Annotated in this window: 51 protein-coding genes and 1 pseudogene (2 of these 52 cut by a window edge); 22 read left to right on the top strand and 30 right to left on the bottom strand. The window is 56.6% G+C overall.

Annotated elements, in window-relative coordinates; all coding sequences use genetic code 11:
- Positions 1 to 1258: the 5' portion of a tetratricopeptide repeat protein gene (locus tag FBR45_RS23610; RefSeq protein WP_138506962.1), read on the bottom strand. It extends 524 nt beyond the left edge of the window; only the first 1258 of its 1782 coding nucleotides appear in the window; its start codon is at positions 1256 to 1258; its stop codon lies off the left edge, out of view.
- A 200-nt stretch (positions 1259 to 1458) separates the two neighbouring features.
- Here FBR45_RS23610 and FBR45_RS23605 point away from each other — a divergent pair, with 200 nt between their 5' ends.
- Positions 1459 to 1899 carry an Ohr family peroxiredoxin gene (locus tag FBR45_RS23605; protein ID WP_138506960.1) on the top strand — a complete coding sequence of 147 codons (441 nt, stop codon included), beginning with the start codon at positions 1459 to 1461 and terminating at the stop codon, positions 1897 to 1899.
- A gap of 70 nt (positions 1900 to 1969) precedes the next feature.
- Here the strand turns inward: FBR45_RS23605 and FBR45_RS23600 are convergent, their stop codons facing one another.
- From FBR45_RS23600 to FBR45_RS26455, 4 genes are all read right to left on the bottom strand, one after another.
- Positions 1970 to 2269: a Dabb family protein gene (locus FBR45_RS23600; RefSeq protein WP_138506958.1), complete on the bottom strand. Its 300-nt coding sequence runs from the start codon at positions 2267 to 2269 to the stop codon at positions 1970 to 1972.
- Positions 2270 to 2350: 81 nt separating this feature from the next.
- Positions 2351 to 3073, bottom strand: coding sequence for an RluA family pseudouridine synthase (locus tag FBR45_RS23595; protein WP_138506956.1), 723 nt, complete (start codon positions 3071 to 3073; stop codon positions 2351 to 2353).
- A gap of 136 nt (positions 3074 to 3209) precedes the next feature.
- The gene (gene rpmB, locus FBR45_RS23590) at positions 3210 to 3449 is read right to left on the bottom strand and encodes a 50S ribosomal protein L28 (protein ID WP_138506954.1); all 240 of its coding nucleotides are present in this window, start codon (positions 3447 to 3449) and stop codon (positions 3210 to 3212) included.
- A gap of 60 nt (positions 3450 to 3509) precedes the next feature.
- Positions 3510 to 3680, bottom strand: a complete 171-nt coding sequence (locus FBR45_RS26455; RefSeq protein WP_171044953.1) for a DUF5522 domain-containing protein — start codon at positions 3678 to 3680, stop codon at positions 3510 to 3512.
- A gap of 118 nt (positions 3681 to 3798) precedes the next feature.
- Between FBR45_RS26455 and rocD the strand changes: the two genes are divergently transcribed.
- Positions 3799 to 5049 carry an ornithine--oxo-acid transaminase gene (rocD, locus tag FBR45_RS23585; protein ID WP_138506952.1) on the top strand — a complete coding sequence of 417 codons (1251 nt, stop codon included), beginning with the start codon at positions 3799 to 3801 and terminating at the stop codon, positions 5047 to 5049.
- A 57-nt stretch (positions 5050 to 5106) separates the two neighbouring features.
- On the opposite strand, the gene FBR45_RS23580 is transcribed toward rocD, so the two are convergent.
- The 4 genes from FBR45_RS23580 to FBR45_RS23565 all read right to left on the bottom strand — a co-directional run bounded on the left by FBR45_RS23580 (position 5107) and on the right by FBR45_RS23565 (position 8808).
- Positions 5107 to 6129, bottom strand: a complete 1023-nt coding sequence (locus FBR45_RS23580) for a M48 family metalloprotease (protein ID WP_246082357.1) — start codon at positions 6127 to 6129, stop codon at positions 5107 to 5109.
- Positions 6130 to 6293: 164 nt separating this feature from the next.
- Positions 6294 to 7319 (bottom strand): WD40/YVTN/BNR-like repeat-containing protein, encoded by a 1026-nt coding sequence (locus FBR45_RS23575; RefSeq protein WP_138506948.1) that lies wholly within the window; start codon positions 7317 to 7319, stop codon positions 6294 to 6296.
- Between the two features lie 51 nt (positions 7320 to 7370).
- On the bottom strand, positions 7371 to 7850 hold the full coding sequence (locus FBR45_RS23570; protein ID WP_171044952.1) for a hypothetical protein: 480 nt from the start codon (positions 7848 to 7850) through the stop codon (positions 7371 to 7373).
- Positions 7851 to 8004: 154 nt separating this feature from the next.
- On the bottom strand, positions 8005 to 8808 hold the full coding sequence (locus FBR45_RS23565; protein WP_138506944.1) for a Rossmann-like and DUF2520 domain-containing protein: 804 nt from the start codon (positions 8806 to 8808) through the stop codon (positions 8005 to 8007).
- A gap of 75 nt (positions 8809 to 8883) precedes the next feature.
- Here FBR45_RS23565 and FBR45_RS23560 point away from each other — a divergent pair, with 75 nt between their 5' ends.
- From FBR45_RS23560 to mptB, 3 genes are all read left to right on the top strand, one after another.
- Positions 8884 to 9621, top strand: coding sequence for a glycosyltransferase family 2 protein (locus FBR45_RS23560; RefSeq protein ID WP_138506943.1), 738 nt, complete (start codon positions 8884 to 8886; stop codon positions 9619 to 9621).
- Between the two features lie 96 nt (positions 9622 to 9717).
- On the top strand, positions 9718 to 11238 hold the full coding sequence (locus FBR45_RS23555; RefSeq protein ID WP_138506941.1) for a cellulose synthase family protein: 1521 nt from the start codon (positions 9718 to 9720) through the stop codon (positions 11236 to 11238).
- On the top strand, positions 11235 to 12584 hold the full coding sequence (gene mptB, locus FBR45_RS23550; protein WP_138506939.1) for a polyprenol phosphomannose-dependent alpha 1,6 mannosyltransferase MptB: 1350 nt from the start codon (positions 11235 to 11237) through the stop codon (positions 12582 to 12584). The genes FBR45_RS23555 and mptB overlap by 4 nt, the downstream gene beginning before the upstream one ends.
- Before the next feature lie 6 nt (positions 12585 to 12590).
- Here the strand turns inward: mptB and FBR45_RS23545 are convergent, their stop codons facing one another.
- The 4 genes from FBR45_RS23545 to FBR45_RS23530 form a co-directional block, all read right to left on the bottom strand.
- The gene (locus FBR45_RS23545; RefSeq protein WP_138506937.1) at positions 12591 to 15821 is read right to left on the bottom strand and encodes a TonB-dependent receptor; all 3231 of its coding nucleotides are present in this window, start codon (positions 15819 to 15821) and stop codon (positions 12591 to 12593) included.
- Positions 15822 to 15938: 117 nt separating this feature from the next.
- A complete protein-coding gene (locus tag FBR45_RS23540) occupies positions 15939 to 16541 on the bottom strand; it encodes a Crp/Fnr family transcriptional regulator (RefSeq protein WP_138506935.1) in 603 nt (200 codons plus the stop codon).
- 171 nt (positions 16542 to 16712) lie between these two features.
- Positions 16713 to 17933 carry a DUF5009 domain-containing protein gene (locus FBR45_RS23535; RefSeq protein ID WP_138506933.1) on the bottom strand — a complete coding sequence of 407 codons (1221 nt, stop codon included), beginning with the start codon at positions 17931 to 17933 and terminating at the stop codon, positions 16713 to 16715.
- A gap of 80 nt (positions 17934 to 18013) precedes the next feature.
- Entirely contained in the window at positions 18014 to 19015 is a 1002-nt protein-coding gene (locus tag FBR45_RS23530) for a hypothetical protein (protein ID WP_138506931.1), read from the bottom strand.
- Positions 19016 to 19093: 78 nt separating this feature from the next.
- Here FBR45_RS23530 and FBR45_RS23525 point away from each other — a divergent pair.
- A pseudogene (locus FBR45_RS23525) lies at positions 19094 to 20458 on the top strand (M20/M25/M40 family metallo-hydrolase).
- A gap of 572 nt (positions 20459 to 21030) precedes the next feature.
- Complete coding sequence (locus tag FBR45_RS23520; protein WP_138506929.1) at positions 21031 to 24243, top strand: WD40/YVTN/BNR-like repeat-containing protein; 3213 nt, start codon at positions 21031 to 21033, stop codon at positions 24241 to 24243.
- Between the two features lie 373 nt (positions 24244 to 24616).
- Here FBR45_RS23520 and FBR45_RS23515 read toward each other — a convergent pair whose 3' ends face one another.
- From FBR45_RS23515 to FBR45_RS23500, 4 genes are all read right to left on the bottom strand, one after another.
- Entirely contained in the window at positions 24617 to 26266 is a 1650-nt protein-coding gene (locus FBR45_RS23515) for a hypothetical protein (protein WP_138506927.1), read from the bottom strand.
- A gap of 97 nt (positions 26267 to 26363) precedes the next feature.
- Positions 26364 to 26852: an NADH-quinone oxidoreductase subunit C gene (locus FBR45_RS23510; protein WP_138506925.1), complete on the bottom strand. Its 489-nt coding sequence runs from the start codon at positions 26850 to 26852 to the stop codon at positions 26364 to 26366.
- A gap of 1 nt (position 26853) precedes the next feature.
- Positions 26854 to 27228 carry a hypothetical protein gene (locus FBR45_RS23505; RefSeq protein WP_138506923.1) on the bottom strand — a complete coding sequence of 125 codons (375 nt, stop codon included), beginning with the start codon at positions 27226 to 27228 and terminating at the stop codon, positions 26854 to 26856.
- 61 nt (positions 27229 to 27289) lie between these two features.
- Positions 27290 to 29269 carry a M1 family metallopeptidase gene (locus FBR45_RS23500; protein WP_138506921.1) on the bottom strand — a complete coding sequence of 660 codons (1980 nt, stop codon included), beginning with the start codon at positions 29267 to 29269 and terminating at the stop codon, positions 27290 to 27292.
- Between the two features lie 149 nt (positions 29270 to 29418).
- Between FBR45_RS23500 and FBR45_RS23495 the strand changes: the two genes are divergently transcribed.
- The 5 genes from FBR45_RS23495 to FBR45_RS23475 all read left to right on the top strand — a co-directional run bounded on the left by FBR45_RS23495 (position 29419) and on the right by FBR45_RS23475 (position 35422).
- Positions 29419 to 30414 carry a glycoside hydrolase family 43 protein gene (locus FBR45_RS23495; RefSeq protein ID WP_138506919.1) on the top strand — a complete coding sequence of 332 codons (996 nt, stop codon included), beginning with the start codon at positions 29419 to 29421 and terminating at the stop codon, positions 30412 to 30414.
- A gap of 117 nt (positions 30415 to 30531) precedes the next feature.
- The gene (gene treF / locus FBR45_RS23490; RefSeq protein WP_138506917.1) at positions 30532 to 32052 is read left to right on the top strand and encodes an alpha,alpha-trehalase TreF; all 1521 of its coding nucleotides are present in this window, start codon (positions 30532 to 30534) and stop codon (positions 32050 to 32052) included.
- 176 nt (positions 32053 to 32228) lie between these two features.
- Positions 32229 to 32969, top strand: coding sequence for a hypothetical protein (locus FBR45_RS23485; protein ID WP_138506915.1), 741 nt, complete (start codon positions 32229 to 32231; stop codon positions 32967 to 32969).
- A 96-nt stretch (positions 32970 to 33065) separates the two neighbouring features.
- On the top strand, positions 33066 to 33677 hold the full coding sequence (locus FBR45_RS23480) for a hypothetical protein (protein WP_138506913.1): 612 nt from the start codon (positions 33066 to 33068) through the stop codon (positions 33675 to 33677).
- Positions 33678 to 33760: 83 nt separating this feature from the next.
- Entirely contained in the window at positions 33761 to 35422 is a 1662-nt protein-coding gene (locus FBR45_RS23475; protein ID WP_138506912.1) for a glycerol-3-phosphate dehydrogenase/oxidase, read from the top strand.
- Positions 35423 to 35470: 48 nt separating this feature from the next.
- Here FBR45_RS23475 and folK read toward each other — a convergent pair whose 3' ends face one another.
- Both folK and FBR45_RS23465 read right to left on the bottom strand, forming a co-directional pair.
- Positions 35471 to 35953 carry a 2-amino-4-hydroxy-6-hydroxymethyldihydropteridine diphosphokinase gene (folK, locus tag FBR45_RS23470; protein ID WP_138506910.1) on the bottom strand — a complete coding sequence of 161 codons (483 nt, stop codon included), beginning with the start codon at positions 35951 to 35953 and terminating at the stop codon, positions 35471 to 35473.
- Positions 35954 to 36032: 79 nt separating this feature from the next.
- Positions 36033 to 37043 (bottom strand): formylglycine-generating enzyme family protein, encoded by a 1011-nt coding sequence (locus FBR45_RS23465; protein WP_138506908.1) that lies wholly within the window; start codon positions 37041 to 37043, stop codon positions 36033 to 36035.
- Between the two features lie 132 nt (positions 37044 to 37175).
- On the opposite strand from FBR45_RS23465, the gene FBR45_RS23460 reads away from it, so the two are divergent.
- Both FBR45_RS23460 and FBR45_RS23455 read left to right on the top strand, forming a co-directional pair.
- Positions 37176 to 39080 carry an ABC-F family ATP-binding cassette domain-containing protein gene (locus FBR45_RS23460; RefSeq protein WP_138506906.1) on the top strand — a complete coding sequence of 635 codons (1905 nt, stop codon included), beginning with the start codon at positions 37176 to 37178 and terminating at the stop codon, positions 39078 to 39080.
- A gap of 21 nt (positions 39081 to 39101) precedes the next feature.
- Entirely contained in the window at positions 39102 to 39743 is a 642-nt protein-coding gene (locus FBR45_RS23455) for a DedA family protein (RefSeq protein WP_138506904.1), read from the top strand.
- Between the two features lie 109 nt (positions 39744 to 39852).
- Here FBR45_RS23455 and FBR45_RS23445 read toward each other — a convergent pair whose 3' ends face one another.
- The 8 genes from FBR45_RS23445 to galE form a co-directional block, all read right to left on the bottom strand.
- Positions 39853 to 40044, bottom strand: coding sequence for a hypothetical protein (locus FBR45_RS23445; RefSeq protein ID WP_138506902.1), 192 nt, complete (start codon positions 40042 to 40044; stop codon positions 39853 to 39855).
- A 95-nt stretch (positions 40045 to 40139) separates the two neighbouring features.
- Entirely contained in the window at positions 40140 to 42578 is a 2439-nt protein-coding gene (locus FBR45_RS23440; RefSeq protein WP_138506900.1) for a 3-hydroxyacyl-CoA dehydrogenase/enoyl-CoA hydratase family protein, read from the bottom strand.
- Between the two features lie 88 nt (positions 42579 to 42666).
- Entirely contained in the window at positions 42667 to 43137 is a 471-nt protein-coding gene (locus FBR45_RS23435; RefSeq protein ID WP_077922568.1) for a MarR family winged helix-turn-helix transcriptional regulator, read from the bottom strand.
- A gap of 160 nt (positions 43138 to 43297) precedes the next feature.
- The gene (locus FBR45_RS23430) at positions 43298 to 43969 is read right to left on the bottom strand and encodes a hypothetical protein (RefSeq protein ID WP_138506898.1); all 672 of its coding nucleotides are present in this window, start codon (positions 43967 to 43969) and stop codon (positions 43298 to 43300) included.
- Between the two features lie 11 nt (positions 43970 to 43980).
- Positions 43981 to 44382: a hypothetical protein gene (locus FBR45_RS23425; protein ID WP_138506896.1), complete on the bottom strand. Its 402-nt coding sequence runs from the start codon at positions 44380 to 44382 to the stop codon at positions 43981 to 43983.
- Between the two features lie 410 nt (positions 44383 to 44792).
- The gene (rfbA, locus tag FBR45_RS23420; protein ID WP_138506894.1) at positions 44793 to 45653 is read right to left on the bottom strand and encodes a glucose-1-phosphate thymidylyltransferase RfbA; all 861 of its coding nucleotides are present in this window, start codon (positions 45651 to 45653) and stop codon (positions 44793 to 44795) included.
- A 68-nt stretch (positions 45654 to 45721) separates the two neighbouring features.
- A complete protein-coding gene (rfbB, locus tag FBR45_RS23415) occupies positions 45722 to 46783 on the bottom strand; it encodes a dTDP-glucose 4,6-dehydratase (RefSeq protein ID WP_138506892.1) in 1062 nt (353 codons plus the stop codon).
- Between the two features lie 80 nt (positions 46784 to 46863).
- On the bottom strand, positions 46864 to 47901 hold the full coding sequence (gene galE, locus FBR45_RS23410; protein WP_138506890.1) for a UDP-glucose 4-epimerase GalE: 1038 nt from the start codon (positions 47899 to 47901) through the stop codon (positions 46864 to 46866).
- A 130-nt stretch (positions 47902 to 48031) separates the two neighbouring features.
- Between galE and FBR45_RS23405 the strand changes: the two genes are divergently transcribed.
- Positions 48032 to 48904 carry a transglutaminase-like domain-containing protein gene (locus tag FBR45_RS23405; protein ID WP_077922561.1) on the top strand — a complete coding sequence of 291 codons (873 nt, stop codon included), beginning with the start codon at positions 48032 to 48034 and terminating at the stop codon, positions 48902 to 48904.
- A 70-nt stretch (positions 48905 to 48974) separates the two neighbouring features.
- Here FBR45_RS23405 and FBR45_RS23400 read toward each other — a convergent pair whose 3' ends face one another.
- Positions 48975 to 49607 carry a 4'-phosphopantetheinyl transferase family protein gene (locus FBR45_RS23400; protein ID WP_138506888.1) on the bottom strand — a complete coding sequence of 211 codons (633 nt, stop codon included), beginning with the start codon at positions 49605 to 49607 and terminating at the stop codon, positions 48975 to 48977.
- 105 nt (positions 49608 to 49712) lie between these two features.
- Here FBR45_RS23400 and FBR45_RS23395 point away from each other — a divergent pair, with 105 nt between their 5' ends.
- The 3 genes from FBR45_RS23395 to folB all read left to right on the top strand — a co-directional run bounded on the left by FBR45_RS23395 (position 49713) and on the right by folB (position 52095).
- A complete protein-coding gene (locus FBR45_RS23395) occupies positions 49713 to 50612 on the top strand; it encodes a WD40 repeat domain-containing protein (RefSeq protein WP_138506886.1) in 900 nt (299 codons plus the stop codon).
- A gap of 119 nt (positions 50613 to 50731) precedes the next feature.
- Positions 50732 to 51700: a DivIVA domain-containing protein gene (locus FBR45_RS23390; protein WP_138506884.1), complete on the top strand. Its 969-nt coding sequence runs from the start codon at positions 50732 to 50734 to the stop codon at positions 51698 to 51700.
- 44 nt (positions 51701 to 51744) lie between these two features.
- Positions 51745 to 52095: a dihydroneopterin aldolase gene (folB, locus tag FBR45_RS23385; protein ID WP_138506882.1), complete on the top strand. Its 351-nt coding sequence runs from the start codon at positions 51745 to 51747 to the stop codon at positions 52093 to 52095.
- A 94-nt stretch (positions 52096 to 52189) separates the two neighbouring features.
- On the opposite strand, the gene ytxJ is transcribed toward folB, so the two are convergent.
- Both ytxJ and FBR45_RS23375 read right to left on the bottom strand, forming a co-directional pair.
- A complete protein-coding gene (gene ytxJ, locus FBR45_RS23380; protein WP_129602753.1) occupies positions 52190 to 52519 on the bottom strand; it encodes a bacillithiol system redox-active protein YtxJ in 330 nt (109 codons plus the stop codon).
- Between the two features lie 55 nt (positions 52520 to 52574).
- Positions 52575 to 52886, bottom strand: a complete 312-nt coding sequence (locus FBR45_RS23375; RefSeq protein ID WP_138506880.1) for a phosphoribosylpyrophosphate synthetase — start codon at positions 52884 to 52886, stop codon at positions 52575 to 52577.
- Between the two features lie 83 nt (positions 52887 to 52969).
- On the opposite strand from FBR45_RS23375, the gene FBR45_RS23370 reads away from it, so the two are divergent.
- The 4 genes from FBR45_RS23370 to FBR45_RS23355 all read left to right on the top strand — a co-directional run.
- Positions 52970 to 54223 carry a 3-deoxy-D-manno-octulosonic acid transferase gene (locus tag FBR45_RS23370; protein ID WP_138506878.1) on the top strand — a complete coding sequence of 418 codons (1254 nt, stop codon included), beginning with the start codon at positions 52970 to 52972 and terminating at the stop codon, positions 54221 to 54223.
- Position 54224: 1 nt separating this feature from the next.
- Complete coding sequence (locus FBR45_RS23365) at positions 54225 to 55280, top strand: MBL fold metallo-hydrolase (RefSeq protein WP_138506876.1); 1056 nt, start codon at positions 54225 to 54227, stop codon at positions 55278 to 55280.
- A 249-nt stretch (positions 55281 to 55529) separates the two neighbouring features.
- Positions 55530 to 56459, top strand: a complete 930-nt coding sequence (locus tag FBR45_RS23360) for an FKBP-type peptidyl-prolyl cis-trans isomerase (RefSeq protein WP_138506874.1) — start codon at positions 55530 to 55532, stop codon at positions 56457 to 56459.
- Positions 56460 to 56518: 59 nt separating this feature from the next.
- Positions 56519 to 57230, top strand: the 5' portion of a protein-coding gene (locus FBR45_RS23355) for an MBL fold metallo-hydrolase (protein WP_138506872.1). It continues 110 nt past the right edge of the window; the window shows 712 of its 822 coding nt (coding positions 1–712); its start codon is at positions 56519 to 56521; its stop codon lies off the right edge, out of view.

Here is a 57230-nt window from a genome sequence, read left to right as displayed (position 1 = left end):
AACGCCGTTTATACAAGTTTGCCGACCCGTTGGAGTACCAGAAGAGGCCCTGCGTCGGGAATACTTCCAGTGCCTGCTCGGAGTGAACCAGCAAACTGTCGACCTGGTTAAGTTCGCCGTCGAGCTGCAGCAGCGACCCCCACACTTCGTAGACCGAGCCGTCGAGCCGGGCCGCCCGGGCGTAGGCGTCGCGGGCTTCGGCTTTCTTGCCCTGCTGCATGAGCAGATCGGCTACCATAATTTGTGACTTGGGGTCTTTGGGGTTCGATTTGGCCAGATCCTGGGCCATTTTGAGCGCATCCTGCTGAGCAGGGGCGTTTTCGCCGGTCAGGCCTACGTAGCTGGACAGGATCCGGGCTTTTAGACCGGCTTCCAGATTCGGGTTGGCAAACACCTGGTTGAGCTCCTGCGTAACCCGGTTCATATCCCCTTTTTTGCGGTAAATATCGGCCAGCAGCACGTGCGCCTGGGGCAGGTCGGCGTTTAGCTTGAGCGCACGGTCAATCCACGTAATGGCCTGATCGGAGCGGTCGTTGGCAATGAGCAGTTCGGCGCCTTCGAGCAGGTATTCCGGGTCGCCCGGTTCGGACTGCACCAGCTTTTCGGCTTCTTCGACAGCCTTGTCAATTTTGTTCTGTTTGAGGTAGATACGCTGCTTCTGGCGGGTAATCTCTTCGTTCATGCCCAGTTCGCGTTCAACCCGTTCATAGGCTTCGAGCGCTTTGTCGGGTTTGTCGTCGAAGAGGTAGATAGCGGCCAGCTCGACGCCATATTCGGCGTTTTCGGCTCCTTTTTTAACGAGCGTTTCGTAGAGTTCTTCGGCTTCGCTGTACCGCTTCTGCTTCACGTAGAGTTCGGCCAGCACCAGGGCGTAGAACTTATTACCGGCGTCGAGCGAGTGGGCTTTGGTGGCGAAGGGGATGGCTTCCGCCGTTTTACCCATCTTCATCAGGGCGCTGGCCGTAGCGTACTGGGCGGCTGCGTTGCCGGGGTTTTTCTGGAGTACCTTGCCAAACTGCGTAACGGCTTTTGACGGTTCGTCGGTCATCAGAAAGCGCATCCCGTCGGCAAACAGGGTTTCCTCTTCCATCCGAACGGTCGTGGTGGAGCTGGCTTTGGCCAGGCTGGTATCGGCTTTGGTTTCGGCACGCTTTCGTTGGGCTGACGCTGGCAGCAGCCCGATACTCATCAGCAGCCCCAGCCCGACGACCCATCCTCTGACCGATCGGTTGCGATATACGTTGATTAGTGGATTCATGCTGGTCGGTACCTTATCGTGCGTATCTCTAAAAACGCGGCTTGGTTGGTTCTATTGCGGCTTTATCGCGAATAAGTCCTTTAAACAAAGGTAGTTCAAAATAACTGATAATTGCTCTGTCGGGCGGGCGGCTAACAGTTTGCCGATTTACGGGTTAGGTTATCAACACGTATTCATGGCTCAACAATCAAATCGCTCATATGACAACCCAGGAACCACAATCTAAAGTAGAAACCCTATACACGGCTACGGTCAGCAACGTTGGCGGGCGCGAAGGCGACGTAAAATCGCTCGATGGCGTTCTGGAGCTGGATGTTCGCCGACCCGTAGAGATGCACGGCGAAGGAAAAGCCGCCAACCCGGAAATGCTGTTTGCTGCGGCCTATAGCTCATGCTACAACGGAGCGCTGATGGCCGTGGCTGAGCGCCGTAAAGTAATTTTGCCCCAGCACGCAGTAGAGGTCAGCATCTCGCTCAATAAAGACGGAAATAATATGTTTCTGTCCGGGAAGATCGTCGTGAAGGCGCCCGGTATGGATAAGGAACAGCTGCAGCAGCTGGCCGAAACGGCTCATGCGGTATGTCCGTACTCCAAAGCCGTTAAAGGCAATATGGACATGGCTATCGAAGTGATGATCTAGGAGACAGCAGCGTATAGAAAAGGCCGGGCTACAGCGTTGATCTGTTGGCCCGGCCTTTTTCTGTGCGTGATCAGCCAATGGCGTCGTAGATCTGAACGCGTTCCCAGAGGTGGCGGCAGTTGTCGACAAACGCCAGGTGAATCGGATGAACCTGGTAGGCATCGTGGGCTGCCTGGTCGGTGAAAACAAACGTCAGCGAGAAGTCGTAGGTGTGATCGATGACAGGACGCCGGGTATCGGCCGGGGCGCCGATGTACGCAGCAGAAATGTCACTTATTTCCCGGAGCGTTTCGAGACCGGCCCGGAGTGCGGTGCGGTCGTCCTGGCTGTCGGGGCGATTGAGCCAGAAGAATACGGTATGAACAAACATAGCATAAGTCGGTAAGTTGGCAAGTTAATGAGTCTGCCAGACTTTGCCAGTTTCCGGGCGCCCGACCTATTGAGCTGCCCGCTAGTTAAACTTCTCCAGCTGCTTCACCAGGACGCCGAAGTCTTTCGGATAGGGAGCCTCGAAAGTATGTTCCGTGCCGTCGAGCAGGGCAAACGTGAGCGAGTGAGCGTGGAGCGCTACCCGCTGAATCAGCGGCAGTTCTTCGGTGCCCTGCTTCAGGTTGAATTTCCGTTTTACGTCTGACAGAAACACGGGCTCTCCCCCGTAGGTCGGGTCGTTGACGATGGGTGCTTTGAGGCACATCAGGTGTACCCGGATCTGGTGCATTCGGCCCGTCACGGGCATACACTCAACGAGCGTTGTGGTTCGATAGGCCTGCAGCGTATTGAAAATGGTTTCGGCTACCTTACCTTTCTCGCGGTCAATCCGCACGGCGGTTCCGTCTTTGATGGGTGAGATGGGCAGGTATACCGAGATGCCCTCGAAGTTATGGATGCCGTTTACAACGGCATGGTAGCGTTTGGTCACCTCGCGGTGTTCAAACTGCATGGCCAGATGCCGGTACGCATCGGGGTGTTTGGCGATAGCCAGTATTCCCGAGGTTTCTTTGTCCAGCCGGTGGCCCAACTGCGCGTCGGGGTGGTAGGCCTTCGCCAGCCGGATAATACTCTGACCACTCCGGTCGGTAGTTCGCTCATCGAGCGAAGCCACGTGGGGCGGTTTGTTGATGAGTATATAATCGTCGTTCTCAAAAACGATGAGTGATTCAAAGGATAGTTTCATGAATTGGGTATTGTAGGTCTGCGTTCGTGATCAGGCGGCTGAGGGGTCAACGAATTCATCGATTTGCTCAACACGAAGCAAACACAAAAAGCCCCCTCCGATGCGGAAGAGGCTCGTGAATGCCGATGGTATCGACTTATAGCGACAGCGTACCGCGTTGGTAAGCCTTGCGGAGCGTTACTTCCAGACCGTTTTTGTTGATGGTCTTGATGGCCGACGTAGCCACACGAAGCGTAATCCACTCGCCGGTTGATTCGACGAAGAAACGCTTCTTCTGCAGGTTCGGATAGAACTTGCGCTTCGTTTTATTATTGGCGTGAGAAACGTTGTTTCCCGACCGCGTGCGTTTTCCTGTGATTTGACAAATTCTGGCCATTACCGTACTCGTTTTCCGTATGAGGGCGCAAAATTGGCTAATTTATTCATAATCTGCAACTCACTTCTCCTTTTTTTTATACCCATAGGGGCAGTGGCGGCATCCGTTTCTGCAGCAATAGCCTCGTTTGAGGTGATAAGCCTCCGTAAAAACTACGAAGCCTTCGGGGGTGTAATAATAATCCTCATCGGCCAGGCCGGGGATCTTCTTTCTGGGTTGGTGGGGCAGCATCGCTTTTGGGCGTCTGTTGGAGAAGCCGTATTTTTGAGGGAAACGGACTGTTCAGGCAGTTGGTTGCAAAATAGGTCAGCTGATTTTAGTAATCGGCTGACAATTAACGGCTACACGCATGGATACATTGATTCCCACCACCTCGGCTACGGACCGGGCTATTGAGTTAGAGTGGCAGTACGGCGCCCACAACTACCACCCCATCCCGGTTGTATTATCGCGGGGCCAGGGCGTTTATGTCTGGGACGTTGAAGAAAAGCAGTATTTCGATTTCCTGTCGGCCTACAGTGCCGTGAGTCAGGGACATTGCCACCCGCGTATCATCAATACGCTGATTGAGCAGGCGCAGCGCCTGACGCTGACCTCGCGGGCTTTTTACAACGAAAAAGCCGGCCTCTGCGTCCGCTTTTTGTGCGAGTACTTTGGCTATGACAAAGCACTGATGATGAACTCGGGTGCGGAAGCGGGCGAAACAGCACTGAAGCTGACCCGCAAATGGGCCTATAAAGTCAAAGGTATTCCGCAAAACCAGGCTAAAACCGTTTACGCAGCCGGTAATTTCTGGGGCCGGACGCTGGCCGCCATATCGTCGTCGACAGACCCGAGCAGTACCAACGATTTCGGTCCATTGCTGCCGGGCTATATCATTGTTCCGTACAACGACCTCCATGCGCTGGAAGATGCGTTCCGGAGTGATCCGAACATTGCCGGGTTCATGGTCGAGCCGATCCAGGGCGAAGCAGGAGTGCTGGTGCCCGACGAAGGATACCTGCGTGGCGTTCGTGACCTCTGTACCCGCTACAACGTGCTGTTCATTGCCGACGAAGTACAAACAGGTATTGGCCGGACGGGTAAACGCATCTGCTGCGATCATGAAGACGTGAAGCCCGACCTGCTGGTGCTGGGCAAAGCCCTGTCGGGAGGAACCATGCCCGTATCGGCGGTGCTGGCTTCGGACGAGGTCATGCTGACCATCAAACCCGGCGAACACGGCAGTACGTACGGCGGCAACCCGCTGGCCTGCGCCGTAACGATCGAAGCCCTGAAGGTGGTAGAGGAAGAAAAACTGACCGAAAATGCTGCGGCTATGGGCGAGATTTTTCGGAACCGCATGACCGGGCTGATCCAGAAAACCGATCTGGTCAAAGCCGTACGGGGCAAAGGACTGCTGAACGCCATCATCGTGGCAGAGCGTCCTCAGTTCGGCGACGAAACGGCCTGGGAGATCTGCATGAAACTCAAGGACAACGGCCTGCTCTGTAAGCCTACCCACGGCGACAAAATCCGGTTTGCGCCCCCGCTCGTCATCAACAGCGAGCAGATGCACGCAGCCTGCGACATTATCGAAAAGACGATTCTGGATTTTTAGAAGCTGGAAGCAAAAAGAAGGGGGGCGCGTCAATCAACGTGTCCCCCTTCTTTTTGTTTATTCTCTTGAAACCGGCTGCCCATTTTTGAAGATGCCCGAAAACCGGGCGCCGTCGGCAAAGGTGTAGGTACCTTTGCCGTTGGGTACGTTGCGGGCAAACCAGCCTTCGTACCGGTCGCCGTTGCGGTAGTAGTACACGCCGTAGTCGGTGCGGAGGTTGTCGCGGAAGTTGCCCCGGTATTTCAGTTTCCCATCGGGGTAGTATTCGGCGCCTTCGCCGTGTTTGTCGCCTTCTTCAAACTCGCCTACGTAGCGTTCGCGGGTTGGATACACAAATACGCCCTTCCCATCGGCACAGTCGCCCGAGACACAGCCGACGGCCATCCGTACGGGAGCCGCCGGGGCTTTAGCTACGACCGGTGGCCGCACGACGGGGGATGTCATGCCCGAATTGGTAACTGGTCTGGGAGCAATAGCGGTGGCGGGTTTGCTGGCCAGTCGATTCTTGGGGTACATCGCTTCGGCTTCGAGCCAGCCCTTGCGAATGGCGTCGATCCGGGCGGGTTTGGCCGGGTGGGTGGGGGTAGGGTGTTCGTTGCCCAGTGCCCGAACGGCCACCACCGATTCGTCCAGCGAGGCACCCAGCTGATGCAGCACAAAGCCTGAAAACTTGTCGGCTTCTATTTCTTTCTGCGGCTGCCCCCCCCGACCATCGATGGTGTGTCCCTGCAAGTGATGGCCGATCTCGTGGGCCATGATGCTGATGGCCGACCAGTCGGTTTCGGTTTCTTCTTCAATTCCCTGCATGAAAGCCGCATCGTAGACGATAAACCGCTGTCCTTTCAGCACCGTAGCGAAACAGTTATCGGTGTTGGAGCACTCGACCACCTTGAAGTTGCGCATCAGCCCGATGGGTCTGAGAATCCGGTCCACAACGCGTTCGGCGTGACCGTTAGAGGCCGTAGCCTGGTTGCAGACTACCTGCGGACTGGTACTCCGCCCGGTATAATTGCAGATGAAACTTTCGGGCCGGTTCAGGATACCGGATGGCTGGGCCAATAGCGGGCCAGCAGCGACCACGCTCAATAAAATAAATGATAGAGAGGATACCGCTTTCACTGTAAACCGGGTGGGGTTATTCGTTCAACACGGCTGAATAACGACGGCGGTTTACACTTTATTGGCTGAAGCGGTTCTGGGTATTATCGTGAGACACCGGCTGCGCTTACGGCCGCTCATTGGTCCTATTTGAAAACCTGTTTGCTGACTTTGCCTTTAGCGCCCACGGCATAGCAGGTCCCCTTCAGGCAGGCTACGGCGTGGAACCCTTCGGTATCGAGCCGTTGCCAGGTTTGTCCCTGATCGGCCGAGAGGCTGGTACCCGTCGGGCCGATGACCAGCAGCCTGTCGCCGGGTAGCAGCGCCACGGCTTCTTTCAGGCCGGGCGGGTTGGTTTCGGCCAGGCGCTCCCAGGTCTGGCCCCCGTCGCGGGTGATGGCTGCATTGGGGCCGGGCTGGGTCTCTGCTTTGTAGTTGCCGCCTACGACCACTCCAACCTTCTCGCTGAAGAACCGCATGCCGAACAGGCCCGTTGCCTCACCGGCGGGTAAAGGCGTAGTGGCAACGTTCCAGCTGCGGCCCCGGTCTTTGGACCGAAATACGCGACCGCTCGTAGAGCCGCCCGACGCAATCCATACGTTTCGTTTGCCCTGTACAACCAGGCTGGTACCGCTGGCGGCAAAGGCTGCTTCGCCGGGCTGCATGAGGGGCAGGTTACCTGGTGGTACCGGCTGCCAGGACTGACCACCGTTATCGGTCGTGAGAACCACCCATTTGTTATCGACCGGATCGCTGAAAACGATGCCGTGCTGTTTGTCCCAGAAGTCCATGCCGTCGAAAAATACGCCCGGCTGCTGCGTCTGATACACCAGCGACCAGGTCTGGCCTGCATCGGTCGTTTTGTAGAGCCGGGCCTGTCCTTTTCCGGCCGGACCGGCGCTCATCAGCAAGGCCGTCTGGGCATCGATAGCCTGAACATCGCGAAAGTCGCAGTCCTGGGCGTTGGGAACGGTTCCGGTTTGCCAGGTCTGCCCCCCGTCTGTGCTGCGAACGAAGGTGCCTTTTGAGCCGCCCAGCCAGACAACATCGGGGGTGGCCATACTTACCGACCGGAAGTGGGCATCGGTCTGTACCGATTGCGGTTGCCACTGCGCCAGTACAGACGTGATGGGGAACAGAAAGGAGAGAAGCAGGCTACTGAAAATCTTCATAAAACGGGTCTTAACGCATGCATGTAGCCGGTGGCGGGTTAGTCAGGGCGCTCAGGGGAGCCGGCCGGCGGGTGCCATTTGCTGAACGGTTGCTTTGAGCCGTTCAATCTCCTGCTCCTGACTGTTGGCCTTGAAATAATAATAGAGTCCCAGAATCAGGAACACCTTCGAGAGGATGAATACAGCGATGAAGGCCGTACGCCAGAGTTTGTGCACCTGAATGTGGGTATTGCTGACCTCGACATCGACATAGGGCGATTGGGCTGGTTCGGGGGGCGGTGGCGGGGCCTGGGTGCGTTGCTGGGGTTCCCGTTTCTGAATTTCCGTACCGTTGATGCGCTGCCAGATGGCTGAGTCGAGGTTGGGCGGTGGCGGCACCGCGTTTTTTTGCAGATAGTGCTCGAGACCTGCTTCTACTTCTTCGATCTGCGCCATAAGATCAGGATCTTCGGCCAGTAGCCTTTCCAGCTCCTTTTTCTCCGCTTCGGTCGATAAACCCGCCAGATATGGCTTCAGGAGTGTATGGATCAAATAATGATTGGTAGACACAGATTCAGGAGAATTAGTACGGCGATGGGTAAGCTAAACAAATATCGCCAGTAATTACAACTAGTTGCATAACCACTTTATTACAAAATTTACTCCACTCAGGTTGTAGAATTTTGTAAAAATACGTCATAACGCGCTAATTAGGCTCATACCGGCGTCGGATGCTGGTCGTCATGACCTGATAGATCTCCGACAGGCGGGGCTGATCGGTCAGTAACTGAAGGTGACTTTCAATGGTGCCGAGGTCGCCCCGGCGGGCCGGACCCGTCTGCACGTCGGCGGGGTTGTCGGCGGCCAGGGCTTTCCGAACGGTTTCGGTAATGAGCGGCCGGAGCAGATCGAACTCCAGGCCCTGGGTTGTAGTGAGGTCATGCGCCACCGCCAGCAGATGGTTGGTGAAGTTGCAGGCAAACACCGCCGACATATGTAGCACCCGGCGTTCGTCGGAGGTGAGCACGTAGACCACGTCGCTGAGCTGCTGGCCTAATTGAACCAGCGTTTCTTCCGTGGCGGTGTCGGCGGCTTCCAGGCAGAGCGGAATTTCGTCGAAGGGCATAAACGTAATGCCGCGACTGAAGGTCTGCAGCGCGTAAAGAACCCCCGCCCGCACCGGAACGTCGCTGTATATACTGAGCCACTGACTCAGCGAATCGAGCGGCATACTGCCCGACGTATGAACCACCAGCGCATTTTCGGGCAGTACCAGCCGCGAGCAGACCGTTTCGAGCGCATCGTCCGGAACGGCCAGGACAAACAATTCGGACGGGCTATCGGCAAAATTCAGATCAGAGTGCGTGTGTGCATCGTATAGGTTACTGACTAGCTGGCGAGCGTGCTGAAGCTGTCGGCTGTATACCTCGTTGATGTGATGCCCCGCGTTTTCGAGGGCCGGGGCCAGATGCCAGGCGAGGTTGCCCGCACCGATGAACGAAATTTCCATGGTCAAGTATAGGATTTTTTTGGGTGAAGTAGAGTTTATAGATGTAATGTGGGCGCCAATCGGCGTTCTTTGCCGATGCTGCATGCCCGGCAGCAAACCGCCCCTGCTACACGTTTGGATACACAGCTTTTGAGAATAGTCGTCATCATTCCCGCCTTTAACGAAGAGAACTCAGTTGGTTCGGTGGTTCGTGACATTCCGGCCCATCTGGTCGAGGAAGTAATCGTTGTTAATAACAACTCCAATGATCAGACAGCCGTAGAAGCGGCCCGTGCCGGGGCTACCGTACTGCACGAACCGATTCAGGGATATGGCCGTGCCTGCCTGCGCGGCATCGCCTATGCTCAGAATCGGCAACAAAAACCAGATGTTGTAGTTTTCCTTGATGCTGACTACTCCGACTACCCGGAAGAGATGCCGGACGTGGTGGCTCCGATTGCTGCGGGTACGGCCGATCTGGTGATTGGGTCGCGGGCGCTGGGCCATCGGGAGTCAGGGTCGATGACACCCCAGCAGGTGTTTGGCAACTGGCTGGCAACTACCCTGCTGCGTTGGCTGTATGGCGTTCGCTACACGGACCTGGGCCCCTTCCGGGCTATCCGGTTCGATAGTTTGCTGGCGCTGGGTATGCGGGATACGACCTACGGCTGGACGGTAGAAATGCAGCTGAAAGCGGCCAAACAGGGGTTACGAACAACAGAAGTGCCCGTCAACTACCGCAAACGAATTGGCTTCTCGAAAATATCGGGAACCGTGAAAGGAACGGTACTGGCTGGCTATAAGATCATTACAACTATATTTAAGTATTGGTGAGGGAACGGAGCCGGGCTGGAGAACAGGTGGACGAAAAACACCTCCATCACCCGATTCTGCCTGCACACTCAACGTCACGACTGAATCAAAACGAACATGGAAGTGCTGGTGCTTATCCTATACGGGCTGGCGTTGATGCTGTTGTTTCTCTACAACTGCGGTCAGCTAAGCCTGATTATCATCTACCTGCGCACGGAACGAAAACGGCGTGAGATGATTCAGTCGGCCGATCTGACGCAGCCCGACCGCCTGCCGCGCGTAACGGTGCAGCTCCCGGTCTATAACGAACTGTATGTAGTTGAACGACTGATCGATGCCGTAGCAAAGCTTAACTACCCCAGCGACAAACTCGATATACAGGTACTCGACGACTCAACCGACGAAACGGTGGCGATCATTGCGGCCAGGGTAGCCGAGTACCAACGGCGGGGGCTCGACATCGAGCACGTGCGCCGACCCGAGCGGAAAGGATTCAAGGCGGGAGCGTTAGGCTACGGTCTCGAATTTGCCAAGGGTGAGTTCATAGCCATCTTCGACGCCGACTTTGTTCCCGATCCCGATTTTCTGCTCAAAACTGTTCCGCACTTTGCCGATCCTAAGGTGGCAATCGTACAAACCCGCTGGGAGCATCTGAACGAAGACTTTTCGCTCATGACCCAGCTGCAGGCGTTTGGACTCAACGCCCACTTTACCATTGAGCAGAGCGGCCGGTATGCAGGTGGCTTTCTGGCCAATTTTAACGGGACGGGTGGCGTCTGGCGGAAGGTAGCCATTGCCGATGCGGGTGGCTGGCAGAGCGATACCCTGACCGAAGACCTCGACCTCAGCTACCGGGCGCAGCTGCGGGGCTGGAAATTCGTATACCGGCAGGACGTTGGTTCGCCGGCCGAGCTGCCGGTTGCCATGAACGCGCTGAAGTCGCAGCAGTACCGCTGGATGAAGGGGGCGGCCGAGTGTGCCCGCAAGCTGTTTGTAAAGGTCATCCGCACGCCGGGCGTGTCGCTGTCGGTCAAGGTTCATGCGTTTTACCACCTGTTCAGCAGCGCTACCTTCATTCTGGTTCTGGTGCTGGGCGTAATGAGCGTACCGCTGATCTACATCCGCAGTCGGCACCCGGAGTGGGAGTGGGTGTTTTTTATCATCAATCTGTTTCAGGTGAATCTGCTGATTCTCCTGTCGTTCTACGGCATTCCGTTCTGGCTGCTCAAGCGTGAGAGTCCGGCTAAACTGGGCTGGTATTTTCCGATGTATTCATCGCTGATGATGGGCTTGTCGCTGCACAATACCATTGCGGTTATTGAAGGCTACATAGGTCGCAAAACGCCCTTTGTGCGTACCCCCAAATTCAACGTCAAAGCCGCTACCGACAGCTGGGCGGCTAACAAGTACGTCAGTCGGCAGCTGAGCTGGCTCACCATGGCCGAAGGCTTGCTGATGCTGTATTTTCTGGGCGGCCTGGTGCTGGCGTTCTACGTTCAGGATTTTCGGATGTTCTTCCTGCACATCATGCTGATGGTCGGGTTCGGGATGGTCTTCGTATATTCGCTCGTCCACGCGGGGCGCCGTCCGGTCGGTCAGCCGGTTGCTCCCCCGCCGTTGCGGACGGTGAGCGCATGACCGTAACTCCTCTTCGTATTGCCTGGCTGCTGGCTTCGGCTGCAGCTTATCTGACACTGGCGTATGCCGTACCCCGTCAGGAATTCGGTCTGCTGATCGGGTTGCTGACGGGTTTATTTTTGGGCTATGCACTGGTTGTCCGGCAGGCCGCAGAGCCCACCGACCGGTTTCTGTTCGCGTCGGCTATTGGTTTTCGGCTGCTCCTGCTGCTGAGTATACCCTGTCTTTCTGATGACGTATACCGGTTTGTGTGGGACGGGCGGCTGCTGGCCCATGGGTTCAACCCGTACCTCTATCTGCCTGCTGCGTTGCGTGGTACCGAAGCGGCAGCCCTGGCCGAACTAAACGAGACGCTATTTCGTCAGCTGAACTCGCCCGGCTACTTTACCGTATATCCACCGTTCAACCAGGCGTTGTTTGGGCTGGCGGCCTGGCTGTCGGGCACTAACCTGCTCTGGAATGTGATCTGGCTTCGGGTACCGATTCTCCTGAGCGAAATCGGCACCCTGTGGCTGATGGTGAAGCTGCTTCGTCGACTGGGCCAGTCTTCCAATCTGGCGCTGCTGTACGGCCTCAACCCGCTCGTTATTCTGGAGCTGACCGGTAACCTGCACTTCGAAGCCGTTATGATTTTTCTGGTTCTGCTGGCGGTCTGGTGGCTGGTGCAGGATCGGTGGGTGGCGTCGGCGGTGGCGCTGGCACTGGCGGTGGCTACCAAACTCCTGCCGCTGCTGCTGATCCCGCTGGCCGTTCGCTGGCTGGGTTGGAAGCGGGGCCTGCGCTACGCCTTGCTGACGGGCCTGTTTACCGCCATTCTGTTTGCGCCCTTCGCCAGCCTCGATCTGGCCCGGAATGTGTTTTCTAGTATTAACCTGTACTTTCAGAAATTCGAGTTCAACGCCAGTGTGTATTACGTGCTGCGGGCCGTCGGGTACTGGATCAGGGGCTACAACGCCATCGGGCTGATCGGGGCCTGGTTGTCTGTTACCACGACGTTTAGTCTGCTCTGGATTGCGTTTGCCTGGCGTCGGGTACCCGTAGCAAGCCAGCTGCTGGCCTCACTGACGCTCTATTTTGCCTTCGCCACCACCGTGCATCCGTGGTATCTGGCCTCGCTGGTGGCGGCTGCGGTCTTTACCCGGTTCCGGTATCCGCTGGTCTGGTCGGCGCTGGTGCCGCTGTCGTATTATACTTACCGCACCCCGGCCTATCAGGAGAATCTCTGGCTGACGGCGCTCGAATACACCCTCGTACTGGCGGTGATGATCACGGAGATCCGGCAGTCGAAGACGCCCACAAAAAAAGCCATCGGCCTGTCGACCAATGGCTTTTCTGCACCAGCCTGAGCCAGCTTAGAACGAATACCGGGCGCCGAGCTGCACCGAGTAGGGCGTTCCGTTCTTCTGCGTTGTACCTACGTTTTCGTTGACCCGGTAAACGTACTGGCGGGTGGCGGGGTTGAAACCCGTTGGGACCAGCAGCGTCTGGTTATTGAGGTTGAAATTACCACCCCAGTTGCGGGCCGATGTGGCTTCGGCGCCTTTGGTCGTCACACCATCCAGCGTTTGCCCCAGGAAATTGGCGAAGTTGAACACATCGACCGATAGCTCCAGTTTCTGGGTCTTAAAGGTTTTGAACACCTTCGAGAGCCGTACATCAAACGTGCCCGAGAATGGGTTTTCGCCCCCGTTTCGATCAGCAATGGTGCCAAGGCTGCTGCGGATGTAGTCGGCGGCCCGGTTGTCGGGGTTGTCGAGGACGCGCTGCATGGACGTCCGAACGGCTTGGGCCACTTCCGGACTGTTTGGGTTGAAGACAAAGGCCAGATCGTTGTCGTTGCCGGGTCCGCCTACGAAGTCGCCGTTAATATCGCCGTCGACCAGCAGCGAGTAGCGCGTGCCACCCAGACCCGTGAACCGAACGCTGAGTACCAGACCGGCTACCGATGGGGTAGAACCGTAGGCCACGAGTTTGTGCCGGAACTGGTTGTCGGAGTAGTTGATCTCGTCCAGGCTGCGTGGGTCGCTCTTGACTGGCCGGAAGGTCGATGTATTGGCTACGTTGCCGTTGTAGGAGGTGTTGTCGCGGGCATCGTTCCAGGTGTAGCTGAATGCCAGCGACCCATTGCGCGGTAGCCGGACTTCGCCGTCGAGTACCAGCGAGAGCGTCTGGAGTTTAGCTCCGTTGGTGAGCATCAGCGTACGACCCACGGCCTGCGTCTTACGGCCCAGCACGTTGTTGGTCTGGCCGCTGTTGGGCGCAATGCTGCTGGCCGGTACGAACACCGCCCGGTTGGCTTCGTTGCTCAGGGTAAAGGCGGGCTGGTCGATCAGGTTCTGGTCGATATAGACGTAGTTATTGACCGTCCGCGTATAGAGGAAGTTAGCGCCTAAGCGGACGTTATCTCCCAGAAAACGGCTGTACGAGATGTTGGCCTTGTAGATCGTCGGCACCTGAAAGTTGGGGTCGTTGAGGTTAATAGTCGAAACGATGCTGGCGCCCGCCGGTACGCCCGGCGCGGTGTTGGGGTCCCGCCGATACGAGACAAAGTCCGGGCGCGGAACGGGGTTAGGTACGTTTGGACTGGCTGGCCGCGTTACGTCGATGGCCGCTACTTTGGTGCCGGAGTTCTGAATATTGTTAACCTGGGCATAGTTGATCACATAGGCCGAGAAAGCGCCACCGCCAATCCGGACAATGTCCCGGTTCTTGTTGCCCGGGTTCCAGGTCAGCTGAAACCGCGGCTGAATATTATTCCAGTCGGTCGGGTTGGCGTCGGTGCGCAGGCCCAGCTCCCGCTCAACAACCGGGTTGTAATCGCCCTTGGTCAGGTAGCTGGTCATGTCCCAGCGCATACCCGCCTGTACGGCTACGTCAGGGTGGGGGTTGAACTGCACCTGCCCGAACAGCGACGCATTCAGCACGTACTGCTGTACCGACGGAATGCCGTTGATAGGTACTTCGCGGGCGTAGCGGGAGGGGTTCAGGTTGTTGAACTCGCTCAGGCTGTTGAAAATGAACCGCCCATTCTGCTCGTTCGAGATGTAGGTGTCCAGATACGTCAGCGTATTGTCGGTCCCGAAGGCGAAGTTGTACCGGCCTTTGTTCCAGTAGAGGGTGTTGGCCAGCTGAATCTGGTTTTCCATGTTCCGCTCCGGGGTAAACCGCTGCCCGCCGAGCTGGACCGAGGTTGTGGCTGTGCGGTTATTGGGCAGCAGCGACCGTACCGTCACGATGGCCCGCGGAATGTTGGCCGATGGCAGCAGGCTGTTGGCTTCGTAGTTCCGGGTGGCGTGCTGGTATTGTACTTTCAGTTCGTTGATCAGCGTCGGTTTCAGGGTCGAGCGGAGCGAGACAAGGGTACTGTTTTCCAGTGATTTGAAGCTGCCGTATACCTCAAACAGGTTGATGGCCGAGTTGTCGTTGTTGCTGTTGGGGTTATTCCAGTTGCTGAAGTTGTTGCGGATCGTCAGCACGTTCTTCGGGTTGATCTGCCAGTCGAGCCGGGTAAACAGCGTATTGGCTACCGTTTGCCGGTTAAACTCGCCCACCTGCTGGCTGTTGCTGAGCCCGTATTTCTCGCGCCCAATCGTAATGACGCTGTCCAGAACGGCCTTGCTGATGCCGAGCGCATTGGCGTCTGCGTCGGTCCGGATGTCGGCTATGTAGAACGGGGCCGACTCGGTTTGCCGGTCCAGCGCCACAAAATAGTGCAGCTTATCTTTAATAATCGGCCCGCCGAGGCTGAAGCCGTACTGGAAGCGCGAAAAATCGACCGTGCGCACGTTACCCCGAATGTCGCGCGGGCTCGAGAGGCCGTCGGCGTTGTAATACGTGAAGGCGGTACCCGTAACGGTGTTCGTTCCCGACTTCGTTACCACGCTTACCGAGCCACCGCCCTGGCGTCCTTTGGTGACGTCGTAGTCGTTGGTGCTGATCTCGAACTCGCGAATGGCTTCGAGCGAGAGCGAGTACGGTCCGCTGCCGAGCGCCCCGCTGGTGAGGTTGTTGCGGGCGCTGGCCCCGTCGATGAGGTAGTTGGTCGATGATGGGAGCTGGCCACCTACACTACCGCCGTTACTCAGGGGCGACAGAGCCAGCAGGTTGGTAAAACTCCGGTTGTTAACGGGCAGCTTGGCAATATTATCGGCCGTAATGGCGGTGGTGGCCCCGAGCCGGTCGACGCGGTTTTTGAGGGCATTTTCGGTAACGCGGATTTCCTGAAGCTCGCTGGCGTTTTCGGTCAGGTCGAAGTTGACCGTGAGCTGGTCGCCCTGGTTGATGCGGTAGCCGGTGCGGGACTGGTTAGCGAAGCCGACGTACGAAACGGTAAGGGTGTAGGGACCGCCGAGGGGTGTTTGCCGGATAATGAACCGACCGTCTACGTTCGATACGGTGCTGGTCTTAAACCCGGTCGATTCGTTGCGGGCGGTAATGGTGGCGCCGGGCAGGGGTTGCCCGTCGGCCGCTTTGATCAAGCCAATAATGCTGGCATCGGTTGTTTGTCCGTAGGTCGCGCTGGTAAGGCACGCTAGTAGACTACATAGAACAAAGCTTAAAAAATACGTTACATGTTTCCTCATGACGAGCGTAGCTGGTTAGTACTGACTCGCAAAAGTGAGGCAGCCCGTCAGGAGGGGTATGTTAAAAGTTAACGCCTTTTCAACTGTTTACACTGGCTTCATACACGAACAGAAATGTTAACAAACCGCCACTGGTTCGGCCGACTCTTTCAGCTTTCTCGACATGGTCTGGCGGGTCGTGCCGGTGAGGTCGGCCAGGTCCTGGAGCGATAACAGGCTGAAAACGTCCAGGTTTTTCGGTTCGCCGTAGGCCACGGGTTTGTTGTATTCTCGGCGGAGGTTGACTAGGCGGGTTTCAATATCGCCACGGGTCATGTGAAGCAGCCGGGTTTCGGCTTTCCACCACCGCCGAACCACGCTGGCGTTGAACCAGTCCGACATGAAGGAGTCATGGATAATCAGGTGCCTGAAATAAACCGTATCGATCGATACGACCACCAGCCGGGTCAGGGCCTTGGCAAACTCGAAAAACTCGATGCCATTGCCGAGGTAGTTCAGGTCGCCGAAAAACTCGCCGGGCTGGAGCACATCGTAGGTAACCCGCTCGCCCTCGGTCGAGTAGCTGCCAATTTTCACGACGCCCTTGTCGATCAGGTGAATATGAGTTTGCGCATCACCGGGCTGGTAGATGAACGCCCCCTTGTCAAAGGTCTGGATGCGTACCTGGTTAAACGCATGGGTCTGACTGAGTAGGTATTGCTGTACAGTTGAGCCGTCCATAGAAACTGTTCGTTGCTCCCGCCAGAACGCAACCAGGCTGCTCGGGCGGTGATGAAGCAACTAAACTACGAACAAAGACAGCCTGAACAGACGGGTTAATGATATGATAACACAGCTGTTTTGTCTGATCGATCGGCTGGTTAGGTCAAAACAAAAGTTCAGGCCGGATTACTACAGCTTCAGCCGTATGCCCGCCTTGTTCAACCGGCCTGTTGCCCAGGCGCAGAGGAGGGCAAACAGCAGAGATTTGAGCAAGCCGACGCCCCCGATTAGCAGCCAGTCTGGCAGATGAATAGCCAGTACCGTCGTAAAGGCGTAGGCAAAGTAGGGCAGGAGATAGCAAAGTAAGGTGTCGGTGCCGGCGGGTTTGATCAGGGTGAACCAATGGACTTTCCGGCCCACATCGGCCAGCCAGTAGATCGCCGTAAAGGCCAGCAGCGTAAACGCACTGCACAGAAACAGCCAGGCAGGCGTAGCGCCCAGCTTGCTCAGCCCCCAGAAAGGCCGGGTATATACTGAGAGGGCGATGAGCCCCGCCGAGATCAGCAGAAAGACCAGCGTCATCCGGTTGATGTTGGCCTGGCTATGATACCGCTGGAAAAGCGTTGCGGCTACTACGCCCCCCATGGTAAGGCCAACCAGCGTGCCTCCGCTGATAGCGCTGGGAATGGTGCGGACCAGGTCGGGCAGCAGACCCGCCTGGTCGGCCATACTCAGCAGCGCGAAACCGACCCAGGCTAGTATCAGAACGGACAGCCGATTGTGGGCGAAAACCGTGACTAGTGCCGCAGCCAGATACGACCAGCCGATGAGTCCCAGAATGCCCCACCAGTGGGTTGCGAACCGGCTCAGCTCCGCGTCACCACCCCGGTACACGAAGGCCAGCACCAGCAGGCAAACGATACCGGTTGCTTTACCAAGACGTGCTGCCCAGGTTGGCCAGGTTTTGGGATAGGCGTTCCAGATCAGGATAAATGACAGACACGACAGCGTATTCCAGATCACCCGCTGCAATCCCGTGGCGGCTTCGTTGATCGACTCGCCGTTGACCAGAAAGACGCCCATAACCAGCAGCGCCACCGACCGGCTGATCACGTGACCAACCAGCGCCCTGTCGCTACTGCCTTTCTTACGCCGGGCGTTGACGGCATACGGCAGCGACATACCGACAATGAACAGAAAGGCCGGAAAAACGGTATCGGCCAGACCAATGCCGTCAACGCCCTGGGGTACGTGTTCGAGCCAGGCCGGAATAGCCGTCAGCGACCACAGATCGTTGACGAAAATCATTAGCACCATGGTTACGGCCCTCAGCAGGTCGATGGCCGTAACCCGTATCGGTGCGTCAGAGACGGTTGTTAGGGGCAGGTGACTTGTTTCTGGCTGGGTCATGTGGCGTGTCGACGGCTTAGTCATCTGTATAAGTGCAATACGCCCCAGGGTATACTGTTTGGGCTATGGCGATGCTGCGGCTACCGCTGGTAGGCGTTGAGCCAGAGGCTGAGGACGGCCGGGTCGCGCAGGGCTTTCAGATCGCTCTTTACGGTTTTGAGGGCCCGTTTCAAGGCGCGAATGTCGCTGGCGAGGCTGTATTCCAGATTCAGCGTTGAGTTGAGCAGGACGGCCGGTTTGCCGAAGATAGACGCCAGCTGGCTCCTGATCCGGGCCAGTTCGTCGTTCAGCTCGTCGGCCTGTTGTTTCAGAATACGGTTATAGTACCGAAGCTGCTCATCGACCAGCGTGTCGAGCTGCTGCTGATCGATGCGGTTGAACTCCAGCTGGAGTCGGAGCAGGCCCATAAGGTCGCTTTTTTCGTAGGCTTCCGTTACCCGCTGCATGATAGCGGTCTTGCGTTCTTTCTCTGCTTCGTCGGGTTCGCGGTCGGGGTGAAACGTTTTTACCAGATCCATATACAGGGTCCGAACGGCTTTGGTGCTGTTTCGTTCGTCGAGCTGGCGTTTGGCGTCGCGGGCCTGCTTCTTGGCCGACTTCGTTTTCTGGTTCGCTGGGTTGCCGGGCGGTGGGCCAGCAGACGGCTCTTCGGCTGGCTGGGTTGGCTCTGATTCTATTGGATCATTATCACCGGCGCTCGTATAGCCCGCGTCGTATTTGTCGAGCAGGGGGCGAAGTTCGTCCAGGCCATGTTCGTTCACGAGTTCATCGGCCAGGGTTACGATCTGGTCAATCAATTTACGCCGTTCCGATCGGGTGGTTTCGGGGCGGTCGCAGGCCCGGTCAAACAGCCGGACCAGCTCGGCCCGCTGCTGGTTGTAGCTATGCAGCAGCGGCAGGTACTCGGCCCGCAGGCGTTGCTGCAGCGTATGAGCTGCCGTGCGGAAGGTGGCAATCTCTGCTTCGAGGGTGCTGATGGCCTCGGTGAGTCGGTTAAACTCCCGCTGCGCTTTGGAGTGGCTGGAGTTGTCGGTGCCGGGGCGGGCAATCCGAATAAGTTGAGATGAAGGAGCCTGCGCCATAAACCAGCCATGCGTGATGAACCATACAAAAGTACCGATTTGCGTATATTGCTCCCTTACTCCCAGAATCGACCTGCTATGAAAAAAACAATTACGCTTCTCTTCAGTCTCGTTGTGGCTGCTGCCTAGGCGCAAAACGCCGACTCGGCTGCCATCCGATCTATTTACAACGAAACCCTGGCGCACGGCAAAGCCTACGAATGGCTGCGGCACCTGACCAAACAGATTGGCCCCCGCCTGAGTGGCTCGACCGGCGCCCAGAAAGCCGTCGACTGGACTAAACAGCTGATGGAGCAGCAGGGGTTTGATCGGGTCTTTTTGCAGGAGGTGATGGTACCGCACTGGGTACGGGGCGCCAAAGAAGAAGCCTACTTCCGCATCGGGTCGAAGAAAACAACGGTTCCCATTGCCGCGCTGGGAGGCTCGGTCGCTACCAGCCCCAAGGGAGTCGAAGCGGGGGTTGTTGAGGTCAAAAGCTTCCCCGAACTGCGAGCACTTGGCGCCGAAAAGGTCAAAGGCAAGATCGTGTTTTTCAACCGGCCCATGGACCCGACCAAAATCAACACGTTCGAAGCCTACAGCGGGGCGGTTGAGCAGCGCGCCAACGGGGCTACCGAAGCGGCCAAACTGGGTGCGGTAGGCGCTATTGTCCGGTCGATGGCCAGCAACGCCGATGATAGCCCTCATACGGGTGGTATGCGCTACGCAACCGGTGTTCCCCTCATTCCGACGGCGGCCATCAGCACCAACGGGGCCGATCTGCTCAGTAAATCGCTCAAAGAAAACCCGGGCCTGACGTTCTACTTCAAACAGAACTGCGAGTCGCTGCCCGATGCCAAATCCTATAACGTGGTGGGCGAGCTGCGCGGCAGCGAGAAACCCGACGAAATCATTGTTGTGGGCGGCCACCTCGACTCCTGGGACCTGGCCGAAGGGGCGCATGACGACGGTTCGGGCTGCGTACAGGCCATTGAAGTGCTGCGGGTGATGAAAGCGCTGGGCTACAAACCGAAGCGGACCATTCGGGCGGTCATGTTCATGAACGAAGAGAACGGGTTGCGGGGCGGTGTCAAGTACGCCGATCTGGCGAAGCAGAACAACGAAAAGCATATAGCGGCCGTCGAATCGGACAATGGCGGCTTCACCCCGCGCGGGTTCGGTATTGTCGGTACGCCCGCCCAGCGAGCCAAAGTAGACCCCTGGAAGCCGCTGTTGGCTCCGTACGGCCTGGCCGAGATTGGCCCTGGTAGCGGTGGTGCCGATATTGGCCCGCTGGCTCAGCTCGGTACGGTACTGTTTGGCTTCAAACCCGATTCACAGCGCTACTTCGATTATCACCACGCGTCGGTCGATACCTTCGAAACCGTCAGTAAGCGGGAGCTGGAGCTGGGCGCTGCTTCTATGGCGGCTCTTGTGTACCTGCTCGATACCTACGGTCTGTAACAGGAGTACCCTGCTTAACCTACCCCCTGAAACGGCTTGTTGTAAATGTTTCAGGGTTTTTTGTTGCCAGAAAAACAGCCGCTTCCGGGGTTAAGCCTTATATCGGCGACACGGCAACGGTTTGTCAGTCGTTTTCGCCTGGGCCGATTCTGATACCCCGCCCCTGGCGGCCGACAAAGCGTCCGGTAGGAGCGGTGTGTTAACCGGCTGAGTTGCGGGGAAAAGACATTACGAAATGACTCGGTTCTGAAGGCGATTTTATCGAAAAAAGGGGCAGGCTTCCTGTGGGAAAGCAGGCGCGTAAGGCGCTACTGTAGAATTCTTTCAGAGGAAACAATCTCCTGACTGGTGAGAGGTTGTGACTAGTCAAAGATCTGCCTAAGATCAATATAATGTATTGTATAAATGTTTATAGTTTTGTATATGTTTCGAAAAAAAATGGAATGGCAGAATAATGTTAAAGTTGCTTTTTGTAGCATTGTAGGCCGGTAGGGTTTCACGCGCTGGCTGGTCCTGCCACGCAACGCCTTCATCGTACCGATACGCTCAGCTATACTTTCTCTGCCATTCCTATGCGTCGACTTTTCCTGGTTTACATCCTCATTTTCTTGCTGGTTAGTGTTCATCGTCCGGTGCCCGCTCAGTCGGTCACTGACCAGCCAGCGTCTGCAACTATGGCCGCTTCGGTCATGAAAGCCATGCAATGGCGGCTGGTTGGGCCCTTCCGGGGTGGTCGATCGGTAGCGGTGGCGGGGCATCCGACCGAGCGGCTGGTGGCTTACATGGGTACAACGGGCGGGGGCGTCTGGAAAACCGAGAACGGCGGCATCACCTGGCAGAATATATCAGACGGTTTTTTCCGGATGGGGTCGGTGGGAGCCATTGCGGTAGCCCCGTCGAATCCGAATATTATCTATGTCGGTATGGGTGAACATACGCTGCGGGGTAATCTGGCGCCCGGCGATGGCGTGTATAAGTCGACCGATGCGGGCAAAACCTGGACCCATGTCGGCCTGACCGATACCCAGCACATCGGCTCCGTACTGATCGATCCGACCAATTCTGATATTGTGTACGTAGCCGCGCTCGGTCACGCCTTCGGACCCAACGAAGAACGGGGCGTTTTCCGCACCCAGGACGGCGGTAAAACCTGGAAAAAGGTGCTGTATAAAAACCCCAACGTAGGCGCTATCGACCTGACCATCGATCCCACCAACCCGAAAACCCTGTACGCGTCGACCTTCGAGTTTCGGCGGTTCCCGTGGGGTGTTCGCAGTGCGGGGCCGGGAGCCGGCATCCATAAGTCGACGGATGGCGGCACGACCTGGACCGACATTACCCGCAACACCGGCTTGCCGACCGGCACGAACCGGGGCCGCATCGGGCTGGCGCTGTCGCCCTCGAAACCGAACCGAATCTGGGCGATTATCGAAGCTGAAAACGAACAGACCGGCGTTTACCGAACCGACGATGCCGGCGCGACCTGGCAGCTGGTCAGCCAGTTTGCCGATCTGTTTCAGCGCCCCTGGTACTACCACCACCTGACGGCCGACCCGAAAAACAGCGAAACGATCTGGGTGTTGAACATCAACATGTGGAAGTCGACGGATGGCGGTAAGTCCTACAAACGCGTCGATACCCCCCACGGTGATAACCACCAGCTCTGGATCGACCCGACCGATACCAACCGGATGGTACAGGCCAACGACGGGGGCGGCACCCTGACCTACGACGGGGGCAAATCCTGGTCGACCATCTACAACCAGCCCACGGCCCAGATGTACCACGTCATTACGGACAACAAATTTCCGTACCGCATCTACGGTGCCCAGCAGGATAACTCCACCATTTCGATCCCCAGCCGGTCCGACTATGGCGCCATCTACCCGGATCAGAACTACGATGTGGGCGGGGGCGAATCGGGTTATATCGCGTTCGACAAAAACGACCCGACCGTAATTTTTGCGGCTAACCACCACTGGCTAACCCGGCTCAACCTGAAGACCAACCAGCTCAAAGACGTGTCGGTCATACCGGACGATATGTACGGCTACGGCTCGGCCGACTTGGCCTATCGCTTTCAGTGGACCTACCCTGTCATGGTATCGCCCCACAACCCGAAAGTGCTCTACGCTACCTCACAGTACGTACACCGCTCAACCGATCAGGGGGCGAGCTGGCAGGTAATCAGCCCCAACCTGTCGCGCTCCGACCCGGCCACGCTCGAGAAAACCCCCACGCTCGATGACCAGTCGATCGGTAAGGACTGGGGACCCATCAAACGCGATAACACCGGGGTTGAGTGGTACGGGACCATTTTTGCCATGGCCGAGTCGCCGGTAAAGCCGGGGGTACTGTGGACGGGGTCAGACGATGGCTACGTGCAACTGTCGCTCGACAATGGCAAAAGCTGGAAAAACGTCACGCCCCGCGACATGCCCGCCTTTGCCCGGATCAGCATCATCGACGCGTCGCCCCACAGTCCCGGAGCTGCCTACGTTGCCGCCCTCAAATACAAACAGGACGACTACCGGCCTTACCTCTACAAGACCAGCGATTACGGAAAAACCTGGACCAAGATCACGCAGGGCATTCCCGACGACGATTATATGCGGGTGATCCGCGAAGATCCCCGGCGCAAGGGCCTGCTCTACGCCGGTGGCGAAAAGGGCATGTATGTCTCGTTCAACGATGGCGGCAGCTGGCAGTCGATGCAGCTCAATCTGCCGCTGGTTCCGATCCATGATCTGGCTATTCAGGATAACGATCTGGTAGCCGCCACCCACGGCCGGTCGTTCTGGATTCTGGACGACCTGACGCCCCTACACCAGCTGACTGACGAGGTGCGGAAGTCGGCTGTACATCTGTTCAAGCCCCGCCCAACCGTCCGGTTCAAGGCTGGTATGGACCCGGCCATAAAGCCCGTACCGAATGGCGATACGGAGCTGGGCAAAAATCCGCCCAACGGCGTTCGTGTGGTTTATTACCTGGCTGAGACGCCTAAATCCCCAATTTCGCTGACTTTTCTGGATGCCAGCGGGCAGGTGATCAAGTCGTTCAGGAGCAGCGCGGCCGTTGCTACAGCGCCCCGATCAGCGTCGGCAACGGGTCGCAAAGATTCGGCGGGGGTGGCTGAAATGCGGCAGCCTGCACCCCCCGCCCGGCGGGAAGTCAGTTTGCCGGCTTCGGCTGGCGGCAATGCCTTTGTCTGGGAAGACATGCGCTATCCCGATCCCATCGCACTGCCTAACTCGGTTACCCACGGTCGGGCGCGGGGGCCGCTGGCTATGCCGGGCACCTATAAAGTACAGCTAACGGTCGACGGCAAAACCTACACGCAGGATTTTGAGATTGTAAAAGACCCCCGTATCGAAACAACCCCGGAGGAGTTCAGGCAGCAGTTCGATCTGCTCATCAAGATTCGGGAGCGGCTCAACGAACTTCGGAAAGGGGTCTTGTCGATCCGGCAGATGCGGCAGCAACTCGACAGCGCCTACCAGTCGACAAATGATCAGGCGGTGAAAGAACTCAAAGACCAGCTGCTCCGGATCGAAGACGAGCTCTACCAGTCCAAAGCGAAAGCCACCCAGGATCTGACCAACCACCCCGTTCGGCTGAATACCAAGCTTACCGCGCTGGGCGGTTTCGTAGAGTCCGACGATTCGAAGCCGACTCAGCAGCAGGGCGAGCAGTACAACGCCCTGTCGAAAAGCCTGGCCGAGCAGCTCAAGAAGCTGGATGCGTTGAAACCGGCTATCCAGCGCAAACTCCGGCCAACGGGCTAGACCCGCGTGTCTGGCCGCAGAGTAGCGATAACAGTTGCCCCAAGCCTGAACATTTGTAGTAAAGCGTGTCTATAGACCTATCGCCCCGCCGGGGCTGGTTGTTAGATCAGGTGACTCGTGTTTATGAATAATAACCCCGCCGGAGCTGACGGGCAGGCGGGGTGGTTGTCGGTTAGTGAACGTAACCCCAGCGGGGTGAGATGTCCATAGCAGTGCGATTCGTCCCTTCTTGGGAAAGCCCCGGCAGGGGCGACACGCAACTGACCGGCTCGCATACTCTGGTCGGGCTTCGTCACGATGGGCATACGTTCCGAACGACATGGAATGTCCGGCCGAAAGTGGCTACGGTGCCCGGAAGGCAGGATAAATACGTTTACAGCTGCTTGTCAATTACTTTTCCGACCTCCTCATACGCACCCGGCAACGGAGCGTTTCGTTTCACGATCTTACCGACGCGGTTGATTACCGTTGCCGACAGGCTATCATCGGGGCGTAGCCGTTCCATCAGCTCGGACAGTTGCTCGCCTGTCAGCAACAGGTGGTCGCCGGCGAGGTTGTATTTGGTCGAAAACTCGATCCAGAGGCTGGGGTCGGTGCCAGGTGCCGGAACGTACACCAGGGCGAGGTCGCGGCTGCGGTATCTGGCTCGCAACCGCTGGGCGTCGAGGGCGGCCTGCTGCCCGGCTTCTTCGGTGGCGGTAGTCATCAGTACGTACACGACCTTGCCCCGGTTACTGCCGACAAGCCGATCGAAGAGCGCGCCACCGGCCGGCAGATCGTTTTTGGTGACGAACACCCCGGCCGACAATTCCGTACCGTCCAGTTTATCCCCGGCTTTCCGGAACGCCTGTACCGCTGCCCGGATACGGACGCTGTCTTTTACCTCCAGTGCATATAGCTCATCGAGCGATTGGCCCAGTTGGGGGTCGGTAACCTGCGGGCGGGCGTAGGCGTAGAGTAGCTTCGCAAAGTCGAGCGTGAGGGTAGGAAGCGAATAGGCCAGCCAGTATGCTGTCAGGTAGCTGACCGACGCGCTGTCGAACTGCGACTTGCTGCGCCGAATCATGGTTTCGTAGGTAGCCAGCCGCTGAATGGTATCGCTGCTTCGCTTGACCAGGTCCTGAAAAAAGCGCAGGTCCGAGGCTTTGGCGCTGTTGGTGGTCTGGTAGCTCTGGAGCCGGGTCCGCTCGGTTTGGGTCAGGTTCCGGCCGTACCGGAGCAGCAGCGACGCCAGCGCATCGACAGGTAGCCCGTTGGTCGTTCGGACCGTGCTGAGCGAGGTAGCATAGGTGCCGAAGCGGTTCATGGCCGTGGCCCGGGCGGCTGTCAGCAGCTGATCTTCGGGGGGGCGCAGGGAGTCGTTCAGCGACTTGGCCAGAGTGGCTTCTTCGTAGCCAGCCTTATCGTACAGGAACGAGGCCGTGTTGTACCGGTTGCTCCAGCCCACCCAGCGGGTCAGCAGCGGAAACGGCTTCTCCCTGGCCGAGAACGCCCGGAACGGGGCCTGAAACGCAGTGGCTACCTGGCGGTATACGGCTTCGTCCTGTTTGCCGCTCACCTGCTCGCTGAGCTTGGCGGGGTTAGGCTTCCCGCTAAAAGAGGCTTCAAACGCTTTGAATCGGGCAAACTGCTGGTTCACCTGCGCATTGACGCCCCCAAACCGGAACGGAACATCGGCCGTAAAAAGCGAGTCGGCATTGAGTTCGATACTGAGGGTGCCGGGAGCGGCCAGGAAAGCAGTAGAGATTCGGCCGTAGGTAAAATACAGTTCTTCCTGCGGGTAGATCAGCGGCAACGACACCCGAAACGTACCGTCAACATTGAGCGGAGCCGGCCGTACCAGCTCGCGGCTGGCCTGCAAAATATTGTTGCGGCTGACCAGTACCGTGGGTGATTCGCGGTAGAGCTGCGCCGATAGGTTTCGGACGCGCCCGGTTACAATGACAGAGTCGACGGCCGTTCGCGCGGGCTGCGCGACGGTGAGTGATGAACTGAAGAGAACAAGCAGGCAGACGGTGCGCATACAACAACGAACAAATAGGGGTTCCGGCATAATCGGTTCCGGAATCACGAATATCGAAGGAACGCGCGGATGCTCAACTACTGTACCCGATATTGGCCTACTTTGTTTGTATACCGTGGTACTGATCTGCTTCCCGATAGTCGGTCCGGAGCGGATGCCCAACCCAGTCGGCCGGGAGCAGAATCCGGCGCAGGTCAGGGTGATCGGTAAAGCGGATGCCCACCAGATCAAAGGCTTCGCGCTCGTGCCAGTCGGCGGTGCGCCAGAGGTGGGCCAGGCTGGGTACGGCGGGCATGGGCTGCGTTGTGCGCGATACCACGACTTTCAGCATCAGATCATGCTCGAACGGAATAGACGTCAGGTTGTAAATAACCTCCATCGTGCCGGATTCGGGGCCATTATCGATGGCCGTAACGCAGGCCAGCAGGTCGAAGAAAAGCTGGTCGTCGTCGCGCAGAAACTGGCAGACCGTCACCAGCTGCTCAACCGGAACGGTGAGGTATGGCTGTGGGTTGGTGGTATTGGCCACAACGGCTTCGGGGCCGAAACGGGACTGGAGCAGGCTGACGATATCCGTAAAATTCACGTTAGCGGGGTTTGATCGACAAAATAAGCACCTCGTCGAATGGTTTGAAGCCGGCAAAGCCACACAACACCTCTTTTTTTCGCCCCGTTTGCTGAAAACGAACGGTGGCGTTGAGCTTGGCGACGGCGTACGAATACACAAGATATTGCTTAACCAGCGCCAGCGATGAGTCACTGACAGCATACTGGTCAGTGGTCGATGCGTTTCGTTTGATCGATAGCAACAGGCCGCATCCGTCAACAGCCGCCTGGTCAGACAGGGTTCCATCAGCTTCCTGAACAGGACCGAGCAAGGGGTCGGGCTGGACCGTTAGCTGGCTCGATTCACTACAGGCCCCCAAACCGATCAGCAGGAAGAACACAAGCGCTTTTTTCATGATCCGTTTCGTTTCTGGAAAGACCCGTTTCGACCGCCGATCGTTGGACTGGGATGCTACATTACGCCAGCCAGGCCAGCCACTGCATCCAGTTCTGCACCCAGAACAGAAATTTAGCGGCAAACTTGGCCGCCGGGGCCGACGCGGGTTCGAGCGTGAGGCTGTTGTTGTTCAGGTTGAGATCCATATAGAGCTTCTGCTTCGGATCGACCACGGCCCAGACTATGTCGGCGTCTTCGTAGAGGGTGAAGGTACGCTGGCGGGCTTTTCCGTCCCAGAACAGCAGCACCTCTTTACCCGTGTCGAGATGCACACGAACGTCTACTGGTATCTGACCATCGCCATGGCGCTGTACCGTGATGCGCTGCTGCCGACTGCGGCCTTTCTGCGAAGAGGCCGGGCTGTTTCTGATGCTCGCCAGCGCGTAGTCGATAACCTTGTCACCGTAGAGGACCTGGTCAAAGAACCAGTTCATATCGGGGCCGTATTTGCTGCCAAGCCGTTTCGGTACAAGCTCGTTTACGATGTCGATAAAACTGCGGGCATTGGGGTGTCTGAACCGCCAGCGAAGGAAGTACGTGCGCATGATCTCATCCATGACGGGTCGGCCAACGAGCCCTTCGAGGGTCCGGAGCCAGGTGGCGGTTTTGGTATAGGTCAGCACGCCATACTGCCCGTCGGGGAGCTGCCATGTGTTGCCGAACGAAGAGCCGAGGGCCGGGTTTTCCTGATGTACGTAGCTGCTGCGCGAACTTTCGAGGTCGCCCATCCGGAAGCCGAACAGATCTACCTGCGCGCTGCGGGGGCCGTAGGTTTCGTCCATAATGCGGCCTTCGTAATACTGGTTGAACCCCTCGTCGAGCCAGGCTTCTTCGAACTCGTTGCTGGCCAGCAGCTGCATAAAGTACTGATGCCCAAACTCGTGAACCGTTACCATCTCGGGCGCGCGAATGCCCTCGGGCAGCCCCCAGACAGTACCAGCCGTAATAAACGTGGGGTACTCCATACCGCCCGAGCCGCTGGCGTGCAGGGGCGGGTCAACAATGGTCAGGTTCGGAAACGGGTAGGAGCCGAGGTATTTGTCGAAGTAGGAGAGGGCCGCTTTGGCCGCGTCGAGGTGCCGCTGGGCCTGGTTCAGGTGCTCGGGCTGCATCAGGAGCTCGAGCGCCACGGCGCCCCCCGACGGTCGCTTCCAGGTATCCTCGATCACCTTGAAATGCGGAGAGGCTGTCCAGGCAAAATCGACGACATCTTCAGCATGGTAGCGAACGGTTTTGGTGCCGTTACTATGTATTTTTTCGGACTGATACAGGCCCGTGGCGCTGACCCAGTACGCTTTCGGAGCGGTAATGTTCACGTCGTATACGCCATAATCGGCATAAAACTCGGAGTGCGCATGGAACTGGTGGCAGTTCCACTGGCCGGTTTGGGCGTAGCGGGTGCCGGCGGGTTCATACACGCCAATCTTCGGAAACCACTGGCCTACCAGAAAGTAATCGCGGCTGAATCCGGTGCGGGCAAAAATCTTGGGGAGTTTGGCATTGAAAGCTATATCGAGCACGATAGTCTGGCCGGGTCCGACGGGCTGGCTGAGCGGCACCCGAATCACGGTTCGGTCGTCTTTGTTGAGCGTACCGGCGGCTGCATCGTCGGGCTGGATGAACTGATAGGCCAGGGTTTCGCCCCCGCGCACTTTCATGGATGTGATATCGATAGAGCCGTACGGATCAACGGCCGCGTTTCGATCTATCTGGTCGCCCCGAAGCTGGCCACCCGATTCGCGCATGAAGGTGCTCTTCTCATTTCGGAACGCGTTCAGATACAGATGGAAACGCAGCTCCCGGATCAGGTCGTTGGAAGGGTTTGTCCAGCTGAGGGTTTCGCGGCCGTTCAGGGTCTTACGGGTCGGGTCCAGCGTTACGTCGATCTGATAATTGGCGAGCCGCGGACTCAGCGGAACCGGAAAAATTGGTTTCGGCCGCTGGGCGTAGCTGGTCAGAACCAGGGCCAGTAAAAACAGCACGAGAGACGATCGGATCATGGATAAACAGGCGGGCAAACCGGTTGCCGAATACGCATTCGGAATGGTGCTGAGTCAAATATAAAGACTTTCTGCCCCGAATCCGCCAACCAACCGGAGGGAGGCCAGTTTCATAGATACAGACCGCGCTTAGGCGTCTGTTTCTGATTATGACCCACTCACCGGCTGCGCCCCGCACCTTCAGCAACCCGTTACTGGCCAGCGGCCCCGACCCCTGGGCTGTCTGTCACGACGGGTTTTATTATTACATGCATTCGATCAAAACCAATCTGACAATCTGGAAAACGGCCGACCTCACGCAGCTCGCCGGGGCCGAACAGAAGATCGTCTGGACGGCGCCCCCGACCGGTCCCTGTTCCCGCAATATCTGGTCGCCGGAGCTGCACTTCATCAACGGGGTCTGGTATATCTATTTCAGCGCCGACGATGAACGCGGCATCAATGAACGGCAGCGCATGTTCGTGCTGGTCAACGAAACGGCTGATCCTTTCTCCGACCACTGGTACCTGGCGGGCGAGCTGCGTTTGCCCGACGATAAATGGGCCATCGACGGCACCGCCTTCACCTACCACGGTCAGCTCTATTTTACCTGGTCGGGCTGGGCCGGTGATGACAACACCCGGCAGGACATTTACCTGTGTCGGCTGAAAGACCCGCTGACGGCCGATGGGGAACGGGTCATCCTGTCGGAGCCCGTGCTGGACTGGGAGCGGCATAACTACGATCCGGACCCGCAAAATCCCCGCAATCGTCTATTTATCAACGAAGGCCCCGCCCCGCTGCTGCACGGCGACCGCCTGTTTCTGATCTATTCGGCCAGTGGCTGCTGGACCGACCAGTACTGCCTGGGTATGCTGACTGCCCCGACCGATACCGACCTGATGACGCCCGGCTGCTGGGTTAAACACCCCCGGCCGGTTTTTCAAACATCGGCCGAAAATCAGGTCTATGCGCCGGGGCATAACAGCTTTTTTCGAACAGCCGACGGAAGCGACTGGTTACTTTATCATGCTAACCCCCGACCCGGGCTGGGCTGTGAGAACGAACGGTCGCCCCGGCTGCAACCCGTACACTGGCAACCGGACGGTACGCCCTATTTTGGTACGCCGGTGGCCGAAGGGGTTCCGATTACGTGGCGGCAGTAGCTGCGGATGATACCCTGTCAGGGGCGGTTTGCCTGCAAATGTCCGGCTGGTTCTATGGTCATTGTGGGTGATTTACCGTCCTTTGCGGCACGATTAACTGACTACAACGAATTGGGTATGAATGTCTCTTCTTTTCAATCGCCTGATAAGCTGTTAGGTGAACTGTTTCGCGCTGTACAACTAGGCCGTGTTTTTTCTGATTCCAAAACCTTTGTCGACTGTGTTCCCAAACAGAGCCCGGCCGAGTTGGTGGCCCTGTACCAGGCTGACAAGGATAAAGAGGGATTCGATCTGCACGCCTTTGTTCACGAGCATTTTGTGGTACCTGAACCGGTAGCCAGTAACTACGTGAGCGACACATCGGGTACGACGATCGCACACATAAACGAGTTGTGGGACCGGCTGACCCGCCCTGCCGACGCGCCCGTATCAGGCAGCTCGCGGGTGCCGCTGCCGCGTCCGTACGTAGTGCCGGGCGGTCGTTTCCGCGAAATCTTTTACTGGGATACGTATTTCACGATGCTGGGCCTGCAAAAGTCGGGGCGGGCTGATCTGATCCGCGACATGCTCGATAATTTCGCTCATCTGATCGATTTGTTCGGGTTCATTCCGAATGGCAACCGATCTTATTTTCTGAGCCGGTCACAGCCGCCCTATTTCGCTCTGATGGTTCGGCTGCTGGCCGATATGACTGGTCCTGAGGTGCTGGTAACCTACCTGCCGCAGCTCCGCAAAGAGCATGATTTCTGGATGGATGGATGCCAGACCGAGCCCCGCGCTCTGACGCTTCGGGTGGTTCCTATGCCCGACGGCGGCTGGCTCAACCGGTATTGGGACGATACCCCCGCGCCCCGTCCTGAAGCGTACCGGCAAGAGGTCGCCCTACTCCCCGATGCCGAACAACTCGGTATCCAACCCGACAAGCTCTATACGCACATCCGGGCGGCCTGCGAGTCGGGCTGGGATTTTAGCAGCCGCTGGTTTTCGCATCGCAATGCGCTGGTCACCACCCGCACCGCCGATCTCATTCCGGTCGATCTGAACTGCCTGCTCTACGATCTGGAAACCACCCTGCGCGATGCGTATGTGCAGGCAGGCCAGCCCGACGAAGCCCGTTTGTTCGATCAGCGGGCCACCCAGCGCCGGGATTACATCCAGGCGCTGTTCTGGAACGAGCACACGGGCTTTTACTATGACTACGATGCCCTCGCCAACGAACCGGTTTCGTCAGAAACGCTGGCCGCTGCTTTTCCGCTTTTCTTCAAACTGGCCACTCCGCAGCAGGCGCAACGTGTTCACGACCGGCTCCGCGATCATTTTTTGCAGGCTGGCGGCTGGGTAACCACGCTCGATCAGAGCGGTCAGCAATGGGACTGGCCCAACGGCTGGGCGCCCCTGCAATGGATCGTTTACCAAGGACTACTGAACTACGGCTTCGCCGAAACCGCCCGCACGGCGAGTGAACGATGGCTGGCCCTGAACGACAAAGTTTTTAAAGCGACCGGTAAGATGATGGAAAAATACAATGTTGTCGACGCGTCGCTAACAACGGGGGGGGGCGAATACCCAAACCAGGACGGCTTTGGCTGGACCAACGGCGTTTACCTCGCGCTTAAGAACGAGAAGATTAATGATTGAGTGGCTTAGTGAATGAGTGATTGAGTGAATTGCTGAGTAGGCCTTTGTTCATCGCTCAATAAGTCTTGATTGGGTTCTGTTCATCACTCATTCACTGATTCACTCAATCGCTCATTAATCATGGCACTGTATTTGTTTAGGGTTCCTCAAAAGAGGTAACAGTAGACGGACAGGTCATGAAAAAAATTATCCTAACTGTATTGGCGGCCGGTATGACGACCGTTTCGTTTTGCCAGAAATCGTTTATCCTGTCGCATCAGGACAAGCGGGGTTTTTTTGCTGTTTCGGCGGGAGGGAGCCTGCCAGTAGGGCAATTTGCCAGCAACTCCCCCGATGACAAAGGGGCCGGTATGGCCAGGCGGGGCGTTGCGTTCTGCCTGTCGGGAGGGGTTCGGCTCGTTGGGCCGGTAGGACTGATGGTTCGGGCCGAGCAACACCGAAACGGCGTACAGGCGCAGTCGCTGCTGATTGATGGGTTCAGCAACGGAACCGTCGATGCAGGTAACTGGTCGACCACTACCTTCATGGGGGGGCCTTACGTTCACCTGCCGATCGGGCGCTTCTCCATCAATACGCGGCTCATGGCTGGCCAGGCGCAGGCAACCATGCCGACTACGAGCCTGATGGCGCCGGCTGCCGAAACCGGAACCAGCGTTGAAACGAGCGGGTCGAAGAGTACCGCACTGGCGCTGGGGGGTGGGCTGGCCGTTCAGTATCGGTTGGGGCGCAGTATCTCGCTGCAGCTGGCCGGCGACTATACGCAGTCGCGCTTCACGTTCAGCGGCCTTACGTCAACTACCTGGACCAACACCGGCCGCGCTCAAAGTTCATTCTTCACCGGCGACCGGACGGTGGGGGTCGTGAGCGCAACGGCGGGTATCGTTATTCTTTTCGGCGACTGTTACCGTCCGTTCTGACAACCGTTTGTTGGGTCGGTCGACACTTCATCCCGAACAACTTGCAACCCTGCGGGGTGTCTGGTAGTTTAGTAGTTGACTATCACAAATTTTGCTATGACACCTCTTCGTCGGCATGCCGTTCTTCGGCGCGTTAAAGACATTACACTGAGTACAACGCTTAGTCTGGCGCTGCTGAACGGGTCCGTATTACTGCAAAGCTGCGGGTCTAATTCAAGCAGTGACCAGCCCGAACGGACCGAAACCTCGTTCGGAAAAGGCGTTCGTACCTACATCACCGAAACGGCGCCGGGCAATTTCAAGATTACCGATGAGGTGCCCGCCGAACCCGGTCAGGCCGGAGCTATCGTAAACTACGCCGATGGCCACCGCGATACGCTCAGTGTCGAAGCCGCGCGCCGACTTGTCGAAACCGATCAGTCGACCCGCACTTACCTGAACAATCCGAACGGATACACGCATCATAACGGACTGGCCAACGTGCTCCTGTGGGGTAGCCTGGGCTACATGCTGGGTCGGTCGACCGCTCCGCAGTATGCTGCCGACCGAAACCGGTACGGGGCCGGCGTTTATGCCAATCCGGGACTGTATAACCGGTCTACCCAAATCAGCGATAACATCCGAAGCTCGCGCGTAACGCGTACAGTTCGGCCGTCGGGTGGCCGCAGCGGCTTCTTCGGAGGCCGTAGCCGGAGCTACTCTTCGTAAATTCGCTGTTTACTAAATTGTTAAGGCCGGGGCTGGTTGGCAGGTCTGCCTGTTTACTCTGGTAAATCTCCCTATCTTCGCGTATGAATCGACAAAGAAATCAGCAACGGGTACGGCATGAATCGTTTGACGTATGTATAATTGGTGCAGGAGCAAGCGGAGCTGGGGCGGCTCTCGATGCAGCCCTGCGTGGTTACCGCGTTGTGCTGATTGACCGGGGCGATTTTGCGAGTGAAACCTCTTCCCGTTCCACCAAGTTGATTCACGGGGGCGTACGCTATCTCGAACAGGCGTTTAAAAATGCCGATCTGGCTCAGCTTCGGCAGGTGCGCCACGGCCTGGCCGAACGTCGTACTGTCTTACGGAACGCACCTCACCTGGCGCATCCGCTGGCCCTGCTTACGCCGGTATTCAGCGCATTCGAAGGCCTGTACATGTCTATCGGCCTGCGACTCTACAGCCTGTTTGCCCGGCACGATTCGTTCCCGAAGGGAGAGTGGCTCAGCCGCGCCAAAGCGCTCGAAAAGATGCCTACTCTGATACCCGGACTTCACAGCGCTGTGCTGTATTATGATGGTCAGTTCAACGACGCCCGCTACGCGCTGGCGCTGGCCCACTCGGCCGATGAAGCCGGTGCTATTGTTCTGAACTATACGGCCCTGACCGGCTTTGAACGGGATGACCAGGGACAGCTAACTACGGCCCTGATCCAGGATCAGCTGACCGGCGAAACTGGTTCGATCCGCGCCCGGGTGTTTCTGAACTGCGCGGGCCCCTACGCCGACCCCGTTCGGCTCCTGGCTAACCCTCTGCTCGAACCCCGCATCCGGCCCAGTAAGGGAGTCCATATCGTGCTTCCCCGCGAAACGCTGAACAGCAACTGCGCCATGCTGATCCCGAAAACATCAGACGGTCGGGTTGTATTCGCTATTCCGTTTGGCGACAGCGTTTTTGTTGGCACCACCGACAATGATTATACGGACCTGGAGCAGGAGCCGGTTCTGGAAGCCGACGAGGTTACCTACCTGCTCGATACCTTGCGGCCTTATCTGGCCAAAACCCCCGCGGCTACCGAGGTCAAGGCCGGGTTTGGTGGTATTCGGCCGCTAATCGTCAGCAACCGGGCCGATACCAAAACCCTGCTGCGCGACCACGAAGTAGAACATGACCCGGCCTCGGGCCTGCTGAGCCTGCTAGGCGGAAAATGGACAACCTACCGGCTCATGGCTCAGGACGCCATCGACCGCGTAGGAGAGCAGCTGAACCAGCCGAAGCCGGGCCGCACCGAGACCTATTATCTGGTAGGTGGAGAAAAGTACCGCTTTGACGACTGGAAGTCCCTGCAACGCCGGTATCAGCTGGACGATGACACAAGCCAGCACCTGATGCAGACCTACGGCGATCGCGCCGAATGGGTAACTCAGCTCATCCTGCAGGATGCGACCCTGTCTGATCGTGTACACGAACGTTTGCCGTTTATCCGGGCCGAAGTGGTCTATCACGTTCGGGAAGAAATGGCAATAACAATTCGCGATGTGCTGGCCCGGCGCTGGCGCCTTGAGTTGTCGGACTGGCAGCTGAGCGCTTTGCTGGCCCAGCCCGTTGCCGATATCCTGGCCCGCGAGCTGAAGTGGACCGACGACTACTGTGCCAGACAGGTTACGGAATATCGGATGCTGCTGGCCTCGTTCCGCCACGACGCCGGCCTTAGTACAGTGCCCCCCGCCGAGTTGCTGAAGATGTAGAAACCGGTTCGCAGCGTCTGCTTGATCGTCGGACGGGTTGCGGTGCCCTCATGCCTCATATACCGTCACTTCGCTGGTATCGGTACAGGTAGCCAGCAACGACAGGCTGGTCTTGGCTAATATCGGATGCTGAAAGTCCGGCGCCACCTCGACCAGCGGCACCAGCGTAAACCGCCGTTCGTGCAGAAACGGATGCGGCACCGTTAGCCGGTCGGTTTGTAGCCGCAGCTGGTCGTAATAGAGTAGATCGATGTCGATCAGGCGAGCCCCCCACTTGTTCAGTCGCACCCGCCCCAGTTCATGCTCGATGGCCTGCGTCTGGTCAAGTACCGCTTCGGGCGCTAATGCCGTATCTACAACCAGTACCTGATTCAAAAACGACGGCTGATCCGTTACGCCCCAGGGCGCCGTTTCGTACAGGCGCGACCATTGCGTTACCGTACCAACTCGTTGGGCAATGAGATCCGCTGCCCGGCGCAGCGTAAGCACCCGGTCGCCCAGATTAGCGCCAAGAAGGAGAAACGTTGTCAATGAGTGATTGAGTGAATGGGTGATTGAGTGAATGGGTGATTGAGCGTCAGCCCGCTCAATCACCCATTCACTCAATCACTCAATAATCCTTGATGGGTTTGATATCGTAGTAAGCCCGGATTTCGGCGGGACTGGGCGTTTTGGCGGGGCGCACTACCCGAAAACCAACGAACGAGGCCGACGTTAGCCACCAGTCTGACTTGGGGCTTTGGGGGTCCAGCACTTTCCAGGCCGGGGCCGAGGGGGTGCGGGCGGCCGAGCGCAAAACGGTGGGGTCGTCGTCCCAGGAGCCGCCCCGAACCGAGTTAGGGTAGAGCGTAGTGGTGGGGGCATAGGGTTCTTTTACCGTGCCGGTGGCCTTCTGTTTGTAATAGTCCTCGATGTACTGATCCTGCGTCCACTCCATCACGTTGCCATGCATGTCGTGCAAGCCGAATGAATTGGGTTTCTTCGTGCCAATTTTCTTGTAGCTCCCTTCGCTGTTGCCATTGAATACGGCATACTCGCCCAGCTTCTTCACATCGTTGCCAAACGAGTAAGCCATGCTGGCATTGGGTCCGGTACCGCGGCACGCATATTCCCACTCGGCTTCGGTGGGCAGTCGGTAAAAAACACCCGTTTTATCGTACAGCCAGGCGCAGAACTTGATAGCCGCGTACTGGGTCATGTTGATGGCCGGGTAACCCGACCGGCCCATACCAAAGGACATATCGACGTACGACGGGCTGGGCCGGGTCGTGGCGTCGGTCTTCGAGAGGTCGGCCCCGTCGGGGTAACGGGTTGCCATTTCTTTCTCGATATTCTTGGTCGTAAACAGGTCATATATATCCCAGGTAACTTCAAACTTGCCCATCCAGAACGGCTCTATGGTTACGCTATGGCGGGGGGCTTCGTCGGGTTTGTGTCCTTTTTCGGCGGGCAGGCTACCCATCATAAATTTGCCGCCGGGGATGGCAACCATGGGATAGGTCTGATTGGAACCGGTAATAATCTGGGTGTATGACGTAAAAGCGGTTGGCGTTTGGGCAGCGGCCGTCGCCACGGTTATGGCGGTCAGGGCAACCGAGTGAAGGAGACGTTTCAGGTCCATTCCGGGTTATGCAGGTAGAGGTTTCGGGCGTCATTGACTGACCGGTAAAAGTACGAACGATTTCCTTTGTTGTACCTTTGTGTTGCAAACCGGCCGGCAATCCATGACCGGCCCGGTTTATGCCAGTTACCTATGAATTTTCTTTCTGCAGAAAACTTAACCAAGACATACGGCGACCGTACGCTTTTCCGGAATCTGACGTTCGGCGTCAACCGGGGCGACAAGGTAGCCATCGTGGGTGCCAACGGATCGGGAAAAACGACGCTGTTGTCTATTCTGGCCGGTGCCATGCCGCCCGATGCGGGTGTGGTCAGCCAGCGCAAGGACATTACAGTCGGCTACCTCGATCAGCAACCCGAGTTCAATAACGCCCTGACGGTGATGGAAGCCGTGCTGGCGGGCGAGAGCGCCCAGCTCGACGCGGTTCGGGCGTACGAACAGGCCCTGGCTACCGACGATCATGCAGCGCTGGAACGGGCCATGGTCCAGATGGAAAAGCTCGAAGCCTGGGATTACGAGTCGCAGATCCGGCAGATGCTGGGTGAGCTGGGTATTCAGGACGTTACCCAGCCGGTCAGTTCGCTGTCGGGCGGGCAGCGCAAACGGGTCGCGCTGGCCCGGGTGCTTATTCAGGCGCCCGACCTGCTCATTCTCGACGAGCCTACCAACCACCTCGACCTCGAAGCCATCGAGTACCTCGAAAATCACCTCAATACCAACAACGGTACGCTGCTGATGGTCTCCCACGACCGGTACTTCCTGGATCGGGTTTGTAACCAGATTGCCGAACTGGACGGCGGGCAGCTATACACCTACAAAGGCAACTACGCCTACTTTCTGGAGAAAAAAGACGAGCGCGAAACCGCAGCTGCTTCAGAGCTGGCCAAAGATCGGAACACGTTCAGGCGAGAACTCGAATGGATGCGCCGGCAGCCCAAAGCCCGGGGCACTAAAGCGCAGTATCGGATCGATGCCTTTGAAGACCTCAAAGAAAAAACCAGCGGCAAACGCAACGACGGCGAACTGGATCTGAACCTGCGGATGACCCGCTTGGGCAGCAAAATTCTGGAGGTAGAAAACCTGAGCAAACGCTTTGGCGACAAGGTGCTGCTCGATCATTTCAACTATACCTTCAAGCGGCTCGACCGGGTAGGGCTGATCGGCAAAAATGGCATGGGTAAAACCACGCTGATGAACATGCTGACCGGTCAGCTCCGGCCCGATTCGGGGAAGATTACCACCGGCGGCACCGTTAAGTTCGGTTACTACACCCAGAATGAGCTCGATTTGCCTGAAAATCAGCGCGTCATCGACGTCGTGCAGGACGTGGCCGAGGTCATGAAGCTGGCCAACGGCGATACCGTTACGGCTACGCAGCTGCTGAGCCGGTTTCTGTTCGACCGCTCCAAGCAGTACGATTTTGTGGCTAAGCTGAGCGGGGGCGAAAAACGGCGACTGCAGCTGTTGTTGGTGTTGGTACAGAACCCTAACTTCCTGATCCTCGACGAGCCTACCAACGACCTCGACATCACAACGCTGAACGTGCTGGAAGATTTCCTGCTCAACTTTGCGGGTTGTGTGCTGATCGTGACCCACGATCGCTATTTCATGGATCGACTCGTTGATCACGTTTTTGTGCTGGAAGGAGAAGGTAAAGTCCGCGATTATCCCGGCAACTATACCGATTACCGCGAATGGCGCGATTCGCAGCCCAAAACGACTGCCGCGTCACCGCAGGCTAAACCGGCTGCTAACGGGGCGAAGAACCAAACGGCTACCGGTGTGGTTTCTCAGCCAATGGCTCCTGCCAGCGCACCGGCTGCCAAACGGAAGCCGTCGTATAAAGAACTACGCGAATACGAAGCGCTGGAGAAAGAAATCGAATCGCTGGAGCAACGAAAAAGCGAGGTGCTGGGTCTACTCAACGCGGGTGGGCATCACGAACAGCTAACCGCCTGGGCCCGCGAGATCGAACAGCTCGATCTGGCCATTGCCGACAAGTCAGACCGCTGGCTTGAGTTAGCCGAATATATGTAGAACGGACGTCCAGTCTGCGCCATGAACCAAATCGTCGAATTTTTTCAGTATCTGCTCAACTCCGAAGAAATTATCCGCACGGGTGGTCTGGTGCTGATTACGCTGATCATTTTTGTGGAGAACGGTATCTTCTTCGGGTTTTTTCTGCCGGGCGATTACCTGCTGTTTCTGTCGGGAGTATTTGCGGGTACCCGCCTGCTCGACGTGCCGCTCTGGTTGCTGTTGGCTTGTATTTTCGGAGCGGCCGTGCTGGGCTCGCTGCTCGGCTACGGGACCGGACACTTCTTCGGTGCCCGGCTGCAAAACCGGCCCGATTCACTGTTTTTCAAGAAACAATACATCGAAGATACCCGCAAGGCGTTTGAGAAATACGGGACCAGTGCGCTGATCGTAGCCCGGTTTCTGCCCGTCGTGCGCACGTTTGCCCCACTGCTGGCCGGTCTGATCCATATGGATTTCCGGTTCTTTATGCTCTACAACATCATTGGCGGGGCCGTATGGGTCGTTACGCTGGTGGGCGGAGGCTATTTCTTCGGCGAACGCTTCCCGTGGATTGTCGACTACGTACACTGGATCATTATCTTCTTCCTCGCTGTTACAACCTTCACCGTGGTGCGGGGTTACCTTAATGCCCGACGCGAAAGACGGGCCGAAAACGTGTAGCTACTGCCGATAATGAATGACGTGCTCGTATGACAGGATCTTGTGGTCGGCGGTCAGGAGAGGTATGTTCTTGACTCGTGATGTAGCTACTATCGGCTGATCAGCTGGGTCATTTTGCGGAGCCAAATGAATCTTTATAACGAATCGGCTGACCGCGCAGCGGAAAACGTTCGTTGACCTGCACCTGCCTGTCGGCGTCCAGAATGATAACCTCAACGCGCTTTCCTTTCGATAAAGGTAAGTTTCGTATAATCAGGCTATTATTCTGATCTACCTGCGTGCGAATTCTGATTGCGTTCATAACTCAGACCTTTGTGGCATTGTACAAACACAAGCAATTGAGCGCGCCTGGGAAACACGCTCAATTGCTTACTATGGGCATCGGGATGACGCGGCTTAGTTCCGTAGCGGTTTGCCGCCGGTCAGCAGGCTCTGGATGCGTTCGAGGGTCTTTTTCTCGCCGGTCAGCGACAGGAAGGCTTCGCGCTCCAGATCGAGCAGATATTGCTCCGATACGTTCTGTGGCGCACTTAGGTCGCCCCCGCAGATGACGTAAGCCAGCTTGTCGGCAATCTTCATGTCGTGATCCGAGATGTATTTACCCATGCGCATAGCCGTCAGACCCGCTTTAAAGAGTGCAATGCCTGTTTTGCCCTGCACACGAATGTCGGTGCGTGGTTTAGGCTGGGTGTATCCATTGTCGGCTAGCTCGATGGCGGCCTGCTTGGCTTCGGCAATCAGCCGGCTGCGGTTCAGCACAATCTGATCGGTCGGGCGGAGGTAGTTCATCTCGCGGGCTTCCTGGGCCGAAGTCGACACCTTCGCCGTGGCAATGTTCATGAACACGTTCTGCACGATGTTCAGCTCCGGGTCACCGGTCTGAATGAGATCTGACGCCCGGGCGGCCATTTCTTTGGTACCACCACCGGCCGGAATCAGGCCAACCCCGACTTCGACCAGACCAATGTAACTTTCGGCATGGGCCACAACGCGGTCGGCGTGTAAGACGGCTTCGCAGCCTCCGCCCAGCGTGAGCGTATGGGGCGCTACCACGACCGGGATAGACGAGTACCGCAGTCGGGTAATGAGTTGCTGAAACTGCGCAATCATCAGGTTGACCTCGTCAAATTCCTGCTCAACGGCAAACATGAACAGCGTACCGAGGTTGGCACCCGCCGAAAAAGCTTCGGTCGAGTCGTTGCCGACAACCAGGCCCCGGAAATCTTTCTCGGCCAGTGTAATGCCTTTCATCAGGGCTTCGGATACTTCCTGACCAAAGGTGTTCATCTTAGACCGGAACTCCACATTCAGAATACCATCGCCAAGGTCGATGATGTTGGCGCCCGCGTTTTTCCAGACAATATTGTTGCTGAGGTTTTCGAGAATCGTAAAGGCTTCGGTACCGGGAATGGCTTTGTAGGCTTTGGTCGGAATGTCGTAATACATCCGCTTCCCGTTATCTACCTTGTAGAACTGCTCAATACCGGTATCCAGCATGTCGTAGACCCACTGCGCTGGTTTCTTACCCTGTGCTTCGATGATTTCGACGCCTTTGCGAACGCCAATGGCGTCCCAGGTTTCGAACAGACCCATCTGCCAGCCGAAGCCGGTCGTGATGGCCGCATCGATCCGGTACAGTTCGTCCGAAATTTCGGGGATGCGGTGGGTGGCATAGGCGAATCCGTCGGCAAAGGTTCGGCGGTAAAACTCGCCTGCTTTGTCGGTACCAGCCAGCAGCACCGGAAAGCGTTTGCGCAGGTTGTCGATCGCTTTTGTGCTATCGAGCGTCGTAAAGCGCACCTTCTCCGATGGTTTATACTCGAACGATCTCAGGTCGAGGGCCAGAATCTGGGTCTGCCCTTTGTCGTCTTTTGTCTTTTTATAATACCCCTGCCCCGTTTTGTCGCCGAGCCATTTATTCTCCATCAGCTTCTGAACCGAGGCTGGCAGTTCGAAACTGGCCCGCGACTCGTCATAGTCCAATTTCACGAGGTTACCGGCCACGTTGACGGTGGTGTCGAGGCCAACCACGTCTGAAAGCCGGAACGTACCCGACTTGGGTCGCCCAACTACCGGACCGGTGAGTTTATCGACTTCTTCGACGGTTAGTCCCATGTCTTCGGCCACCCGAATGGTCTGAATCAGCGACTGAATACCGAGTCGGTTGGCAATGAAGCCGGGCGTATCTTTACAGAGAACCGTTGTTTTGCCGAGATACAGATCGCCGTAGTTCATCAGGAAATCGATAACGGCCGGGTCGGTATCGGGGCCCGGAATAACTTCGAGCAGGCGCAGGTAGCGGGGCGGGTTGAAGAAGTGAGTACCCGCAAAATGGCGACGGAAATCGTCGCTCCGGCCTTCGGTCAGCAGGTGCATCGGAATACCGGAGGTGTTGGACGTAATCAGGGTGCCGGGCTTCCGGTACTGCTCCACGCGCTCGTAGATCGAGCGTTTGATGTCGAGCCGCTCAACAACCACTTCAATTACCCAGTCGTAGGCGCTGATCTCTTTCAGGTTGTCATCGAAATTGCCCAGCTTGATCCGTTGGGCAAATTTAGGACTATACAGCGAAGCCGGGCTGGCTTTCAGCATGGTCTGAAAAGCGTCCGTAACAATCCGGTTACGAACAGCGGGGCTGTCGGTAGTGAGGCCTTTAGCCTGTTCGGCTGCATTCGGTTCTTTCGGAACCATATCCAGCAGCAAAACATCGGCACCAATATTGGCGAAGTGGGCCGCAATACGTGACCCCATAATACCTGACCCCAGCACCGCTACGCGCCGGATGGTTCTATTCTTGGTGGTGGTTGCTTTGGGTTTTTCCAGGGTTGTTTCCATGGTTCTGGTTGATGAAGACAGGCCGCTGCCCGGCGGTGCCAGTCAGGCATTTCGTGACAATAGCCTGTCTTTTTCGGTTTTTAGGTTCTTACTCCAGGGTTAACTCTTCCGCTTCGTTGGCTTTGATTTTGGCGTTTTCTTCCTCAACAATCCGGTTGATGTCTTTCATAACCTCGAAAAACAGCACGAGTTTGTCGAGTGGAATACGTTCACGAATCATATTGTTGAACTGAATAACGCCTTCGCGGGCGGTTTCCCGTTTGGCGCGGCCCTCTTCGGTCAGAAAGATGCGAACAAACCGTTTGTCGTTACCGTCGACCTCGCGCCGAATCCAGCCGCGTTCTTCGAGGCTTTTCAGCATTCGAACCAGCGAACGGGGTTCCATACCAAGCAGCGGCCCGATTTTGGTGGCCGGCGTACCTTCGTCGAGGTCAATATTGAGCAGGACGTAGCCAATGGCCATCGTCATGTCATAGCGGGCTGCGTAGGCGTTGTACATGCGCGAAATGGCATGCCACCCCCATTTGATGTGAAAATCAACGGTTTTCTCCTTCTTCATAGCTGGCGTCGTCCTGTTCACGTTCTGTGATGTAAAGCTACTATTTTTTCGATAAATGGTATGCATGCATACGGTTTTATCACAAAAGCAACGCGGCCGGTTTTCCCGTAGTGTTATTGACAAGCGATACCGGCTATAGGAGAAGTCGACAGAGGGTAATCTATACCATGTTTTCACGGTCGCCCCGGCTAAACCACAAACCGACGGCCGAAAGCACCGAGAAAATAACGAACAGGCTGTTGTTCAGATTCCAGTATGAATCGAAAGTGGCGTCGTCGACCTGGCTGGGGTCGAACAGGAATTCGATGAAGAGGCTGACAAAGAAGGTGCCCGTGGCGTAGATCAGCAGACCGGAGCTAAACCAGAACATGGTATGCTTCAGGATGTGCTTGATCCGCAGGTCCTGAATAATTTTATTGAAGTAGGAGAGGGAGAGGCCGATGGCAAAAAAGCGGAACGCGAGCAGGTTCATGAATGAAACGCGTTCATTATTATACGTCAGCACGATGACGCCGATGGCCAGAGCGCAGCTGTATATAATAAGTTGCCTGGGTAGGCGATTCGAGAAGCAGTTGTAATAAATCAGCGCAATAAACAGGGTAGAAAAAAAGGCATCGGCGTTCTGAACGTACAGGTTACTGGTTACGCGGTAGGTATGATAGAGCGAAAGCGAATCTTTACAGAAGAAGAAAATAAACAGGAGCCAGATATAACGCCGAACGACAGAATGGTAGCGAAAAGTTAGTATTCCTATAAAAATAGGAAGGCCACTGGACAAGTGAGATACGAAATCGAGGGGGTATTTCTCTGCTAATTCCAGTAGCCTTTCCATCCTATATATGCTTATTGACCGCAATGACGAGGGCAGGTATGACCATCGCCCAGCGTCTCGTCGTCACCGTCTCCCGGCATATCTTTCAGACCTGAACGACTGGCCCGGATAGGCATATCGTGGCCACTGGCGTCGACACCGGATAAAAGTACGCGGGGAATCAGCTGTCCCTGGCCGGGTTCGGTCGGGTTGCCGTCGGCATCTTCCCAGCGTTTGGCGTGGTGAACGCGCAACCCTACGCAGCCGGGCTGTTTGAGCAGATGCATAACCTGGTTGATTCCGAAATACTCGGAGCGGGTGTATTCGTCGGGTTTCAGGCCAACAGATACTTTACGGTCGCGGTAGGCGCCCGTCATGGTTTTGGTTTCGCGGGCGTTCAGAAAACGGCCGGCATCTTTAGTAAAAACGGACATATACAGAAAAAGGAAAAGAAGTAAACGAGACGGACTGCATCCGGCTAGCAGTTGCAGCGCGCCACGAACATACGACGTCTTATCGCATTTATACAAGCGGACTTACTATACTATAAAGTAGTTATAGCTTACTAGTCAGTCTTTTAACTTAGTTTCTGACTCATTAATACGTAGAAATACGCAGTAGAATACGGGGTTATGCTGTATTGTTGGGGCTACCTAAAAAGCCGGGTTTTCGCGCTAGACCAGTTGCTGATGCGGTTCTACCTTTGTTGTGTAACAGGGAGCAATCACTGAAACGAATTTGCCGCTTCGGCGGTCCGAATATCTCATAGGTTAGGTTAATGAAAACGCCGGAGCAGATGCCCCGGCGCTTTTTTTGTGGCCAGCAGGTTGTGTTTGTGCCAGGCTTACTTCAGCAGGTTCAGCAAATACTGCCCGTAGCCGCTCTTGACGAGTGGTTTGGCAATTTCGGTCAGCTGCTCGGCTGTGATAAACTTCATCCGGTAGGCAATCTCTTCAGGGCAGCCAATTTTCAGGCCCTGGCGCTCTTCGATGACGTGGACAAACTGACCCGCCTGAATCAGCGACTCGAACGTACCGGTATCGAGCCAGGCCGTGCCGCGGTCCAGTACGCCTACTTTAAGTTTGCCGCGCTCCAGGTAAACTCGGTTCACGTCAGTAATTTCGAGCTCGCCCCGGGGTGATGGTTTTATATTTTTGGCAATGGTAACGACTTCGTTGTCGTAGAAGTACAAACCCGGCACGGCATAGTTCGACTTGGGATTCTCCGGCTTCTCCTCGATTGATAATACGTTGAAATCATCATCGAACTCAACGACGCCGTAACGCTCGGGATCGTGAACCTGGTAGGCATACACCACGCCCCCGTCAGGATCGTTGTTGGCCTGGAGGAGCTTGGACAGGCCCGACCCGTAAAAGATGTTGTCGCCCAGTACCAGCGCTACCTTGTCATCGCCGATAAACTCTTCGCCAATGATAAACGCCTGCGCCAGGCCATCGGGACTGGGCTGTACCGCATAGCTGAACCGGCACCCCAGCCGGGCGCCGTCGCCCAGCAGCTTCTCGAAGTGGGGCAGGTCGTGGGGCGTCGAAATGATCAGGATATCGCGAATACCCGCCAGCATCAGAATGGAGAGGGGGTAGTAAATCATGGGCTTGTCATAAACAGGCATAAGCTGTTTACTGACGGCCAGAGTAAGCGGATGGAGTCGGGTGCCTGACCCACCGGCAAGGATAATACCTTTCATTGGTTAGCGAGCGAAAGAGTGAGAGAACGGAAGCGGGGGAGTTGGGCTGCCCCCGTTGTCCCATCCGTTTATCGGTTTGCGTACATGCTTTCGTAATACTTCTGGTAATTACCCGACGTTACGTTGTCGAGCCACTCCTGGTTTTCGAGGAACCAGTCAACCGTTTTTTCGAGTCCCTGCTCGAACTGGAGTGACGGCTGCCAGCCCAGCTCGTTCATGATCTTATGGGCATCGATGGCGTAGCGGAGGTCGTGGCCGGCGCGGTCGGTAACGTAAGTGATCAGCTGAGCCGAGGTGCCTTTGGGCCGACCCAGCTTACGGTCCATAATCTCGCACAGCAGGTGAACGAGGTCGATGTTTTTCCACTCGTTGAAGCCCCCGATGTTGTAGGTCTCGCCCAGGCGGCCGTTGTGAAATACCGCATCGATGGCGCGGGCGTGGTCAACTACGAATAGCCAGTCCCGAACGTTCTCGCCTTTGCCGTAGACTGGCAGCGGTTTGTTGGTCTGGATGTTGTGAATCATGAGCGGAATCAGCTTCTCCGGAAAATGATTCGGACCGTAGTTGTTGGAGCAGTTGCTGAGCACAACCGGCAGTTTATAGGTGTTGCCATAAGCGCGAACGAAGTGATCCGAAGCGGCCTTGGAAGCCGAATAAGGCGACTGCGGGTCGTAGGCGGTTTCCTCGGTGAAGAACTCGTCGGGGTTGTGCAGCGAGCCGTATACCTCATCGGTCGAGACGTGGTAGAACCGCTTGCCGTCGAAACCCGAAGCACCGGCTGCCCAGGTATTTTTGGCCGCGTTGAGCAGGTTTACCGTACCCACCACGTTGGTCATGACAAACGACATAGGGTCGGTAATGGACCGGTCTACGTGCGACTCCGCTGCGAGGTGGATAACGCCATCGAACGCCAGCTCGGCGAACATATCGTCGATAAATTTGGCGTCGGTAATATCGCCCTTGATGAAGGTATAGTTCGGGGCGTGTTCGATGTCTGACAGGTTGGCCAGGTTACCGGCGTAGGTCAGTTTGTCGAGGTTATAAATCTGATACTCCGGGTATTTGGTAACAAACAGCCGGACTACGTGCGATCCGATAAAGCCGGCCCCGCCGGTGATAAGAAGTTTCATGGTTGTTATATTCGATTTGCCGTATCGGGCGTTCAGACTGGCAGCCGGTATTGCCAGCCCGTCTGAACGCCCGTAACCAACTAAGATAAACTGAGTTTTTCCTGCCAGCGCCAGGCATCGCGCAGCGACTCGGCCAGGGTGCGGCTGGCGGTCCAGCCCAGTTCGCGACTGGCTTTCGTTACATCGGCGTACACCTGTTCTACATCACCGGCCCGGCGAGGCCCCATGGTGTAATTAAGCTTCACGCCTGTTTCCTGCTCAAACGTATTGATGATGGTCAGAACCGTTTCGCCCCGGCCGGTGCCGATGTTGATCACGTCGTAGCTGGCCTCGATTTCGGCGTCGTTGAGTTTTTTGAGCGCCTGAACGTGGGCCTCGGCCAGATCCATCACGTGAATATAGTCGCGGATACAGGTGCCGTCGGGGGTGTTGTAATCGCTGCCATATACGGTCAGGCTCTGGCGTATACCGGCGGCCGTTTGCGTAATAAACGGAACCAGGTTAGCCGGCACACCCAGCGGCAGTTCGCCGATCTGGGCCGAGGGGTGCGCCCCAACGGGGTTGAAATACCGCAGCGCCAGGGCCCGAATCGGCACCTGCGCGTTTACGGTGTCGCGGATGATGTCTTCACTGATGGCTTTAGTGTTGCCGTAGGGCGACTGAGCCGGTAGCCGGGGGGTTTCTTCGGTTACCGGAAGCTGCTCGGGCTGACCATAAACGGTGCAGGACGATGAAAAAACCAGGTTCTGCACGCCGTAGGCCGGCATCAGTTCGAGCAGCAGCATCAGCGAGTCGAGGTTGTTGCGGTAGTACTTCAGCGGCTGCTGAACCGACTCGCCAACCGCTTTATAGGCCGCGAAGTGAATAACTCCACGTAACTCTTCTTTCTCGAAGATCTCGGTCATAGCTGCCCGGTCGTTACAGTCGACCGAGTAGCAGGTCACGTCGCGGTTCAGAATGGCGCGTAGCCCATCAAGAGCCGATTGCTGGGAGTTGGAGAAGTTGTCGACAATAACCGGTTCGAAACCGGCTTCGACCAACGAAACGACCGTATGGGAGCCAATAAAACCGGCCCCGCCCGTCACTAAAATTCTGGGTGCCCTGCCTGTAGGTATCAAACCGTTTTTTATAAAAATTTTGTTATTATTTTACTAAGGCGGCTCATTGAGCGCAACAAAAGTAGTATATTCGGTAGGTTTCCAAAAGCAGTATTTATCGTGGGGTCACCCAGTCAAGTTGCTGAAACGTATGAATGATAACCAATTAAAAGCCCTCATTTCTCTTTTAGACGACGAAGACCAGGAAGTGGTTGAGCACGTCGAGCAGCAAATCCGGCAAATGGGCGGGAAAATGATTCCGCTGTTGGAAACCGAGTGGGAGGGCAGCTTTAACCCGGCTCTTCAGAAACGCATCGAAGAAATTATCCACGATCTGCAATACGAGTCGGTGCTGGAACGGATGCGCGACTGGAAAAACGGCGGAGCCATGGACCTGCTCGAAGGGCTCTGGATCGTGGCCACCTACCAGTATCCCGACCTCTCGCTCGATAAACTGAAGCAGGAGGTTGAGCAGCTTTATTACGACGTCTGGATCGACTTCAAGCCCGACATGCACCCCGATGAGCAGGTGCGGGCTATCAATAATGCGTTTTTTACCAAGCTGAAGTTTGCGCCCAACACCAAGCATTTTCACTCGCCGGCCAACTCCATGATTAACCAGGTGCTCGAAACGCGCCGGGGCAATCCGATTACGCTGTGTGTGCTCTATATGCTCATTGCCAAGCGGCTCAACATGCCGATCTACGGCGTGAACCTGCCTAATCTGTTTGTGCTGACCTATAAACACAATGGTGTCCAGTTCTACATCAACGTGTTCAACCGGGGGCTGGTGTTCACCAAAAAAGACATCGATCAGTATATCGACCAGCTCAACATCAAACGACTCGATACGTTTTATCAACCCTGCACCAATGCCGATATCGTTCGGCGGGTGCTGCGGAATCTGACGCTGGCCTTCGAAAAAAATGGCGATACCGAACGGGTAGAAGAAGTAGAGCGGATTCTGGAAACCGTTAAGGATGACGGCGACGGCCTGCCCCTCTCCGACTATACGCAACGGTGATACAGAATGGATATAGGGTAATGGATAATGAAAAATGAGGTAGCTCTGGGTTTCATTATCCATTTTTTATTTAGAACGCTACGGCCAGCAGGCCGGGACCAATGCGGAAACAGCGAATCGTCAGTTGCTCTTCGTGGTCCGGTAACCGCACATGGCCCGTCAGCTGCTCGGCGCCGTCGGCGAAGGGGTCAATGAGTAAATGCTGACGGAAGGTCAGCTGCCGCTTCCCGTACAGTTTATACAAGCTCTCTTTCGCACACCAGTATACGGCCAGCCGGGCTGCGTTACCGGCGGCATGATGAATCTCGGCGGCTGACAGGATGCGTGGCACGACCCGGGTAAACTTGTCGCGCATGGGTTCAATGTCGATGCCTACGGGCCGGGTTCGGTGCAGTACAGCGGCAGCCCAGCCGCCGGTATGTGAAATCGATATGTGCCAGGCTGAGCCGACCAGGTGCGGTTTGCCATACTCATCTTTCTGCAAACCTGCATAGGTCCAGCCTTCTGCTTCGACCAGCTGCCGAACCGCCACCCGGCAGGCCAGCCACTCTACCCGTTGTTCGGGGTGCGTAATCCGCGCCAGCTCATCCTCTTCGCCGGTCGTCAGGGTAAGGCGCTGGCGGAGGGCTGACTCCGTGTCAGAAATGGGTTGCAGCACCGCCGTACAGTCGGGTGTGATGCTGAGAAAGGTTGGCGAAGGCATCAATAATGTTGAATTTTGACTACCGACCCGCGAAAAACGGTGCGCCCTTCGTGGCACTTTAGTCGCCTGTCGGTGTTCAGTGTTCAATATTCGGTATTCTTTTTCATGCTCGTACAAAAAATTGACACCTTCGGTGGGCACCGCGATAGTGTTTATACGCTCGAACAAGGCCTGACGCCCGAGCAGTTCTTCTCATCGGGGGGCGATGGGCAGGTGGTGCGCTGGCAACTCGACCGGCCCGACCGGGGCGAGCTGGTCGCTACGGTGCCGGCTTCGGTCTACGCGTTGGGATTGCATCGCGATAGTGGTTTGCTGTGGGTGGGCCAGAACTACGACGGTGTACACCTGATCGATGTGCTGCAGAAACGGGAAATGGCATCCCTCAAACTGACCTCATCCGCTATTTTCGATATCAAGTTCTACCGCAACGATGCGTTCGTAGCCCTGGGCGATGGCGTGGTTGTGGTACTCGATGCAAAGGAAGTAGCCGTAAAGAAGCACTTGAAAGCGTCTGATATGGCGGCCCGCTGTATAGCCGTCAATCCGGTTGAGCGGGAGGTCGCCGTAGGGTACAGCGACCACAGCGTCCGTATTTTTGACCTGGGTACCTACGAGCTGAAGCGGGTCATACCGGCCCATACCAACTCGGTCTTCGCGCTGCTGTACGCGCCGGATTTCCGGCACCTGATCTCGGCCGGGCGCGATGCTCATCTAAAAGTGTGGGATGTTGAAGCCAGTTACGCTCTGCATCAGGACGTGGTCGCTCATCTGTTCGCCATCAATCACCTGACATATTCGCCGGATGGCACCTTATTTGCTACGGCGAGCATGGATAAGTCGATCAAGATATGGGATGCGGCCACCTACAAACTGCTGAAAGTGGTCGATCGCGCCCGGCATGCGGGGCATGGCACCTCGGTGAACAAATTGCTCTGGACCGATAGTAACCGTCAGTTGCTGTCGGCGAGTGATGACAGAACCATTTCGGTCTGGTCGTTGACCTGAAAAGCCAGTAAGTAGACCAGTAGCATGGTTTTCTACCCGTAATTTTGTTAAATCCACAGAATGGACGTTACTTCACCCTCAACCGGTATGTCTGTAAATACCTAAACCGAAGCGCACCGATGAAAATCACAGCCATCGAAATTCGCCAGCACACATTTGAACGGGTGTTACGCGGCTATAAACCCGAAGATGTTGACGCATTTTTAGTGTCGCTCTCGCAGGAGTGGGAGCGTGTCACGGGCGAATATAAAATGTTGAAGATGCAGCTTGAACTGGCCGAGAAAGAGCTGGGCAAGCTGAAAGAGGTAGAGATGACGCTGTTTCGGACTCTGAAAACGGCAGAAGATACCAGTGCTCAGATTACTGATCAGGCCAATAAGGCCGCTGAACAGTATGTGTCGGAGGCTCGCCAGAAGGCCGACGAGATGCTGGCCGAAGCCCGTAAACGCTCCGCCCTGATGGTACAGGATGCCGAAAACCAGGCTCGCTACCTGAAAGATAACATCCTGAACGATCTGAAAGCCATGGAGAGCGACTTCAAGGCGCTGGAGAACTACAAAGAGAACCTGGCCGTTCAGATACGGTCGCTGGCCAGTCATGCCGTTGAGAGCGTTGACCGCTTCGAGAAGAAGTTTGCCAAACAGAACCTGAAGGGTAAAATTGACGAGGTAGCCACGCAGATTACAGCCGATATCGAAGCGCGCGATGCCCAGCCCGTGGCTGAACTCCCGGCCCCCGCTGCCGAACCCGACCCGGCTGAGCTGCCCCCGCTGGTCGAGCGCGAAACCGCCGTTCCGGAAGCGATCCCGGTCGATGAGGAGCTGGTTGCCAAACTGGATGAAGCCATAGAGCAGGGATCAGAGTCACACCATACGCCCGAACCAACGGCAGACGAAACACCGGTTGCCGAACTTCCCGAACCGGCTGCCATTCCCGAACCGGCTGCCATTCCCGAACCCATACCTGCTCCAGTTGCCGATGCTCAGCAGCCGCCTGTGGCTGAACCGGCTGAGCTTAGGGAGAAACCCACTGAAGTAGCGGTTGCGACTGAGCCGAAGAAAAGCGGTTCGTTCTTTGACCAGATTTAATGAGAGCCGGCTCAACAGACAGCCGGTATCTACTCGCGTTATTTATGGGAACTATAGCCCTGGAAGGCCTCGAGTTTTTTTCGTACCACGGCTTCTACGACGAAGAACAAAAGATTGGTAACAAATACGCCGTCGATATTGTAGTCACCGCCGACTTCTCCGAAGCGGCCCGTCGTGACCGGCTCAGCGCTACCGTCAATTACGAAGCCCTCTACCGCATTACGGCCAACGTTATGCAGCGGCCCGCCCGCCTGCTCGAACACCTGGCCCACAGCATCATTGCCGACATTCGCCAGCAGTATCCGGATGTCGACTCGGTCGAGGTCAGTGTCTCTAAATTCAATCCGCCCATCGGGGGCGTGTGCCACCGGGCCCGCATCACGCTCAGAGAATAGGGCCTGAAACGAAGAATGGTTAATGTAGCATGCCAAGCCTGGGGCTTCCTGCATGTACTACATTAACCATTCTTCGTATTCTCTGGGGCTGACCTTATATGGCCTGCTGCAAACCGGCAAACGAAATAGCCATGTGCGAGGCATCATATACGCACTGCCCGTTGCGGATCAGCAGAACCTGGGGCGACTCGTGTTCGACACCAAATTCGTGCTCTATCTTGTTCGAGATGGGGCGGTTAGCCAGCAAATCCAGATAATATGGCTTTACGCCGAGTTGTTCGTTCCAATTGCGTTCCATACGGCTGAGCGCCATAGCACTGATGGAACAGGTTGTGCTATGTTTGAAAATCAGCACAGGATGCTGCGCCGACTCTTCTTTAATGTCAGCGAGTTGAGCGTCGCTAGTGAGTTTATTCCAGTTCATTGTACCAACACTGATTCTGTTAGCACAAAAGTAAATTACAGCGTAAAAAGTTCGTTTATTCCTCAGGCGAATAGCGTAGCTTTTCTGCCATTTCCGACGATACGGCATCGGCATAGGGGCCATAGGCGTCGACCAGCGTGCCTTTTTTGCCGGTCTCTGTTTCCTCGATAGCGTACAGTACGGTTGAGTCGCCGGGGTCGGTCATGCCCTCGAAGCGGTACACATCTACGATATCGAAGTCCGCCGGTCGCATCTCTATGCCGTCCTGCTGGCATTTGAGACAGTCTGACTTCAGGTTGTAGTCTCGGGTAAAGCCTTGCTGGCGGAGGGCGTCAAGGGCTTCGGTCAGGGTGTCGTACGTTTGCATGCGCGTAGTCGTTAGTTCTCTGGGCGGGTCATCCTCGTTGGATGATGTACCTTTACGCAGTCATTAACCAACCACGTATCGGCTTGTTTTCCCGAGTATACAACACTGGCTTATCTGCCTATAAAACGTTGCTACGGCTGGTAGCGCCGTTCAACCCCAAAGCCCGGCAATGGCTCACGGGCCAGCAGGATTTGCTGTCACATATTGCCCGTAGCCTGGCCAGCGAGTCGGCAGCCGGTCCGGTAAAGCCACTGGCTTGGTTTCATGCGGCTTCGCTGGGTGAGTTTGAGCAGGGCCGCCCGGTTATCGAAGCCTTTCGACAGGCGTACCCAGACTACCGGATCCTGCTGACGTTTTTTTCGCCATCGGGCTATGAGGTGCGGAAAAACTACGACGGCGCCGACTACGTCTTTTACCTGCCACTCGATACAGGCCGGCAGGCGCGGGCGTTTGTGGCGCTGACACAGCCCCGTATTGCCTTCTTCATCAAGTACGAATTCTGGGCCAATTACCTGCAAACGCTGAAAGCAGCTGGGGTGCCTACCGTCCTGTTTTCGGCCATTTTTCGGCCTGATCAGCTTTTTTTTAAACCTTACGGCGGCTTTTACCGCAATCTGCTCACCTGTTTCGATCATATTCTGGTACAGAACCAGGAGTCGGTCGAGCTACTGCAGGGGATTGGTGTGCAGTACGTGAGCCGAGCTGGCGACACCCGGTTCGATCGGGTAGCGCAGGTGGCGGCTGGCAAGAAAGCAATTCCGGTGGCGCAGGCGTTCAGGCAGGAGCAGCCGGTGCTGGTTGTTGGGAGTGCGTGGCAGGCCGACATGGATGTGCTGATTCCGTTTCTGAACCAGTTCGACAAGCCGCTCAAAGTGATCATCGCCCCCCACGAAATAAACGCCGAAGCCATTGAACAATGGCGCGGTCAAATCCGGAAGCGATCGGTTCGGTTTTCGCAGACAAACGAAACCGACGTGGTAACGGCCGATGTCCTGTTTATCGATAATATCGGCATGCTTACCTCGCTTTATCAGTATGGCGAGTTTGCCTTCATTGGTGGGGCCTTCCGGCAGGGGTTACACAACATTCTGGAAGCCGCCACCTTTGGGATGCCGATCTTTTTCGGGCCGGTTTACGGCAAGTTTCAGGAGGCCGTTGACCTGGTCGAAGCGGGGGGCGCTTTTCCGGTTACCAATGTAGCTGAGCTGACGGCGGCCTTCGACCGGCAGTATGCCGATCCCACCGCAGCCGCTGCCATCAGTCGGGCGTATGTACAGCGGAACGTTGGCGCAACGAGGCAGGTTATGCAGGTGGTTCACACGCTATTACCCCATTAATATGCTCTCGAAATTGCTGCTCATTCTGGGCATTCTGCTGGTTACGTTTATTGTGCTGGCCCTGGTGGTCGGTTATGTCATTTCGGCGCCCCGCTATACCGGGCCCATCAGTGACCATTTTGATGGCAAGGCGTTTTTTACGCCGGGTGCGCCATCGCCCAAAGGCCTCCGCGAGGTGATTGGCTGGCAGCTGAACCACGAACGAACCCAGCCCTGGGGCGATCACCATACCGAAAAGCCCGGCCCACCACCGCCCGCCCGCGTAGACGGAGCGGCTGTACGAACGACGTTTATCAACCATTCAACGGTACTGCTTCAGTTCGACGGCCTGAACGTTTTGACCGACCCCATCTACGACGAGCGGGTCAGTCCGTTCCAGTTTGCCGGTCCGAAGCGCAACCGCCCGCCTGGTATTCGGTTCGACGACCTGCCCAAAATCGATGTGTTGCTGCTGAGCCATAACCACTGGGACCATCTGGAGATTGGCACGGTGCAGAAACTCTGTGCCCGTGATCAGCCCAAAGTTTTTTGTCCGCTGGGCGTAAAAGCGTTTCTTGAACAGCACGGGTGCCGCAACGTAACCGAACTCGACTGGCGGCAGTCGGCCCCGATCACCGACAGTACAACCCTTCATTGCGTACCGGCTCAGCACTTCTCCGGGCGGGGTATCTTTGACCGCAATGCTACGCTGTGGGCTGGCTACGTGATTGACAGCAAAGCTGCCGGTAAACTGTACTTTGCCGGCGATTCGGGCTACGGACCGCATTTTCGGGCCATTGGCGAGCAGTTCGGGCCGGTGCGGCTGGCGCTGATTCCGATCGGAGCCTACAAACCCAACTGGTTTATGTCGCCCGTTCACTGTAACCCGGCCGAAGCCGTACAGATCCATCAGGATGTCCGGTCAGCCCAGAGTGTGGCCATTCACTTCGGCACGTTCCCCCTCGCCGACGATGGTGAATCGGAGCCTGTTGATGATCTGCAGCGGGCACTGAGCCAGCACAACATACCATCGGACCGGTTCAGGGCGTTGAAAGCAGGAGAAGCCGTCACGTTTTAAACGTAGAGACGCGATACTTCGCGTCTTATAAGCGTCAGCAACGAATCATCCGGACTACGCGTCCCGGACTACGCGTCTCGATGCGGACACGGACCACGGTGGTGGATCGGAGCGTCGACCGTACAAACCACTTGGTCAGGTCGTCTGGTGATCAGGGCGATTAACGAATATTAACTTTTTTTACAACCCTTCGCCACACAGTAGGGTCTACAAGCGTAGTAATTTTTGTCTGTCTGTTAATTTATTTTCATGCGTACTATTCAAATAGCACTGTTCAGTCTCCTGGTAATGGGTGGGCTGGTTTCGTGTAATCAAAGCGCGGTTGATCCGTTAGAGGCTGAGTCGGAAGCGTTCAGCAAGAACATCGACGATATCAAATCGTACGCAACGACCAAAGGACTGTCGCTGTCAACGACGGCATCCGGGTTACATTATGTCATTACGGCACCCGCCAGTGCTACCGCTAAGCAGCCGGTCATTGGCGAAGAGATCGAGTTTACCTATGTACAATACATCCTGCAGTCGCCGACCAGCGGTACGGGCGTAGTTACCGATAAAGTAGTTGATACTACCTATGCGACCAAATCGGTGTACTACCCGTTTGTTGACAACTCGTTACTGTCTGGCTTACAGGAAGGTATTCTGCTGATGCGCGAAGGGGCGTCGGCTACGCTGCTCATGCCCGCCCGGCTGGCGTATGGGTCACAGGGCTCGGTTAGCGGTACCATTCCGGCCAATACGCCGGTTCGGTTCGACGTGAAGCTGAAACGGTCGCGTTCCGAAGATCAGCAGATCAGCGAATACATCACCCGTACCAACCTGGGCACGCCGGAGGTGACGTCGAGCGGATTACGGTTCATCCGGACCAGTTCGCCTACCTCAACCACGTACGCGCCCGGTGCTACGCTGGCCGTTCGGTATAACGGTCGGTTGCTGCGGAGCGTGGCTGCGTTCGATAGCACATCGGGAACAACCACGCGTGATTTTACGCTCGGTAACTCGTCCATTATCAAAGGTTTTGAAGAAGGCCTGGCGAAGTTGAAGGTAGGCGAGAAAGCGACTCTTATTTTCCCGTCGTCGCTGGGCTACGGTGCTGCTGGTCGGGCCGCGAATGGCGTTTACGTCATACCGCCCGGAGCGCCCCTCCGCTTTGATGTCGAAGTGGTGTCAGTCCGGTAATTTTGCGCTTCGTTTTCCCGTTCTTTGCGGCCCATGTTTCTGCATGGGCCGCTTTTTTTATGAAGATACGTCAAACCCTGGAGCATGGGCCGGTGCGGGGCTATCGGTTTGGGTACTCGCCGGTTCGCTGGATGCGGGCGGTGCCGGTCTGGTGTTATTACCTGGATGGTCTGCTGATCGATACGGCCCAGCACCATATGCAGCGGGAGGTGTTACAGACGTTTGCCCGCCAGCCCATCGACCAGATTGCACTGACCCATTTTCACGAAGATCACTCGGGCAACGCAGCTGCGCTGCGCCAGCATCATAACTGCCCCGTACTGGCCGGTTCGCTCACGGCCGAACGGGTTGCCCAACCGTTTTCGCTGCTGCCGTACGAGCGGTTCTGGTTCGGCCAGATCGATGCATGTCCGGGCGTAGTACCGTTTCCGGCTCTGTTTCGTACGGGGGCGTATGCGTTACAGCCGATCCCGACCTTTGGCCATTCTGACGATCATCATGTGCTGCTGGAACCGAACGAAGGTTGGCTGTTTGCCGGCGATTTCTACATTGGCAACCTGAAGATTTTCCGCCGGGGCGAAAATATCTACCAGATGATCAACTCAACGCGGCAGGTGCTTGGCTACGACTTCGACACGCTCTTTTGCGGACACAACCCGGTGCTGACCAACGGCCGCCGGGCGGTTGAACAGAAACTCCACTACCTCGAAACCCTGGTGGAGCGGGTGCTGATGGCCTACCGGCGGGGTGTGCGCGGGGCAGCCCTGCTGA

This window comes from Spirosoma lacussanchae, from assembly GCF_005870035.1.
GTDB lineage: Bacteria > Bacteroidota > Bacteroidia > Cytophagales > Spirosomataceae > Spirosoma > Spirosoma lacussanchae.
This window is presented reverse-complemented; position numbering and strand designations above follow the sequence as displayed.

Bases quoted from the DNA above. Each gene is read 5' to 3' on its own strand.
- FBR45_RS23605 (WP_138506960.1), top strand. From the start codon at position 1,459: ATGACAACCCAGGAACCACAATCTAAAGTAGAAACCCTATACACGGCT.
- FBR45_RS23600 (WP_138506958.1), bottom strand. From the start codon at position 2,269: ATGTTTGTTCATACCGTATTCTTCTGGCTCAATCGCCCCGACAGCCAG.
- FBR45_RS23595 (WP_138506956.1), bottom strand. From the start codon at position 3,073: ATGAAACTATCCTTTGAATCACTCATCGTTTTTGAGAACGACGATTAT.
- rpmB (WP_138506954.1), bottom strand. From the start codon at position 3,449: ATGGCCAGAATTTGTCAAATCACAGGAAAACGCACGCGGTCGGGAAAC.
- FBR45_RS26455 (WP_171044953.1), bottom strand. From the start codon at position 3,680: ATGCTGCCCCACCAACCCAGAAAGAAGATCCCCGGCCTGGCCGATGAG.
- rocD (WP_138506952.1), top strand. From the start codon at position 3,799: ATGGATACATTGATTCCCACCACCTCGGCTACGGACCGGGCTATTGAG.
- FBR45_RS23575 (WP_138506948.1), bottom strand. From the start codon at position 7,319: ATGAAGATTTTCAGTAGCCTGCTTCTCTCCTTTCTGTTCCCCATCACG.
- FBR45_RS23565 (WP_138506944.1), bottom strand. From the start codon at position 8,808: ATGGAAATTTCGTTCATCGGTGCGGGCAACCTCGCCTGGCATCTGGCC.
- FBR45_RS23560 (WP_138506943.1), top strand. From the start codon at position 8,884: ATGCTGCATGCCCGGCAGCAAACCGCCCCTGCTACACGTTTGGATACA.
- FBR45_RS23555 (WP_138506941.1), top strand. From the start codon at position 9,718: ATGGAAGTGCTGGTGCTTATCCTATACGGGCTGGCGTTGATGCTGTTG.
- mptB (WP_138506939.1), top strand. From the start codon at position 11,235: ATGACCGTAACTCCTCTTCGTATTGCCTGGCTGCTGGCTTCGGCTGCA.
- FBR45_RS23545 (WP_138506937.1), bottom strand. From the start codon at position 15,821: ATGAGGAAACATGTAACGTATTTTTTAAGCTTTGTTCTATGTAGTCTA.
- FBR45_RS23540 (WP_138506935.1), bottom strand. From the start codon at position 16,541: ATGGACGGCTCAACTGTACAGCAATACCTACTCAGTCAGACCCATGCG.
- FBR45_RS23535 (WP_138506933.1), bottom strand. From the start codon at position 17,933: ATGACCCAGCCAGAAACAAGTCACCTGCCCCTAACAACCGTCTCTGAC.
- FBR45_RS23530 (WP_138506931.1), bottom strand. From the start codon at position 19,015: ATGGCGCAGGCTCCTTCATCTCAACTTATTCGGATTGCCCGCCCCGGC.
- FBR45_RS23520 (WP_138506929.1), top strand. From the start codon at position 21,031: ATGCGTCGACTTTTCCTGGTTTACATCCTCATTTTCTTGCTGGTTAGT.
- FBR45_RS23515 (WP_138506927.1), bottom strand. From the start codon at position 26,266: ATGCGCACCGTCTGCCTGCTTGTTCTCTTCAGTTCATCACTCACCGTC.
- FBR45_RS23505 (WP_138506923.1), bottom strand. From the start codon at position 27,228: ATGAAAAAAGCGCTTGTGTTCTTCCTGCTGATCGGTTTGGGGGCCTGT.
- FBR45_RS23500 (WP_138506921.1), bottom strand. From the start codon at position 29,269: ATGATCCGATCGTCTCTCGTGCTGTTTTTACTGGCCCTGGTTCTGACC.
- FBR45_RS23495 (WP_138506919.1), top strand. From the start codon at position 29,419: ATGACCCACTCACCGGCTGCGCCCCGCACCTTCAGCAACCCGTTACTG.
- treF (WP_138506917.1), top strand. From the start codon at position 30,532: ATGAATGTCTCTTCTTTTCAATCGCCTGATAAGCTGTTAGGTGAACTG.
- FBR45_RS23485 (WP_138506915.1), top strand. From the start codon at position 32,229: ATGAAAAAAATTATCCTAACTGTATTGGCGGCCGGTATGACGACCGTT.
- FBR45_RS23480 (WP_138506913.1), top strand. From the start codon at position 33,066: ATGACACCTCTTCGTCGGCATGCCGTTCTTCGGCGCGTTAAAGACATT.
- FBR45_RS23475 (WP_138506912.1), top strand. From the start codon at position 33,761: ATGAATCGACAAAGAAATCAGCAACGGGTACGGCATGAATCGTTTGAC.
- FBR45_RS23465 (WP_138506908.1), bottom strand. From the start codon at position 37,043: ATGGACCTGAAACGTCTCCTTCACTCGGTTGCCCTGACCGCCATAACC.
- FBR45_RS23460 (WP_138506906.1), top strand. From the start codon at position 37,176: ATGAATTTTCTTTCTGCAGAAAACTTAACCAAGACATACGGCGACCGT.
- FBR45_RS23455 (WP_138506904.1), top strand. From the start codon at position 39,102: ATGAACCAAATCGTCGAATTTTTTCAGTATCTGCTCAACTCCGAAGAA.
- FBR45_RS23445 (WP_138506902.1), bottom strand. From the start codon at position 40,044: ATGAACGCAATCAGAATTCGCACGCAGGTAGATCAGAATAATAGCCTG.
- FBR45_RS23440 (WP_138506900.1), bottom strand. From the start codon at position 42,578: ATGGAAACAACCCTGGAAAAACCCAAAGCAACCACCACCAAGAATAGA.
- FBR45_RS23435 (WP_077922568.1), bottom strand. From the start codon at position 43,137: ATGAAGAAGGAGAAAACCGTTGATTTTCACATCAAATGGGGGTGGCAT.
- FBR45_RS23430 (WP_138506898.1), bottom strand. From the start codon at position 43,969: ATGGAAAGGCTACTGGAATTAGCAGAGAAATACCCCCTCGATTTCGTA.
- FBR45_RS23425 (WP_138506896.1), bottom strand. From the start codon at position 44,382: ATGTCCGTTTTTACTAAAGATGCCGGCCGTTTTCTGAACGCCCGCGAA.
- rfbA (WP_138506894.1), bottom strand. From the start codon at position 45,653: ATGAAAGGTATTATCCTTGCCGGTGGGTCAGGCACCCGACTCCATCCG.
- rfbB (WP_138506892.1), bottom strand. From the start codon at position 46,783: ATGAAACTTCTTATCACCGGCGGGGCCGGCTTTATCGGATCGCACGTA.
- FBR45_RS23405 (WP_077922561.1), top strand. From the start codon at position 48,032: ATGAATGATAACCAATTAAAAGCCCTCATTTCTCTTTTAGACGACGAA.
- FBR45_RS23400 (WP_138506888.1), bottom strand. From the start codon at position 49,607: ATGCCTTCGCCAACCTTTCTCAGCATCACACCCGACTGTACGGCGGTG.
- FBR45_RS23395 (WP_138506886.1), top strand. From the start codon at position 49,713: ATGCTCGTACAAAAAATTGACACCTTCGGTGGGCACCGCGATAGTGTT.
- FBR45_RS23390 (WP_138506884.1), top strand. From the start codon at position 50,732: ATGAAAATCACAGCCATCGAAATTCGCCAGCACACATTTGAACGGGTG.
- folB (WP_138506882.1), top strand. From the start codon at position 51,745: ATGGGAACTATAGCCCTGGAAGGCCTCGAGTTTTTTTCGTACCACGGC.
- ytxJ (WP_129602753.1), bottom strand. From the start codon at position 52,519: ATGAACTGGAATAAACTCACTAGCGACGCTCAACTCGCTGACATTAAA.
- FBR45_RS23375 (WP_138506880.1), bottom strand. From the start codon at position 52,886: ATGCAAACGTACGACACCCTGACCGAAGCCCTTGACGCCCTCCGCCAG.
- FBR45_RS23365 (WP_138506876.1), top strand. From the start codon at position 54,225: ATGCTCTCGAAATTGCTGCTCATTCTGGGCATTCTGCTGGTTACGTTT.
- FBR45_RS23360 (WP_138506874.1), top strand. From the start codon at position 55,530: ATGCGTACTATTCAAATAGCACTGTTCAGTCTCCTGGTAATGGGTGGG.